A 54,315-nucleotide genomic window follows, 5' to 3' on the forward strand; every position below is an offset into this window, starting at 1 on the left:
GGTAACGCCGTAAGCCATCGCCCAGCCGATATCATAGCCTTCAGTCGAGGCGAGGTAGATGGTACCTGCGCCTGCCAGCAGATTGCCGGTGCGATAACCGAACTGGTTCATCGCCGTGCCGTGGGCCATTTCCTCGTCCGACAGGATCTCGATCCGGTAGGCGTCGATCACGATGTCTTGCGTTGCCGACAGGAACGCGACGACAATCGCCCACACTGCAAACATGCCGATATTGTCGTTGGTGGGGTTGCTGGTGCCAAGCTGCCACAGCGCCAGAACCAGCGCGACCTGAACCACAAACAGCCACGCGCGCCGCTGCCCCAGCCAGTTGGTTAGGATAGGAATGGGGGTCTTGTCGACCAGCGGTGCCCACAGGAATTTGAGCGTGTAGGGCGTTGTCAGCCCGATCGCGAACCCGATGGTCGATTTATCAATCCCGACTTTGGACAGCCAGAACGTCATCGTGCCCAGCAGCAAGGTCAGCGGAAAGCCCGACGAAATGCCAAGCAGAAACGCCACAAACGGCATCTTGCGACGATAGGGCGCGAACGCCGGAACAAGGTAAGCCAGAGCAACGACCGCAGCGATCACCCCGAACAGAATTGCGGTATCCCAGTCGATCATCCACTGTATCCTTTTGCGTCACCCGATTGTCTGGCACACTAGGCTTGGGAATGAGGATGAGAAAAGAGCGATGAACGCAGCAACAACAGATATGCCCAGCTTGCGACCAACGCCGGGGCAATTGGCGCTGGCCGAGGCGATTCGCGAAGGACGCGCCAAGGTGGCGGGCGGCATTCAGCAGGTGCCTGCCAGCAATTACACCTGCCCCGATCACTTCGCGCGCGAAAAATCTGCGCTGTTCGACCGCCTGCCGCAAGTGCTCGCGCCGTCGGCATTGCTGCCCGATCCGGGCATGGCGGTGCCGCATGATGCCACCGGACGCCCGCTGCTGATCACCCGCGATGCGCAGGGCGCAGCGCACGTGTTCCTTAATGTCTGCCGCCACCGGGGCACCCGGCTGGTTGAAGGCAGCGAAACGGTGTGCGCCAAGCGGTTGGTGTGCCCCTATCACGCCTGGACGTACCGGCTTGATGGCGGGCTGCTGGCACTGCCCCGCCCCGATACCTTCCCCGGCATGGACAAGAGCGAATACGGCCTTGTCGAACTGCCCAGCCTTGAGGCCGGTGGGCTGATCTGGTTTGCGCCGCAGAATGGCGCGGATTTCAGCGACGCCGCCGCGCTGGGCGAAGACTTGAAGGCTTTCGGCCTGCCGCAAGCTTACATGTTCCGGCGCAAGCTTCACACGGTGCGCGGCAACTGGAAGCTGATCATGGATGCCTTCCTTGAAAGCTACCACGTTACCCGCCTGCACGCGGCCACCATCGGCCCGTTCTTCAAGGACGGAATCACCGCAGGCGACCAGATCGGCCCGCATCAACGCTCGGCCGTGGGGCGGCTGGAGGAAATGGAAGGCGTCGATCTCAGCGATATGGCGGCGCTGCGCCGGGTGGTGACCTTCGCCTATCAACTCCTGCCCGCCACCGTGATCGTCCCCAGCCCCGACTACGTCAATGTGATGGTGCTGATGCCGCAGGCGCATGACCTGACGCTGGTCGAAGATTTCATGCTGATCCCCGAAGCGCCCGCCACCGACAAGGCGCGCGACCATTGGGAACGCAGCTGGAACCTGCTCGACGGCGGGGTGTTTGCCAGCGAAGATTTCCGCGCTGCCGAACTCGGCCAGCAAGGGCTGCAATCGGGCGCGATTGATCACCTCACGCTTGGCACGCTGGAAGGTGGGATTGCGCGCTTCGATCAGATCGTGAGCGAAGCCTTGCGGGCAGCCAATTGAGCGCGTAGCGCCGCGCCTATGCCAACCGCTCCCCCCCGCTCCGAAAACCGTCCCGAAGGGGAACGTATTGCCAAACTGCTCGCCCGCGCAGGCGTTGCCAGCCGCCGCGAGATTGAGCGGATGATTGCCGAAGGACGCGTGGCACTGGATGGCAGGGTGCTTGATACCCCGGCAACAATCCTCGCCAGCCTGCGCGGCGTGACGGTGGATGGCAACCCGGTTGCCGCAGCCGAAGCCACACGGTTGTTCGCGTTTCACAAACCAACCGGGTTAATCACGGCCGAGCGCGATCTGGCGGGCCGCCCGACGATTTACACCGCGCTGCGCAATGCCCTGCCCACCGGGACGCCGCGACTGATGCCGGTCGGCCGGCTCGATCTCAACACCGAAGGACTGCTGCTGCTGACCAATGATGGCGGGCTGAAACGCACGATGGAGTTGCCCGCCACCAAAGTGCCGCGCACCTACCGCGCCCGCGCGTTCGGCGAAATCCAGCAGAGCCAGCTTGAAGACCTGATCGAAGGCGTGGAGATTGACGGGGTGCGCTATGGTTCGATCGACGCGAACCTTGAACGCGGAACGGGCCGCAATGTGTGGGTCGAAATGACCATCACCGAAGGCAAGAACCGCGAAGTGCGCCGGGTGCTCGAATATCTCGGCCTCAAGGTCAACCGCCTGATCCGCACTGGCTATGGCCCGTTCAACCTCGGCGATCTGCCGCGCGGGCAGGCGGTGGAACTGACCGGCAAGCCAGTGGCGCGGTTCCTATCTGAAATGACGGGCGAGCCGATCCCGCGCGGCGGGGTGAAGAAAGCGGACAAGGTAGAGATTGCCGCACCGTCCAAGCCTCCGCGCGCCCCGCGCCCACCTGCTCGCAAGGCTGCGCCGCCCGCGCGCCCTGCCCCGCATAAGGGCGCAGATGGCCCACATTCGGCGCGCAAACCGGCTGATGCCGCCAATGCCGTGCCGCCGCGCAAGGGCCGTGCTGGCCCGGTCGCCGCCCCGCGCAAAGACAGCGCTGGCGCTGGTACGCCGCGACCGCCCGCGCGCTCGCCATCGCGCAAACGTCCGCCCGCCACGCGCGGCAACACCCCGCGCGGGCCGCGCAAGTGAGGATTATCGCGGGCGCATGGCGCGGTCGCAAGCTGGTCGCACCCAAGGGCGATGCCACCCGCCCGACCGCTGACCGGATGCGCGAAACGCTGTTTTCGATGCTCACCAGCCGCCTCGGTAGTTTTGAAGGGTTGCAGGTGGCCGATCTGTTTGCAGGGTCGGGCGCGCTCGGGCTGGAGGCATTGTCGCGCGGCGCGGCCACCTGCCTGTTTGTCGAACAGGATCGCGCGGCAGTGGAGGCGATCCGCGCCAATATCACCGCGCTTGGGGCGCGCGATCAGGCGCGGGTGGAGACAGGATCGGCAACGCAGCTGCGCGCCGCCACCGCGCCGCTCGACCTGATCCTCGTCGATCCCCCCTACCATTCGGGCGCAGGCGAGGTCGCGCTCGACCGGCTGCTGCGGCTCGGCTGGATCGGTGCGCAAACGTGGATCTCGCTGGAGACAGCCTTCAACGAAGACCCCAAAATCAACGGACTGGCGATCGAGGCCGAACGACGGGTCGGCAAGAGCAAGCTAAGCCTGCTCAGACTGGCAGCTGCGACTGGCTGAGGTGGCCCGACGATAAGCACGATGCCGTGGCTTGCCCCGCAGGCAATTGTTCCCTACTTGTTCACGTTAGTGCGATGACCAACACCCTGCCCTCTCCTGCGCCTGCGCGCGATACTGTTCCGGCCTATGCCGCGCAGTTGAACGCGCCGCAGCGCGCCGCCGTTCTGGCAACCGAAGGCCCGGTGCTGATGTTGGCGGGTGCGGGCACGGGCAAGACGGCAGCGCTGACCGCACGGCTGGCGCATCTGGTGGCGACCCGGCGGGCCTATCCCAGCCAGATCCTGTGTGTCACCTTCACCAACAAGGCTGCGCGCGAAATGCGTGAACGGGTGGCGCATCACCTTGGCCCCGGTGCGGAAGGCATCCCGTGGCTGGGCACCTTCCATTCGATCTGCGCCAAGATGCTGCGCCGCCATGCCGAATTGGCAGGGTTGCACAGCAATTACACCATCATCGACACCGATGATCAGATCCGGCTGCTCAAACAGCTGATCGCGCAGGCTGACCTTGACGAAAAACGCTGGCCTGCGCGCCAACTGGCGGGGTTGATTGATCGCTGGAAGAACAGAGGGCTGAACCCGCAAGACCTCGATGCGGTCGAGAACGAGGCTTACGCCAATGGCCAGGGTGCGGCGCTTTATGCGCGTTATCAGGCGCGGCTGAAGGAATTGAATGCTTGCGATTTCGGCGACCTGATGCTGCATATGCTCAACATCCTGCGTAACCATCACGATATCCTCGCCGATTATCAGCGCCGGTTCCGATACATCATGGTGGACGAATATCAGGACACCAACGCCGTGCAGTATCTGTGGCTGCGGCTGCTGGCACAGGAACACAAGAACATCTGCGTGGTGGGGGATGATGACCAGTCGATCTATTCATGGCGCGGCGCAGAAGTCGCCAATATCCTGCGGTTTGAAAAGGATTTTCCCGGAACCCAGGTGATCCGGCTGGAACAGAATTACCGCTCCACCCCGCATATTCTCGGCGCGGCAGCGGGGCTGATCCGCGCGAACAGCCAGCGCCACGACAAGACGTTGTGGACGGAAGTGAACGGCGGCGACAAGGTCAAGGTGATCGGGGTTTGGGACGCGCCCGAAGAAGCGCGCCGGGTGGGCGAGGAGATCGAGCGGCTGGAACGCGAAGGCGCGGCGCTCAACGGCGTCGCCATTCTGGTGCGCGCGCAATACCAGACCCGCGAGTTTGAAGACCGCTTCATCCAGATCGGGGTGAATTACCGCATCATCGGCGGTTTCCGCTTTTACGAACGCGCCGAAATCCGCGATGCGCTCGCCTATCTGCGGCTGATCGCGCAGCCGCAGGATGACCTCGCGTTTGAACGCATCCATAACCAGCCCAAGCGTGGTTTGGGTGCCAAGGCGCTGGAGAAAATGCACAGCCACGCGCGCGCGATGAACCTGCCGCTGGCTGCTGCCGCATTGCAATTGGCCGACAGCGACGAACTGCCCGCGCGCGCTGCAAACACCATTGGCGCCTTGATGCGGCAATTCCTGCATTGGCGTGAGACGGCGGAGACGGTGACGCCCGCCGATCTGCTGCGGCTGGTGCTGGAGGAGAGCGGCTATAACGCCATGCTCGCCGCGGATCGCACCGCCGAAAGCGCCGGACGGGTGGAAAACCTCTCCGAACTCGCGCGCGCGATGGAGGATTACGAGACGCTCGGCGATTTCCTCGAACACATCAGCCTCGTCATGGATAATGACCGCGCCGATAGCGAGGAAACGGTGACGATCATGACGATCCACGCCGCCAAGGGGCTGGAATTCGACAATATCTTCTGCGTCGGCTGGGAAGAAGGCGTGTTCCCATCGCAGCGCGCGATTGACGAAGGCGGGCTGGCCAGCCTCGAAGAAGAACGCCGCCTCGCCTATGTCGCGATCACCCGCGCGCGGCGGCGCTGCGTGATCCTGCACGCCGCCAATCGCCGCATCTATGGCCAGTGGATCAGTTCTATCCCCAGCCGCTTCATCGAAGAACTGCCCGGCGAACATATTGATCAGGAAACCACGCTGACCGGCGGGGCAAGCCTGTGGCGCGCCAATTGGAGCGAGCAGGACGACCCCTTCGCCCACGTCGCACGTGACCGCCCCGACCGCGCCCAAACGCGCGGCCCCGGCTGGCAGCGGGCGTTGACGTCAGGGTATGATACCAAGCCTGCAAGGGTGCGCGAAAACACGCGTTCAGCAGCCAGCTTCGCCGCGCCCGCGCGGTCAGACATCGCGATTGGCGCAATGGTCAGCCATGCCAAATTCGGCACCGGCTGCGTGATCGATCAGGAGGGCAACAAGCTCACCATCCTGTTCGAGGATGCTGGCGAGAAGCGGGTGCTGGATTCGTTTGTGACGGTGGTGGGGTAAGCCCTCAGACAGGCCCATAGCGCGCGCCGCAAGGATGCTCACCAACTTTCGGATGATCGACGAAGTCCACCGAAAGCGCGATCAAACGTCGCTCAACATCGCTTTTTGCAGCGACGCTTGATTGCGCAAGAAGGTTACGAGCGGCAACAACGTCTTCGTCCGATAACTTGGCCGTGTGGATGCTACAGTGACTTGCCCCGGACCCATCTTGAGCGAAGTCAATCTCGTCCCCTACAAAATTGGCAAAATGGAAGCTCCGCTCGGAAATCGCGCTGCCTGGCAGCTTGGCGTAAAAGCTCACGGAAACCCATCGATCTGCCGCCAACGCCCAAGTCGCTCGGCCTGCCGGAAGCTTACGCTCCCAGCGCCAGTACAAACCGGAGCCTTTCCAGTTATGGGCCACCTTGGCGTCGCTCGGGACACCGTCAGGTTTCGGGATAAGGGGCGTGAGGTAAGGAACTAGATTACCGTAGAACGTAAACGGCCCGACGATCGGTGTGGCGATTGCAGCTAATACAATAAGAGCAACAGTGAGCTTGGTTCGCGTCGCCCATCGTCGCTTGCCAAAGGCCACGACGCTTCTACCCAAACCCCACATCCAGAAACCCCGGACGCGGGCCGTTCCATTCGCCTGCTGGCACCGGCGTGTCGTCTTCGTTGTTACGGCGCACGCGGGGTTGGCGGTCATCGGCGACGCGCTCGGTGGCTTGCGGGCGTTCGGCGCGAGCCCGGCGGGGCTTGGCCGGACGTTCTGCCGGTTCGGCGCTCTCTTCGCGCGGCGCGGGATCTTCACGCGGGGCGCTTTCAGCGCGTGGTGCACGGCGGGATTTGCGCGGCTCGCGTTCCTCACGCTCTTCGCGTTCAGGTGCATCGACCTTGGCATCTTCGGCCTTGGCAATCGCGGCGCTGAGATCAACGCGCACGTCGTCCTTGCCGAACACCTTGATCACGCTGCCGGTCAGCTTTTCGACATTGCTGATCGCTTCGGCGTCTTCTTCCGCAACGAAGGTGAAAGCCCGGCCCTTGGCCCCGGCGCGGCCGGTGCGGCCGATGCGGTGGACGTAATCATCGGGGTGCCACGGCGTGTCGTAATTGAACACGTGGGAGACGCCTTTGATGTCGAGCCCGCGCGCGGCGACGTCGGACGCAACGAGGATGTTGACCTCGCCGGCCTTGAAGCGGTCAAGCTCCTTGATCCTGCTCGACTGATCCATGTCGCCGTGAATTTCGCTCGACCGGAAGCCGAAGCGGGTCAGGCTCTGGTTGAGTTCGCGCACGGTGGTCTTGCGGTTGGCAAAGATGATCGCGGTTTCGACCAGGTCGTTTTCGAGGAACCAGCGCAGGGTATCTTTCTTCGACCGCGATTTCACCGGCACCTTGAAGGCGGTAATATCAGCGTTGGTCGAAGCCGCGCGGCTCACCTCGATCCGCTTGGGATTGGTGAGAAACTTCTTTGACAGCTTTTCAATCGGCGGCGGCATGGTGGCCGAAAACAGCATCGTCTGGCGCGTTTCGGGCAGCTTGGAACAAATGAATTCGATGTCGGGGATGAACCCCATGTCTAGCATCCGGTCGGCCTCGTCGATCACCAGCAGTTCGCAGCCATTGAGCATGATCTTGCCGCGTTCAAACAGATCCATCAGCCGGCCCGGCGTCGCAATCAGCACATCGACCCCTTCCGACAGCGCCTTCAACTGATCGCCCATCTGCACGCCGCCGATCAGCAACGCCATTTTGAGATCGTGGTTCTTGCCGTATTTCTCGAAATTCTCGGCCACCTGCGCGGCGAGTTCACGGGTCGGTTCAAGGATCAGCGAACGCGGCATCAGCGCGCGGCGGCGGCCCGCGGCCATCACATCGATCATCGGCAGCACGAAGCTGGCGGTCTTGCCGGTGCCGGTCTGGGCAATGCCGATCAGGTCGCGCATCATCAATACGGTGGGGATAGCCTGCGCCTGAATGGCAGTTGGCGTGGTATAGCCTGCGTCTTCGACGGCTTTGAGCAATTCAGGCGAGAGGCCGAGATCGGCGAATGTCATGCGGTAGGTGGTGTCCGAAAATAGCGGGCAGGGTTGCTGCCGGGATTGCTGGCCCTGAGGCGCAGTATGGCGCAATCAGGTTGGCGCGCCCTTCTCGCAAATACTCGCAAAAGTCAAGAAATCGTGCGCTTGGGACGCAATTCGGTCAGTTGCGCACTTCCACCAACTGGCGCATCGCCTCGACTTCGCAGCGTGCGCCGGTGCGCGATTGCAACTTGTCGCGATCAACGCACAGCCGCCCATCCTCGTTTTTCTCGACGTAAAAGCCGGAGTAGAAATCGCGCGCGCGGCACGATTTTTCAAGGTTGACCGAGATCATCCGCTGATCGCGCAGGAACAGCACCAGGCGATTGCCGCTGCCAGTCTGCACCCCGGCGATGCCTTCCAGCGCAACGCATTTTTCCTTGCGCCGTTCCTCGAAACGGGGGCCAAGGTCGCGCTGCGGGAGCTGGGCGAGCAGGTTCTGACGGGCGGCAGGCCCCTGCGGAGCGATCCGCACCACCACGCGCTGTTCGATCCGCACCTGCCCCGCGGTGGCGCTGGCGCGAAACGCCGTCAGTGGATTGGCCAGTTCCGGTTCGCCCTGCATGGGCGCGGCGTCGCATTGCGGTGCAGACAGGGCGGGAACTGCGTCCGCCTGATCAGCCAAACCGGCTGCCCCCGCCATCACCGGCAGCATCAGCGCCAACGGCGCCGTAAAGGCAAACAGGCCGTGCATGATGCGGAAATATCTCTCCTTGGAGGACACGGGTCGCGGCGGAAAACAGCATCCGGCGCATGAAAACCACGCTCTGCCTTAGCGGCAAGAATTGAACCGCGGCTTAACTGCCTGCCAGCTTTGCCCGAAACTGGTGGCATATTCGCGTCCAGCTGTGGCATGGAGGCCACAATGACGCACCTCGCCGCACCGCCCGCCCCTTCGCCAACCTCCGAAGCGTTTCTTTCGGAGGCCGCCGCACTGCTCGGCCCGCGCGGGCTGACCACCGATCCTGATCGGATGGATGCGTGGCTGACCGATTGGCGCGGACGCTATACCGGGCGGGCGCTGGCGCTGGCCTCTCCTGCCACTACGGCTGAGGTTGCGGCGCTGGTCAGGCTGTGCGCCGCGCACTGCGTGCCGATTGTTCCGCAGGGCGGCAATAGCGGCATGGCGGGCGGAGCGACCCCGGATGCCAGCGGCACCGCGCTGTTGCTGTCGCTGCGGCGCATGGACGCGATCCGCGCGCTTGATACCGAGGCAGGGCAAGTGCTGTGCGAGGCGGGCGTTATCCTGCAACATCTGCACGAAGCGGCCGAGGCGGCGGGGATGCGTTTTCCCCTGACGCTCGGCGGTAAAGGGTCGGCAACCATCGGCGGGCTGGTGTCGACCAACGCGGGCGGCACGCAGGTGCTGCGCCACGGCACGATCCGCGCGCAGGTGCTGGGGCTGGAAGCGGTGCTGGCGAATGGTGACGTGCTCGATACCCTGACCCCCCTGAAAAAAGACAATCGCGGGTTCGATCTGAAGCAGTTGTTGATCGGTTCGGAGGGCACGCTGGGGATCGTGACGGCGGCGACCTTGCGGCTGCTACCGGCCGCGATCGGGCGGGCAACGGCCTGGGTCGGGCTTGGCGGAATTGTCGAGGCGCGCACGCTGCTGCGCCAGATGGAGCGCGCGCTGGGCGATGCGCTGGAAGGTTTTGAAGTGGTGCCTGTGCATTGCCTCGATAGCGTGCTGGCGCATCTACCCGCCGCGCGCGCGCCCTTGGCAGAACGGCACGATTGGAACGCCTTGATCGAATGCGTTTCGGCCACCCGCGACAGCGGCGCATTGCGCGAGGCGATGGAGGCTGGCCTCTCCACCGCACTGGAAGATGGCCTGATTGCCGACGCCGTGATCGCCGCGAATGACACGCAGGCGGAAGATTTCTGGACTTTGCGCGATTCGATTTCAGCCGCTGAACGCGCAATTGGCCCGGCGATGCAGCACGATATTTCGGTGCCGGTCGAGAAAATGCCCGAGTTTATCCTTGCCGCATCCCCCGCCATCGAAACCGCTTTTCCCAGCACTCGCGCGGTTGCGTTTGGGCATCTGGGCGATGGTAATGTCCACTTCCACGTGCTCGCCCCCCAAGGTGCGGAGCGCGGCGTGTGGGAGGAGGCCGACGGCAAGGCGGTCAGTGCGGCAGTCCATGATCTGGTCAGTCAATGGGGCGGATCAATCAGCGCCGAACACGGGATCGGGCAGATGAAGGTTGATGAACTCGCCCGGCTACACGATCCCGCAGCGTTGGCGCTGATGCAGCGGATCAAGGCCGCGCTTGACCCTGACAATCTGCTCAATCCGGGGAAACTCTTGCGCCTCGAACCACACAGTTGATCCTCGCGGGTTGCGCGTCGGGCAGCAAACGCCTAAGCGCCGCGCTTTCGGCGGGGGGTTGCCTTCCCGCCGAGGGGATTTTTACCACCGCTTTTTTCCGGAGACGACGTCATGGCCAGCGCGCCGCAACCGCAACTTCCGTTGTTCTACAAAGACCTTCTGCCGCTCAACAGCCGTGATCATGCGACCTGGAAGGCCGGGACGCTGGATAGCGCCGCCTATCTCGCGTCGACCCACGCGGTGCCGCTGACTTCGGACGAATTCGTCGATGCCCAGCGGCATTTCCCGATCGTATTTACCTCGGGCGAAAACCCGCTGCCGATCGCGCTGTTCGGCCTCAACGAAGGGGTGAACACCTTCGTCGGCGACGACATGAAGATCAACGAAGCGATCTACCTGCCTGCTTACGTCCGGCGCTATCCCTTTATCCTCGCCAAGTTGCAGCAGGGCGTGGAAGACATGTCGCTATGCTTTGACCCGACCGTTGGTGTGATTAGCGCGCGCGACGATGGCTTGGCGCTGTTTGATGATAAGGGTCAGCCGACCGAGTACATCCAAGGCGTGCTCGACTTTTGTCGCCGCTTCGAAGAAGCGGGGCAGCGCACCAAGCTGTTCATCGATGAACTGGCGAAGCTCGACATCCTGATGGACGGCGAAATCGCGATCACCCGCAATGACATGCCCGATAAGCCGTTCGTGTATCGCGGGTTCCGCATGGTTGATGAAAACAAACTGCGCGAACTGCCTGCCGCCAAGCTTGAAGAACTGTCGAAGAGCGGGCTGCTGATGCTGATTCACGCGCACCTGTTCTCGCTCAACCTGATGCGGACAATCTTTGAACGTCAGTTGGCGCAGGGCAAGGTGCCGATGCCAGAGGAAGGCGCTGCGGCTCCGTCGCTCAACTGATTTCTGGCGGAGCTGAAGCTCCGGCCCCAACATCGGAAAACGGGCAGGTCGGCAATCGCCCCCTGCCCGTTTTTTATGCGTGGCCAAGCGCGCTTATTCCGCCGCTTGCAGCAGCCCGTCACCGCCGCCGAGCAACGCAGCCTCAGCCCCAAGCTCGCGCACCAGATTGGCCAGCAGCGCCGCCATCGCGGGAAGCCCGGCACCGGGATCGGCCAGGTGCCGATCAAGATAGGCTGTGCGGCACACTTCGATCTGGATTGCGTGCACGCCGGAATGCGGCGCGCCATGACGGTCCAGTACATAACCGCCCGAATAGGGCCGGTTATGCGCAGCCAAACACCCCTCGCGCTCAAGCTTTGCAAGCGCACGGGCCATCAGGGTATTGTGGCACGAGGCCCCGAACCGGTCGCCCAGCACGATCACCGGCGCGCAGGCCTCCCCCTCCGCAGCGCGCAGCGGCGGCATCGAATGCAGGTCGACCAGCAAGGCGACGCCCCATTCGGCGCGAATCCGCGCCAGCTCTGCCGCCAGTGCCGCGTGATAGGCTTGATGGATTCCGCTAATCCGCTGAACAAGCTCATCCGCAGCCAGTCGTCCGCGCCATATCTCGCCCGATCCCGGCAGTCGGCGCGGCACCAGCCCCAGCCCGCTGCGCGAACGGCGGTTGCTTGCGTGCGGGGCCACCACATTGGCGCCCTGCGCCGGGCGGCCACCCTCGATCATGTCCCAATCAACATCATCCTCGGCCCGGTTGAGATCAATCAGCGCACGCGGTGCGTTAGCCACCAGCAGCGCAGCGCCTGTCGTCCGCGCGATTTCCACGCCAACCCGGTCGATAAAGCGATCCTCCAGCCGCAACTGCGCCAGCTCCGGATCGCGCATCCGCGCTACCACAGCAGGCGGATAGGCGCGGCCTGCGTGCGGCACGGCAATCAGCACCGGCAGGCGCAGGCGCGGCGGCGTGGTGAGCGTGAAGGCGGGCGCATCATTCAGCCCCGGCACGCAGCCCCCTGTCACCGGCACCCGCACATCGGCGCGGGCGAAGATCGGATCACGGGGCGTGCGGGAGGTTGGCGTCATTCCGCCAACCTTGCTGCCGCCTTTGCGCAGCGCTGTCAAAGCCTGATCGCACTTCGCTCGGCTGCCTGCGTGTCATTCCGAGTCAATTTGTCGCTGGCACAAAGATTTCTTAAGCCTGCGCTGCTAACCCACCTGACATGACATCGCCACGCACACCCCGCATCCTGCTTGCCGAAGATGAAGAGGCAATGCGCACCTATCTTGCGCGCGCGCTAACCAACGCCGGTTACGAAGTCAGCGCGGTGGATCGCGGCACCGAGGCCGTCCCGCTGCTGGAAACCGGCGATTATGATTTGCTGCTGTCCGACATCGTCATGCCCGAAATGGACGGGATCGAACTGGCGCAGCGTTGCGCGGAAATTTCCCCGCGCACCAAGGTGATGTTCATCACCGGGTTCGCCGCCGTATCGCTGCGCGCCAGCCGCGAACAGCCTGCGGCCAAGGTATTGTCCAAACCGTTCCACCTGCGCGATCTGGTGCTGGAAGTGGAGCGGGTGTTCGAGGAAGCGGGCGAGGCACGCGCTTAAGTCCACGCGGGGCATTCCCGAATCGCTTGCACCTTTTCCGGGCTTACGTTAAGGGCCGCCTCCGCCTCGACAGAGGCTGATCCGATGGTGCGGGCGTATAGCTCAGTGGTAGAGCACTATGTTGACATCGTAGGGGTCGCAAGTTCAATCCTTGCTACGCCCACCATCGGCCCGAACCGCAAATCACCCGCCGCTTCAGGCGGGTTTTTTGTGCGCTGCGCCCGCTCCATCACAACTTGCAAGCCAAAGACCGGTGCACTGCTTGCAAGCATCGCCTCCTCTGCTAAAGCCCGCGCAACATCTTACTCAGCTTTTCGTCGATCACACGCAGCCCGCGCAGACGGGTAAAGAAGGATAGGGCATCAGCCATGCAGAAAATCAAAGTCGCCAACCCCGTCGTTGAACTTGATGGGGACGAGATGACCCGCATCATCTGGCAATGGATTCGCGAACGGCTAATCCTGCCTTATCTCGACGTTGATCTGCACTATTACGACCTTTCGATCGAAAACCGCGACGCAACCGATGATCAGGTCACCATCGATTCCGCCAATGCGATCAAACAGCACGGCGTCGGCGTAAAATGCGCCACCATTACCCCTGATGAACAGCGGGTCGAAGAATTCAGCCTCAAGAAAATGTGGAAATCGCCCAACGGCACGATCCGCAACATTCTGGGCGGCGTGGTGTTCCGCGAACCAATCGTGATCGACAACGTGCCGCGGCTTGTGCCCGGCTGGACTGATCCGATCGTGGTCGGCCGCCATGCGTTCGGCGATCAGTACAAGGCCACCGACACGCTGATCCCCGGCCCCGGCAAGCTGCGGCTGGTGTTTGACGGCGATGATGGCACCAAAATCGACCTCGACGTGTTCGATTTCCCCAGCGCCGGTGTGGCGATGGCGATGTACAATCTTGACGATTCGATCCGAGATTTCGCCCGCGCCAGCTTCAATTACGGCCTCAACCTTGGTTGGCCGGTGTATCTGTCGACCAAGAACACCATCCTGAAAGCCTATGATGGCCGCTTCAAGGATCTGTTTCAGGAAGTGTTCGATACCGAAGGCTTCGCCGAACAGTTCAAGGCCAAGGGAATGGTCTACGAACACCGCCTGATCGACGACATGGTGGCTTCCGCGTTGAAGTGGAGCGGCAAGTTCGTGTGGGCGTGCAAGAACTATGATGGCGATGTGCAGTCGGACACCGTGGCGCAGGGCTTCGGATCGCTCGGCCTGATGACGTCTGTGCTGCTCAGCCCCGATGGCAAGACCGTCGAAGCCGAAGCCGCGCACGGCACCGTCACCCGCCATTACCGCCAGCACCAGCAGGGCAAGGCGACGTCGACCAACCCGATCGCCTCGATCTTCGCATGGACGCGCGGGCTGATGTATCGCGGAAAGTTCGATGGCACGCCCGATGTGGTGAAGTTCGCTGAAACGCTCGAACGCGTCTGCATTCAAACCGTGGAAAGCGGCCACATGACCAAGGATCTGGCGCTGCTGATCGGCCCGGGGCAAGCATGGCAGACCACCGAGCAGTTCTTCGAAACCATCGTGCAGAACCTCGAAAAGGAAATGGCCAGCCAGGCGTAGAACCCGGCTAGGGAGTATCATGGCAAGCCGATCAACCGCACGACTGGAAATCCGTCAGGCCAGACTCAAGGACGTGCGGGCGATCGGGGATCTCGTCCGCCGCGCCTATGATGATCTGCCCGCCTATACGCAGGGTGAAATTCGCGGGCAGATCAACAACTACCCCGAAGGCTGCTTTGTCGCGCTGTTCGATGGCGAGGTGGTCGGCTACTGCGCCTCGATGCGGCTGGATGAACGCGTCGCGCTGTCTGATCATACCTGGGATGAAGTCACCGGCAACGGGTTTGGCAGCCGCCACGATCCCACCGGCGATTGGCTTTACGGCTATGAACTCTGCGTCGATCCGGCGGTCCGCGGCACCCGGTTGGGGCGGCGGCTTTATGAAGAACGCCGCGCTCTGGCCGAACGGCTCGACCTGACTGGCATCGTGTTTGGCGGACGGATGCCCGGCTATGCCCGCGCCAAGCGCCGCAAGACCAATCGCGCCGAAACCCCGGAGCAATATCTGGAGCTGGTCACCCAGAGCAAGATTCACGACCCGGTGCTGCGGTTCCAGCTCGCCAACGGGTTCGAAGCGCAAGGCATACTTCCCAAATACCTGCCCGAGGACAAGGCCAGCCGCGGCAATGCTGTGCGGATGATCTGGCGCAATCCCTATGTGGATAGCGACGCCCCGCCCAAGCACCGTCTGCCGCGCGATGTGGAAAGCGTGCGGATCGCCACCTGCCAGCTGCAATCACGCGCGGTTTCGGGCTTCGATGAGTTCATGAAGCAGATCGAATATTTCGTCGATGTTGCCGCCGATTACGAGGCGGACTTCATCGTTTTTCCCGAAATGTTCACCGTCATGCTGCTGTCCGCCGAAGACCGCGAACTCACCCCGCTCGAAGCCATCGAAGCCTTGAGCGAATATACCCCGCGCATCCGCCAGCGATTGTCCGAAATGGCGCTGGCGTTCAACATCAACATCATCGGCGGTTCGCACCCAACCCGCATGGCCGATGGCGACATCCACAACGTCGCCTATGTTTGCCTGCGCGACGGATCAATTCACGCGCAGGAAAAGATCCACCCGACCCCCAACGAAGCCTATTGGTGGAACATCAAGGGCGGCGACAGCATTGACGCCATACCCACCGATTGCGGCCCCATCGGCGTGCTGATCTGTTACGACAGCGAATTTCCCGAACTCGCCCGGCGGTTGGTGGACGAAGGCGCAAGGATCATCTTCGTGCCGTTCTGTACCGACAGCCGCCAGGGCTATATGCGGGTGCGCTATTGTGCGCAGGCGCGCGCGATTGAAAATCAATGTTATGTCGTGATGAGCGGCAATGTCGGCAACCTGCCCAATGTCGCCAATATGGACATTCAATACGCGCAAAGCTGCATCCTCACCCCGTGCGATTTCCCCTTCGCGCGCGACGGGATCGCCGCCGAAGCATCCGAAAATGTCGAAACGCTGACGATCAGTGACGTCAACCTTGCCGACCTCAGCTGGGCGCGGGCCGAAGGCACAGTGCAAAACCTCGCCGACCGCCGGTTTGATCTTTACCGGATCGAATGGGACAAGCGGGTGGGCAATATCTCCGACCCGCTGGGGGAACAGAGCTAACCACAATATCCCGCATTGCAGCACAGGATGGATGACAGCAGCACTGCCGCGCGGTAAGCGCATAAGGTGGCTGGCGAACTCGCACCTTCCCCTTTCCTGTCAGACGCGCTGGTAATCCTTGGCGCGGCGGGAATCGTGATTCCGGTGTTTGCCCGGTTCCGCATCACCCCGATCATCGGTTTTATTGTGATCGGCGTGCTGGTCGGCCCGTTCGGGCTTGGTTCGCTGGTTGAGCGAATACCCTGGCTTACCCACATCACCATCACCAATCCCGAAGCGCTAACCCCGTTTGCCGATTTCGGCATCGTGCTGTTGCTGTTCGCCATCGGGCTGGAATTGTCGTTCAACCGCCTGTGGCAATTGCGCAAGCTGGTGTTCGGACTGGGCGCGCTGGAATTGCTGATTATCGGTTCGGCGCTGGCCACATTTCTGGGGTTCGCGGGGTTGCTCGATTGGACCGGCGCGCTGGCGCTCGGCTTTGCGCTGGCGTTCTCCTCTACCGCGATCGTGTTGCCGATTTCAGGCACCCGCACCCCGGTGGGCCGCGCCGCGCTGTCGATGCTGTTGTTCGAAGATATCATGATCGTGCCGATCATCTTCATCCTCGGCGCGCTCGCCCCCAATGCCCAAGGCGAAGGCTGGGCGGGACTCGCCGATACCCTGTGGAAAGGCGGCTTGGTGATCGCGGTGCTGCTGGTGGTTGGCCGCGTGGCGCTGCCCCGGCTGTTCGCTCAGGCGGCGCGCACCAAAAGCCCTGAATTGTTCCTCGCCGCATCCTTGCTGGTGGTGATCGGGGCGAGTCTGGCGACCGCCATCGTCGGCCTTTCGCCCATCGTCGGCGCGCTGATTGCCGGGCTGCTGATTGCCGAGACGGAATATCACACCGAAGTCGAACTGATCATGGAGCCGTTCAAGGGCTTGGCGCTGGGCATATTCCTGATCACCATTGGCATGAGCATCGATCTGGTCGCGATTGGCGCGCAGCTGGGAACGGTCGCGCTGGCGGTGGTCGGCGTGCTGGTGTTCAAGGCGCTGGTCACCGGCATCCTGCTGCGGCTGATGGGCGCGCGGCGCGGGACTGCGGCGGAAACCGGCGTGTTGATGGCCTCGCCATCCGAAACCACGCTGATCGTGCTGGCCGCAGCGACCAGCGCGCTAGTGGTCGATTTTGAGACCGCACAATTCTGGCAGACCGTCACAGCCATCGGGCTGACCGTTACCCCGCTACTGGCCAAGCTGGGCAAGGTCGTCGCGCGCCGGGTTGATAGCGTGGCAGAACATACTGCGGTCAGCGACAGTGATGAACCATGCACCATCATCGTTGGCGGAGGCCGCGTCGGGCGGTTGATCGCCGATATGCTGGAAGCTCACGATCGGCCCTACGTGATGATCGATACGGATCCCGATCTGATCGACCGGGCCAAGCGCGACGGATATTGCGCAACCTTTGGCGATGCCGCGCGCGGCGATGCGCTGACAAGGCTGGGCGTGGAAACCGCGCCCGCCGTGGTATTGACGATGGACGAGCCGGTGCTGGCGCAGCGGTTGGTGGCCAAGCTGCGCGATGCCTATCCCGATCTGCTGATCGTCGCCCGCGCGCGTGACACCGATCACGCCGCCGCCATGTATCGTGCAGGTGCGAGCCATGCTGTGCCCGAAACGCTGGAAAGCTCGCTCCAGCTATCCGAAGCCGTGCTGGTGGATATCGGGGTGGCTATGGGCCCGGTAATCGCCTCAATCCACGCCAAACGCGACGAATTCCGCGAGCAGCTGGAACGTGACGGCGGGCTCAGCGAAAAGCCAAAATTGCGAACGACCAGCGTCGAGGCTTAATCGGCGGGCACCGCCGCCAGCACCGCCTTCACCGCTGCCAAAGCTTCTGCCGCCTTATCGCCGTCCGGGCCGCCGCCCTGCGCCATATCGGGCCGGCCGCCGCCGCCCTTGCCGCCGAGTGCCGCAACCCCTGCGCGCACCAGATCGACCGCGCTGAACCGCGCCGTCAGATCATCGGTCACAGCGGCCGCAATACTGGCCTTGCCGTCATTGACCGCGATCACAGCCGCCACGCCTGAACCAAGCTGTTGCTTGGCCGCATCGAGCAGCGGGCGCAGTTCTTTCGGATCAAGCCCTTCGAGCACTTGGCCGCTAAACTTGACCCCGGCGACATCCTCATCAGCGTTTGCCGCCGCGGCGCCCGAACCGCCGCCGCCCAGCGCCAGCGCTTTCTTCGCCTCAGCCAGCTCCTTTTCGAGCCGTTTGCGTTCGTCCATCAGCGCGGTGATCCGCGCAGGGACGTCTTCGGGTGTCGCGCGGATGACGCTGGCCGCCGCCTTCAACGCTTCCTCGCGCGCCACGAGCCAGGCCCGTGCCGCCTCCCCGGTCAAGGCTTCGATCCGGCGCACGCCTGATGACACCGCGCTTTCCGAAACGATCCGGAACACGCCAATATCGCCGGTGGCGCGCACATGGGTGCCGCCGCACAATTCAACCGAGTAGCTGCGCCCGCCCTGCCCGGCGCGGCCCATCGACAGCACCCGCACTTCGTCGCCATATTTCTCGCCAAACAACGCCAGCGCGCCCGCTTCGACCGCATCATCGGGGGTCATCAGCCGGGTGGAAACCTGTTCGTTGGCGCGGATTTCGGCGTTCACCTCGGCTTCGACTGCCGCAATGTCATCGGGCGTGAGCGGTGCCGGATGCGAGAAATCGAACCGCAAGCGCTCCTCGGCAACCATGCTGCCTTTCTGCGTCACGTGCCCGCCGAGCCGATTGCGCAAGGCCGCGTGGACGAGGTGTGTGGCCGAATGGTTGGCGCGGATACGGTCACGGCGCGCGGTATCGACCTTGAGTTCGACCGTGTCACCAACCGCCACACCGCCTGCGTCAATCCGCACCTGATGCGCGTGCAACCGGCCGAGCGGCTTGGACGTTTCGGTGACGGTGGCCTTGAGGCCCGCAACATTGGCCATCGCACCAGCGTCGCCGGTCTGCCCGCCGCTTTCGCCATAAAACGGGGTCTGGTTGGTGAGGATCACCACCTCATCGCCCGCGCTCGCGGCCTGCACCTCGGCCCCGCCCTTGACGATGGCAACCACGCGGCCTTCACCGCTGGTGGCGGCATAGCCGGTGAATTCGGTCGCGCCTTCGCGTTCGGCGATGTCGAACCACACCTCGCCCGATGCGGCATCGCCGCTGCCCTTCCACGCGGCGCGAGCGGCGGCTTTCTGACGCGCCATCGCGGTGTCGAACCCTGCGCGGTCAACCCCGATCCCGCGCGCGCGCAAGGCGTCCTCGGTAAGATCATAAGGGAAGCCGAAAGTGTCGTAGAGGCGGAAGGCGATTTCGCCGTCAAGCTCGCCGCCAGTGGTCATGTCTCCGGTAGCTTCATCGAGCAATTTCAGACCCTTGTCGAGCGTGCGGCGGAACTGCGTTTCTTCGCGTTCTAGCACTTCTTCGATCAGCGCCTGCCCGCGGCTGAGTTCAGGATAGGCCTGCCCCATTTCCGCAACCAGCGCAGGCACGAGCCGGTGCATCAGCGGCTCGGACGCGCCCAGCAGATGCGCGTGACGCATGGCGCGGCGCATGATCCGGCGCAGCACATATCCGCGCCCCTCGTTGGATGGCAGCACCCCGTCGGCCATCAGGAAACTGGTCGAGCGCAGGTGATCGGCGATCACGCGGTGGCTGGCCGCCTGCTCACCCGCTGCGGCGACATTGGTGAGGTTTTCCGACGCCGCAATCAGCGCCTTGAAGGTGTCGGTATCGTAGTTGTCATGCACGCCCTGAAGGACCGCGGCGATACGTTCGATCCCCATGCCGGTATCGATCGAAGGCTTGGGCAGATCGCGGCGCGAACCATCAATCTGCTGTTCGTATTGCATAAATACGAGGTTCCAGATCTCAACAAAGCGGTCACCGTCTTCATCGGGGCTGCCGGGAGGGCCGCCAAAGATGTGGTCGCCGTGATCGTAGAAAATTTCGGAACATGGCCCGCAGGGGCCAGTGTCGCCCATCGACCAGAAATTGTCATTGGTGCTGATGCGGATGATGCGGTCGTCTGGCAGCCCGGCGATGCGTTTCCACAGCGCGTGGGCATCTTCATCGGTGTGGTAAACGGTGACGGTCAGCTTGTCTTTGGAAAGGCCCCATTCGCGCGTGAGCAGCGTCCAGGCGTGGGCGATCGCCTCTTCCTTGAAATAGTCGCCGAACGAGAAATTTCCCAGCATTTCGAAGAAGGTATGGTGACGCGCGGTATAGCCGACATTGTCGAGATCATTGTGCTTGCCCCCGGCCCGCACGCATTTCTGCGAGGATGCGGCGCGCGGAGATGGCGGGGTTTCGAGCCCGGTGAACACGTTCTTGAACGGCACCATCCCGGCGTTGACGAACATCAACGTCGGATCATTATACGGCACCAACGGCGCAGACGGGGTCGCGGTGTGGCCGGCCTTGGCGAAATAATCGAGGAAGGAGCGGCGGATGTCGTTCGTCGAGGTCATGGCCGTGCAGTTAGGCAATGCGCGCGCGTTACGCAATGGAGCGCGGCATCGGGGAGCGTTGAGCGTTGCAGCCGTGTCACAGCGGAGACACGACAACGACGAAAATCGCAAGTCTGGAGGGGGTCTAGAAGGGGTCTAAGGGGGGTCTAAGAGGGGTCTAACCCACCCCTAACGCGGGCCTGCCGGGTAACGAAAAGCCGGCGCGCGCGACTGGGGAGAAGCACACGCCGGCATTCCGGTTTTCCGGGCTGGAAGTGCACAGCACCTCCGCAACGCCCGCTTGAGGATCAGTCGTCGGAGTCCGCGTCCGGCCCCGTCATCATTTCCTCGGCAACCTTGTCGGTGCGGCTGCGGATTGCAGCTTCCAACCGGTCGCAAACTTCCGGGTTTTCCTTGAGGTAGGTTTTGGCGTTTTCGCGGCCCTGACCAATCCGGATGCTGTCATAGGAGAACCAGCTCCCCGATTTTTCAACCAGCCCCGCCTTCACGCCGAGATCGATAATCTCACCGATCTTGGAGATGCCTTCGCCGTACATGATGTCAAATTCGACCTGTTTGAACGGCGGGGCGACCTTGTTCTTGACCACTTTCACGCGGGTTGCGTTGCCGGTGATTTCGTCGCGATCCTTGATCTGCCCGGTGCGGCGGATGTCGAGCCTGACCGAGGCATAAAACTTGAGCGCATTGCCGCCGGTGGTGGTTTCGGGGTTGCCATACATCACCCCGATTTTCATGCGCAGCTGGTTGATGAAGATCACCATGCAACGCGAGCGGCTGATCGATCCGGTCAGCTTGCGCAGCGATTGCGACATCAACCGGGCCTGAAGCCCGACGTGCGAATCGCCCATTTCACCTTCGATTTCAGCGCGCGGCACCAAAGCCGCGACCGAATCGATCACCAGCACATCAATCGCGTTGGAACGCACCAGCGTATCGACGATTTCCAGCGCCTGTTCGCCGGTATCGGGCTGCGAGACGATCAGCTCGTCAATATCCACGCCCAGTTTCTTGGCATAGACTGGATCAAGTGCGTGTTCGGCATCGACAAATGCCGCCGTGCCGCCGGCCTTTTGCGCTTCGGCGATGACGTGCAGTGCCAGCGTCGTCTTGCCCGAGCTTTCCGGGCCATAAACTTCGATCACCCGACCGCGCGGCAAGCCGCCGATGCCGAGCGCAATGTCGAGCCCCAGCGATCCGGTCGAAATCGATTCGACCTGCATCGTTTCCTTCGAGCCCAGCTTCATCGCTGAACCCTTGCCAAACGCCCGATCAATCTGAGCGAGGGCTGCTTCGAGCGCCTTTTGACGGTCCACGGCTTTCTTGTCCTCTTCCACCAGCTTCAATTGCGTAGCCATCGCATGCGCTCCTTACCTTGCCTAGGGGTGATCGGCAGTTATCGACCATCAGCCCTTGCCAAGGATGTATCGCATTTGTTCTGTTGGAACAAGTGGGGAACGAAAATAATTTCCTACAACCCGCGCAATTACTTCGCTGCGCTTGCGTCGGCCTCCTGTTCGGCGCGTGTCTGGCGCAGCACCGCGCCCACCTTGTCGCCGATTGCCGCGACGCTGAACGGTTTGGCGATGAAGTGCATGTCGGGGATGTTGATGTCGCGGCGCAGCTGTTCTTCGGCATAGCCTGACATGAACAGCACCGGCATTTGCGGCAGCCGCGCCCGGATCGCGCGTACCATCGCCGGGCCGTCCATCCCCGGCATCACCACATCGCTGACCACGATATCGAACGCCGCGCCCGGTGCGGCAATCGCGGCCAGCCCTTCTTCGCCGCTGGCGCAGGCGGTCACATCATAGCCTGCGCGCACCAAGGCGCGTTCGGCGACGATCCGCACCATATCCTCATCTTCCACCAGCAGCAGCTTGCCGCCCGCCGACCAGTCGGAGGATACCAGCGGCTGGGCTTCACGCTTTTTCGGAGCCTCCCCGCGATGCACCGGGAAATAGACGGTGAAGCGCGCGCCGGTTGTCCGGCCCGTCTTGTCGGTAATGTTGTCGGCAAAGATGAACCCGCCCGATTGCTTGACGATGCCGTAGGCGGTCGACAGGCCCAGCCCGGTGCCCTTGCCCTGTTCCTTGGTGGTGAAGAAGGGTTCAAACAATTTGGGCAGCACATGCGGCGGAATGCCCCCGCCGGTATCCTGCACGATCAGCACGGTGTAATCGGCGGGCGGGAGCACTTCGGAACCCAGCTGGAGCACCTGTTTGGCCTGCAATGACCGGGTGAACAGCGAAATCCGCCCCGTCCCGTTGCCGCGTGACTGGATTGCATCGCGGGCGTTGACCGCCAGATTCATGATCACCTGTTCCATCTGCTGCGGATCGGCGCGCACCGCGCCCAGATTGCGATCATGCTGGACGTAATAGGTGATCTTTTCGCCCAGCAGGCGCTTGATCAGCGGGCTGACCTCGCTCACCACGTCGGGCAGTTGGATAACCTCGGGCCGCAGCGTCTGCTGGCGCGAGAAGGCGAGCAATTGCCGGGTCAGCGCGGCGGCGCGGTTGGAATTGGCGCGGATCTGCTGGATATCGTCATAATCGCTGTCGCCCGGAATATGGCGCAGCAACATCAGATCGCAGGTGCCGATGATCGCGGTCAGCACATTGTTGAAATCATGCGCGACCCCGCCGGCCAATTGCCCCACGGCCTGCATTTTGGTGGCCTGCGCGACCTGACGGCGCAGCTGGTTTTCCTGGCTCGAATCGGCAAGGCTCAACAGCACGGCCGCTTCGCCCAGCCCGCGCACGCCAGCCAAGCCGAGCGATACTGGCTCTTCGGGGCTATCTACCAGCCGCACGGCAACATCGCCGCTGGTCGATGGCCCGCGCCCGTGGCGGCGCACCGCATCGGACATCGCGGCCTTATCTTCGCGCACCACCAGATCGGTGGGGAAAGCGGGCAAGCCGCGCCCTTCGCGCCCGACCGATCGCAGGAACGCTTCGTTACCAAACAGGAACCGCCCATCGCGATCGGTCATCGCAAGTCCCAACGGCAATTGTGCGAGCAGCGCATCGAGCTGTGCGACCCCCGCCTGCGCTGCGCCGTCCCAGCCAGAACCGATACCCACCCCGCTATCGATCAGCAGCATCAGCGAAGTCGCCTCGTCCGGCCCGGCGGGTGCGGCCCGCGTTTCGGGATCGACCAGCGGCACATCGACCAGCGTTTGCGGGGTGCCGCCGCGCCCTTCGCGGGCAAAGAAGATGCGGTCACGTTCGTCCGAGCGCAGGAAGCTGACAAAATCCTGCCCCACCAGCGTCGCGCGATCATCACCCGCAGCGCGTTCGGCAAACCCGGTGCTGACCGCGCGGATCACGCCGTCTGCCGTGGTAATCGCGGTTTCAATCCCGGCGCGGCTGAGCATTTTGCCAAACGGCCCGGCCAGATCGAGCGCACCCAGATCAGCGCCGCTTTCACGCGTGATCGGGCGCAGCCGCCAGATCAGGTGGTCTTCGCCCCGCCCGGCGCGCTGTGCGGAAATATGCCAATCGCTTTCATCCAGCCCCGCCACCTTGTCGAGCGCGGCCGACCCATCGCGCCACGCCGTGCGGGCGAGCAGCGTCACCGCCTCCAGCGCATCGCGTTCAAACGGCAACGCGGGCGGCGCGGCGCTGACCCCGAAGCTGTCCAGAAACAGGCTGTTGGCGCACACCATGCGGTTGGCGCGATCGGTGATGGCGATGGCCTCGCCCGCGCGCTCTATCGCGGCGACGGTGACGCTCCAGTCCGGGGCAGCGATGCTGTCAGTTGCAGGTTCGGCGCGCATCCGGTCAAGCAGCATCACCCCGCCCAGCAACACGCCCGCGCCCAGCACAAAGGTGATCGCCACCAGCCAGCTTTGCGTAGCGGCGAACAGCACTGCCGCGCTGACTGCCAGCGCACCGCCGAGGCCCAGCATCAGCGTGGATGGCGGCGCAGCGCCTTCGCTCTGCGCCGCGGCTGGGGCGAGAAGCACGTTGGGGCGGTGTGAGGGGGTACCGGTGGGGCGGGACAAACGGGACGCTCCTGTTGCAAAAATCAGCCAACCGCAAACGCCCGCGCGTGCCGATGGCTTCGCGTCTGTCCTACTGCGAGCCGAGCCGCTGGTCGAGCCGCGCTTCCATAACCTTCAACCGTTTGGCGCGCCGCCGCAACACCACAGCGCGCCAGACCCAGCCGGAAATAATCCAGCCGAGCGCGGCACCGACCACCGCAAGGACGATAAAGCCAAACGCGGTCGTTCCGGCCATCTGGAAGAAATCGACTACCGCTGCCCACGCCCCCGATTCCATCGCCACATTCGCCAGCGCGGGCCCGTCTGCATCAATTCGCAAGGTGAAATGGCCGACCTTGTTGGCGACCACCAGCCAGAACGGCAGCGTGAACGGGTTGGTGACAAATGTTACCAGCGCCGCCAGCGGCACATTGGCGCGCGATGGCAGCGCCAGAAACGCAGCGAGGAAAATCTGCCCGACCGGGATGATGAACGCCGCGAACAGCCCCAATGCCACCCCGCGCGGCACCGAACGGCGGGTAAAGCGCCACAACTCGGGCGACAGAAAACGGTGCGCAATCGGCGCAAGGTATTTGTTGCGCGCCATCTCTTCGCGTGAGGGCATGTGCTTGCGGATCAAGTCCATCGCCCAGGTCTTTGAACGCCAAGACACAGGCCGTTGACGAGGGTCAGGCGTGGTCACAGCTGCACCTCTCCGCCGAAGCGCAGGCGCGCGGCGTAAATCCGGTAAGAACCGGCCAAGTTCAGCATGGCCACCATGATTGCCCATATGGGTAGCACCAGCGTGCTGACCAGTGTGTGAATTGCCCGCAAGAGGATAAATTTCAGCCGCACCTTTGCATCAGCCCTTTTCGCGCATCAGCCGCGCTTTGTCGCGTTTCCAGTCGCGTTCCTTGGTGGTGGCGCGCTTGTCGTGGGTTTGCTTGCCCTTGGCGAGCGCGAGTTCAACCTTGGCGCGGCCGGTGCTGTTGAAATAGACCATCAGCGGCACCAGCGTCATCCCCTTGCGCTCCACCGCGCCGAGCAGCTTTTCGATCTCGCGTTCGTGCAGCAGCAATTTGCGCGGGCGGCGCGGTTCGTGGTTCAAACGGTTGCCGTGGCTGTATTCGGGGACGTTGGCGTTGATCAGCCATACCTGCCCGTCCTTCACCTCGGCATAGCTTTCGGCAATGCTCGCCTCACCTGCGCGCAGGGCCTTCACTTCTGTGCCCTGCAAGGCCAGCCCCGCTTCGAACGTGTCCTCGATATAGTAATCGAACCGCGCCCGGCGGTTTTCGGCGACGATCTTGAGCTTGTCGAAGGTGACGGGTTTGGGGCGTGCCATGGGACGCGCGATGTAGGCATTGGCGCGCCAAAAAGCGAGGGGGCATCGGGGGCTTTGCGCTTTTGCTGCGCGCAAGCTAGTCGATGGGCACACAGCACGGGGAAACGCGCCAGCATGGAATCAGCCCAGCCATTCACCATCGCGGGCGAGGATTTAGCCCCCGGCACCGCGCGCGATGTTGCCTTCCCGATCACCACACTGGCGACCGGCACAGCGTCATCACTGGGCGTGCGGGTGCTCCACGGCGCGCGTTCCGGCCCGGCAGTGTTCGTCAGCGCCGCGATCCACGGGGATGAAATTATCGGCACGGCGGTGGTGCAGCGGCTGGCGCAGGAGCTCGACCCGCAGACATTAAGCGGCACGGTGCTGCTGGTGCCGGTCGCCAATATCTTCGGCTTCATGACTCGTTCGCGCTATCTGCCCGACCGGCGCGATCTCAACCGCAGCTTTCCGGGCAGCGCGGGCGGATCGCTGGCGGGACAGTTGGCGAGCATTTTCTACCGTGAGGTGGTGGGGCGCTGCCAGCTGGGGATCGATATCCATTCAGCCGCAGTGCACCGCTACAACCTGCCCCAAATCCGTATTGCAGCAGGCAACACTGGTCTGGTCGAACTGGCGATGGCGTTCGGCGCGCCGGTCATCATCGAAAGCCCCCTGCGCGATGGATCCTTGCGCGATCTGGCGCAAAAAAAGGGCGTCGATATGCTGCTGCTGGAGGCGGGCGAAGCCTTGCGGTTTGACCGGCTCTCGATTGAAACGGGCGTGGCGGGCGTCACCCGCGTGCTTGCGCATCTGGGCATGATCGCGGCGGATGATGGCCTCGCCACCGTCGGCATTCCGGCGCGCGCCAACCATTCGGTATGGGTGCGATCCCCGCGCGGCGGGGTGGCGCATATGCAGCGCGAATCCGGCGATCCGGTGCGCAAAGGCGATGTGCTGGCGCGGGTCAGCGGGGTGTTTGGCGAGGAAGCATTGGAACTCATCAGCCCGATCGACGGCATCATCATCGGCCACGCCACCTTGCCGGTGGTGCATCAGGGCGACGCGCTGTTCCACATCGCCCAGATCGCCCACCCCGAACGCGTCGGCGCGCAGATCGAAAGCATCACCGAAGCGATTCTGGCGAGCGAGCCGGAAGGTTCAGCCAAGGCGCTGCTTGATGAGGACGAGGTGATTTAGGATAACAGCCTATCAACCCGCCTTCGCCGCGCCCTACCCTTGATCGGCTTTTTGTAGTATCACTTGGCGTAGTTCAAAAACTCTCCGGGGGGGGATATCATGATACGGAAGCCCGTGGCCGCAGGCGCGCTGATTGCATTGACTTTTCCGGCGATGCTCAGCGCTGACGACAATTCTTTTTCGTTCCCGATCGACGAATTGCGATTCAATAAAATCACACCCGCCGCAACCTTAAGCCTCGCCAACAAGGCAACGGTGAAAACAGTCGCGGCGCGGCGATTGGTGGTGTCCGGGCCAAACCCCGAATTCACTGTCACCGCTGTGGCCTCTTGCAAGGACGGTGCAAAGCTGACCGGCGTGCAAGTATTCGCTGGTGGAATGGTCAATCATGGTGGCCAACTTTTCCCGATGCAGGGGTGGGGCCAATCGGCCAAAAACACCGCGATCGCAGGGCAGAAGGCGGCCCTGGTCACGATGAAGGTCAAAGTGAACATGACGCGTGAGGCAAGCAATAGCCTTGTCGACCTGACCTTCAATCCGGCGCGCGAATTCGAAAGCAAGCTGGCAGCCTTCGCAGCCAAGGGTGGATCAGCCGTGTATTATATGCAGGCCGCCGAAGCGTTCGACATGACAATCCCGATCCATTTTGCGGCCTGGTGCAAGATGGGGCCGAACGACACGAACTTCCCCAACATGGAAAGGGGCGGTTTCGTCCGTCGTGATGTCCCGGTAACTATCCTTTACCAAGGCGATCCGAAAATCGTTGATGGCGTTGGCGTCAGGGCCACAGTCGGCGGAACTGAGGGCGGAAAGATAGCCCCTCCTGCCAAACCCAAGCCGCAACGGGTCAAGACACCGGAATAGCTGCCGGTGATTGTGCTTTCACGCCAGCCCAGCTGAAACCAACGCTTCATCCACGGCGCGCTTTGCCTCATCCGAGCATTCGACCAGCGGCAGGCGCACCTCTGGCTCGATCCAGTCGTGCACGCGGGAAAGCGCATATTTCACCGGCGCGGGGCTGGCGTCGGAGAACATTGCATAGTGCAGCGGGAACAGGCGATCATTTAACTGCCGCGCCTGCTGCAATTCGTTCGCCGCAATCGCTGCGTGGAACTCGGCACACAGCGCAGGCGCAACATTGGCTGTCACCGAAATGCACCCGCGCCCGCCTGCCGCCGCGTGGGGCAGCCACAACTCGTCATTGCCCGAAAGCTGGCAGAAATCGCGCCCGATACCCATGCGGTGATCGGCCACGCGCGACAGATCGCCGCTGGCATCCTTGATCGCGATGATCCGGTCGGGATATTTGCGCACCAGTTCGACCACCGTGTCATCCAGAATATCGGTCACGGTGCGCGCGGGCACATTATACAGCACGATCGGTAGTTCGCAGTTTTCCGCCAGATAGCTGAAATGCGCCACCAACCCGCGCTGGCTGGGGCGGTTGTAATAGGGGGCGACGCACAGGCCCGCCGCCGCGCCGGCCTTTTTGGCGAAGTTCATGTGCAGCGCGGCGTTGCGGGTGTCGTTCGATCCGCAGCCAGCAATCACCGGCACGCGGCCGGCCGCCTGTTCGATGCACACCTCGATCACGCGGTGATGTTCCGCGTTCGACAGGGTCGAGGCCTCCCCCGTCGTCCCGCAGGGCACCAAAGCCGCGCTGCCATTGTCGATCTGCCAGTCGACCAATCGCCGGAAGGCGCTCTCGTCAAACGTCCCGCCGCGAAAAGGAGTCACCAGAGCGGGTATCGATCCGCTGAACATTGCCATTTTCCTGCCAAAGCCATTAGGTAAGGTGGATCAAGGTGCGAAATGAAGCTTCACGTCCCTCTCCTGTTAAGCGCCTGATAAGGAGCCGATTGGCACTATGTCCAGCATGGACCGTAATTCTATGATTTCCTTGCGGGTTCTGACCGCGATTGGATTCGGCACGGCGATGGTCGCTGCCGCGCCGCTGGCCGCGCAGGTTTACGTTGCGCCTGCGGGCGATAATATGGTCGCGCGTCAGCCCGCCGCGATCAGCGCAGCGGTGGCCCGGTGGGAAGTGCTCCACGCCAATCGGGAACTGGCATTTGCCGATTATGCGGGGTTTGTGCTGGCCTATCCCAGCTTCCCGCGAACGGAAATCCTGCGCCTGCGGGCTGAGGCCGCGCTGGAGAAGGAGGCCCCGCCGCAGGCCGATCTGCTACGCTATTTCGATGCCAACCCGCCGCTGACCAATCCGGCGCGCGCACGCTATGCGCTGGCGCTGGCCGGGGCGCAGCGGCCCGAAGCCGTGGCCGAAGCGAGGCTGGCATGGCGCGGCGGCGCGATGAGCGATCCGGCGGAGCTGTATCTGTCGGGCCTGTATGGCGCGCAATTCTCGCCTGAAGATCACGCCGTGCGGATGGATGCGCTGTTGTGGCAGGGCAATGCCGATGCGGCAGCGCGGCAGGTGATGAACCTGCGCGAAGCTGACCGGGCGTTGCCGCTCGCCCGCCTGTCGCTGCTGCGCGGTGCGCGGCCCGAGGCCGCTGGCCTTGCGGTGCCCGCCGGGGCTGAGGCCGATCCGGGCTATATCTTCAACCTCGTCAAACATCTGCGCGCTACCGGCCAAGCCGGGGAAGCGGTGCGGGTGTTCGCCAGCCGCCCGACCTTCACCCGACCTGCCCGCGATCCCGAAACCTTCGTGGGTGATCTGCTGGCGCTCGCCAAGGCAAGCGGCGCGCGCGGCGCAGTGCAGGTTGCCAGCCGCACCGATGATCTGTTCGCGCCGGGCACCGACCTTTCGCTCACAAGCTTTACCTTGCGTGATCGTTACACCGATCTGATGTGGCTGGGCGGCACCAAAGCGCTGTGGGATCTGGGTGACGGCGCGGCGGCCGCACCGCTGTTCCAACGTTATGGCGATGCCGCCAAGACCCCGCTGACCAAGGCCAAGGGCTATTTCTGGGCGGGCCGCGCCGCGCGCCAATCGGGCAATGAAGCCGATGCGGTGCGTTATTTTGAAATGGCGGCGCGCTGGCCTGATTATTACTACGGCCAGTTGGCGCTCGCGGCGATGAACCGCCCGATGCCCGCCTTTGCCCCCCTGCCCCAACCCGCGATGGACGCATCCGTGCGCGCCGAATTTGAAAGCCGCCCGCTGGTCAAGGCGATCCGCGCCATCGCCGCAGGTCGCCGCGACTGGCGCACCGAACGCCGCTTTTTCGAGGCGCTGGGCGATGAGGCTGACAGCCCCGAAGAAATGCTGATGGCCGCCATGCTGGCGCGCGAAACCGGGCTTGATGAAATGGCCGTGGTGCTGGGCATGAAAGCGGGCGAAAACGGGCTGGCCGGGCTGGAACGGATCGGCTTTCCCACCGTCTCCACCCCGCCTGTCGTCAATGACTGGGTGATGGTGCACGCGATCAGCCGTCAGGAAAGCGAATTTGACCAGCACCGCGAAAGCCATGCCGGTGCGCGCGGGGTGATGCAGTTGATGCCGGGCACCGCGCGCGAACAGGCGGGCAAGCTGGGGATCAATTACCTGTCAGCCGATCTGACCGCTGCGCCGCATTACAATATCCAGCTGGGCGATGCCTATTTCGTCCGGATGATGAGCTATTACGGCGGGGCCTATCCGCTCGCAGTGGGGGCTTACAATGCCGGGCCGGGGCGGGTGAACCAATGGCTGCGACTGAACGGCGATCCGCGCCGGGGCGATACCGACTGGGTCACATGGGTTGAGAAGATCCCGGCCAATTTCGAAACCCGCTATTACATCATGCGGGTGATTGGCAATGCGGTGACCTATTCGCATATGTATCCGGCCGAAGCGGGCCTGCCGCGCCCGGTCGATGCCTTCCTGCGTTGATCCCCTGCGCGTCATGAAAGTTCAGGGTCAACCGATCACGCCTGCGGGCATGGCTGCGTTAAAGGCGCGCTATGACCTGTTGCTCGGCAGCGAACGCCCGGCGATTGTCGAGATTGTCAGCTGGGCGGCAGGCAATGGTGATCGCAGCGAGAACGGCGATTATCTCTATGGCCGCAAGAAAATGCGCGAGATCGACCGTGAACTGACGCATTTGATCAAGCGGATGAAGGCGCTGAGGGTGGTTGATCCGGCGGCGCAGATTGACCGCAGCCGGGTGTTTTTCGGCGCGCAGGTGGTAATTGCTGACGCGGATGACAACAGCCAAACCGTGACGCTGGTCGGCGATGATGAACAGGATGCGGGCGCTGGCCGGATCGGCTGGAACTCCCCGCTCGCCAAGGCATTGCGCGGCGCGCAGGTGGGTGATCTGCGGATGGTCTCCGTGCCGTCGGGTAGCCGCGAATGGGAAGTGTTGAGCATCGCCTATGACTAGGCTGTTCGCCCCGATAGCTGTGGCCGCCGCCCTGCTGATCACCCCGCCGCTGGCTGCGCGTGACAGCCTTGGGGTGTATGACGGGTGGGCCGCGTTCAAGGATGTGAGGCCGCTACGCTGCTATGCCATCGCCAAGGCGCAAGGATCACCGCCCGCGCCCGCCTATGCCACAATCTCGACATGGCCGGACAGGAAGGTGCGCGGGGCGCTACACCTGATGCTGTCGCGCGAAGTGGTGGACAAGGCTCCGGTGCGGCTGGCTATCGGCGCAAACCGTTTCACCCTCGTCGCCAAGGGCCGCAATGCCTGGGCCAAGGACGCGCGCGACGACGCCGCAATCATCGCCGCGCTGCGCTCTGCCAGCCGGATGAGCGTATCGGCAAGCAGCACCAAGGGCGGCCGGTTTACTGACCGCTACGCCCTTGCCGGAGTGGCGACGGCGATGGATGCGGCAACCGTAGCTTGCGCCAAGCCGCGCTGACTGGTCAAACCGCGCATCCGCGACTATAGGCGCTCCACCCATGGCCGATACTGCACTCATGACCATCCCGGGCCTCAGCGACCCGGTGCCTGCCGCGCGTGACATCACGCCGCGCGCCGACGGGCGTATTGACCTCCTCGGTCTGTCTCGGCCGCGCATCTGCGAATTGTTCGCCGCCGCCGGGTTGGACGCCAAAGCGGCCAAACTGCGCGCCAAGCAGGTGTTCCACTGGCTCTATCACCGCGGCGTCACCGATTTCGACGCGATGACCGACATCGCCAAGTCGATGCGCCCGTGGCTCAGCGAACGCTTTGTGATCGGGCGGCCAGAGATTGTCGAGGCGCAGCACTCCGCCGATGGCACCCGCAAGTGGCTGCTGCGCACCGCCGATGGCCACGATTACGAGATGGTGTTCATCCCAGATGAGACGCGCGGCACGCTGTGCGTTTCCAGCCAGGTCGGCTGCACGCTTAATTGCACCTTCTGTCATACTGGCACGATGCGGCTGGTGCGCAACCTGACGCCGGGCGAGATTGTCGGCCAGGTGATGCTCGCGCGCGACGCGCTGGGCGAATGGCCGAAAGCCGGAACTACCGCGAATCCCCGCGCAGGCGGGGACCTCGGGCAATATGGCGCTATCCCGACTGAGGCCCCCGCCGTCGCGGGGGCGCACAATAATGCCGATGACGAGGACGAGGACGACTTCGAATACACCGCCGATGGCCGGTTGCTGACCAACATCGTGATGATGGGCATGGGCGAACCGCTTTATAATTTCGATCATGTGCGCGATGCGCTGATGCTGGTGATGGATGGCGATGGCCTCGCCCTGTCAAAGCGCCGCATTACCCTGTCGACCAGCGGCGTAGTGCCGATGATGGCACGCTGCGGCGCTGAAATCGGCGTGAACCTCGCAGTGTCCTTGCACGGCGTGCGCAAGGAAGTGCGCGATGAACTGGTGCCGCTGAACAAGAAATACGGGCTTGAAGACCTGCTACAGGCCTGCGCCGATTACCCCGGTGCATCCAACGCGCGGCGCATCACGTTTGAATATGTGATGATCAAGGGCAAGAACGATTCCGATGATGACGCGCGCGAATTGGTGCGGCTGCTCAAAGCCTATAATCTGCCCGCCAAGGTCAACCTGATCCCGTTCAACCCGTGGCCCGGCAGCGGCTATGAATGTTCCGATCCCGACCGCATCCGGCGTTTTTCCAACATCGTGTTCGAAGGCGGCATTTCCGCCCCGGTGCGCACGCCAAGGGGGCGCGATATTGACGCGGCCTGCGGCCAGTTGAAAACCGCTGCGGAAAAGAAATCGCGCGCGCAGCGCGACCGTGAGGCAGCGGCGGCGGCGGCGGCGGCCGTCTAGCCTGACCGATGGACGTGCCGCTCAGCCGCCCGCTCGAAGCCATCTGCACCGGCACCGCCCGGCCCTTCAACGGCGCAGAATTGAGCGCGATCATGAAACGCCCGCGCGAAGGCATGGTGCAGGTGCTGGCCGATGGCCTCGCGCCCGATGAACAGGCCGACCGGCACCACCATGGCGGGCCGGACATGGCGCTGCATCTCTACCCGCTCGATCACCATGATGATTGGGCCGAGGTGCTTGGCCATCACCCGCTATTGGCCGAGCCCGGCTGCTTTGGATCGAACCTTGCGGTGCGCGGGTTGACCGAGGACATGGTGCATATTGGTGATCGCTTTCGGCTGGGGCCCAAGACAACCGGGGCGCTGATCGAAATCAGCCAGCCGCGCCAGCCGTGCTGGAAGATCGAACATCGCTTTGATCGCAAAGGCATGGTTGCGCGCATCGTAACAACGGGGCGCTGCGGGTGGTATTTCCGCGTGATCGAGGCGGGCGACGTAACAGCGGGTGATTTGCTGGAGCGAGTCGCAATCGGGGCGACAGATTGGAGCGTCGCGCGGGTGTTTCGCGCGCTGATGGCCGGGAAAGCCACCGCTACCGAACTTGAAGAACTCGCTGTGCTTGCCCCGCTCAGCCGCAAATTGCGCGAAAAAGCGGCGCAGAAACAGGGTTAGCAACGGCTTGTCGCGCGCCAACGCCGGTTCATCCAACCCTGCTGCTTCCTGCCAAGTCCGTTCATGCTACATTCGCTTTAGATGAACGATAACGGTCGTGCTCCATCGGGGAGCCCTCACAAGGGAAACGACCATGAAACACCTCGCCATCTTCGCCGCTGCCGGTTCGCTGGCGTTTTTTGCCGCCCCAGCGCAGGCGGTCGAGCTGCCCGCAGCGCCCGCTGTCGCGGCGTTCAACCACACCGCGAACCCCATGGTGCCGGTCGCCTCCTATGATCGTGATCGCTATGATGATCGCCGCAAATACCGCGGACGTGACCGCGATGATCGCCGCTACAGCCGTGATCGCCGCCACCATAACGACCGCTACGATGGCCGCCGTCTAAGCCGCAACGACCGCGTATGGCGCGGCAATGACGGGCGCTATCGCTGCCGCCGCGATGATGGCACCGTGGGCCTGGTGATCGGTGCCGGCGTCGGCGCGCTGATTGGCCGCGAAGTCGACAATCGCGGTGATCGCACGCTCGGCACCGTACTTGGCGCAGTCGGCGGCGGTCTGCTGGGCCGCGAAGTCGACCGGGGCGGCGCACGCTGCCGCTGATTACGGACGAGGCGGGCTTACCACCAATGGCAAGCCCGCCTCGTTACCGTGCCCCGTTCATGACTCTTTAAAGCGGGAACCAGCATGGATGATGATAATGATGCCGTTAATAGCAGCCAACCAAAAGGAACTGCCGTGAAGAAACTAGCGATAATTCTCGCCGCTGGCGCAATGACGCTCCCGATCGCTGCGCCTGCGCAAGCCGATCCCCCGCCGCACGCGCCCGCATATGGCAAGCGCGCCAAGGACAGGATCTATGATGATCGCGGCTATTACCTCGAACCGCGCCGCCTGAGCCGTAATGATCGTGTATGGCGCGGGGATGATAACCGCTATTACTGCCGCAGGGACAATGGCACCACCGGTCTGGTGATCGGCGCAGGCGTAGGCGCGCTGGCCGGGGCCGAACTTGCACGCGACAAGACGCTTGGTGCGGTGATCGGCGGTGTGGCAGGCGGCCTGATCGGTCGCGAAATCGACCGCGGCGAGCTGCGCTGCCGCTAGGCTCAGACAGCGGCGCGCGTCTCGCGGATTGAAGCGCGCCGCTGGCCCTGTTAGCGATGGCTTATGCCCATCGTGACCCATCTGCCCGCATGACCCGCCCCGCTGTGCTGGTAACCGGCGGGGCGACCCGCATCGGCGCAGAAATCGTGCGCGGCTTTGCTGCGGCAGGATGGCACGCGGTGATCCATTCGCGCAGCTCCGGTGGAGAGGCCGATACGCTCGCCGCCAGCTTGCCCTCTGCCGAAACGGTGCAATTCGACCTTGCCGATCATGAAGCCGCGGTGTCCGCGATCATCGCGCTGGCTGCGCGGCTGCCCGATTGGCGCTGTCTGGTGAATTCGGCTGCGGTGTTCGAATATGACGGCGCAATTGCGCTCGACCCGGCGACCAACCGGGCGGCGATGCAGGTCAACGCGCTCGCCCCGGCGCGGCTGGCGCAGGCCTTTCTCGCCCATGCGGTGAGTGCTGGCGTGCGCAGCGTGATCAACATCACCGACATGAAGATCGAAAACACCAACCCCGATTTCTTCAGCTACACCATGTCCAAACACGCGCTGGCCGCCACCATCGGGATGATCGCCAAAAGCGATGCTTTCGCGGACGCGCGCATCTATGGCCTCGCGCCGGGGGCTGTGCTGGCCAGCCATGATCAGCGTGAGGAGGAAACCGAGGTTTCGCACCGCATGAACCTGCTGAAACGCAAAACCGGCGCGGATGAAATCGCGGATGCAGCGCTGTTTCTGGCGAACGGCGCACTGGCCAGCGGGCAGACATTATTCGTCGACAGCGGGCAACACCTGCTGGATCAGCCGCGCGACGTGATCTGGCTGGCGCGCGCAGCGGCAGCGGGCGGCGCGGCTATCGGGTTCTGATCCACACCCGCCCGTTGCGAAAGCCGCACTTTTGAGTAACATAATGTATTAAACACACGAAAGAGTCCGCATGAGCAAAACCCTCCTCGATCGCTTCCTCTCGCGCGGCGTCAAGCATGGCCGCCTCGGCGTGGTGTTTGCCGATGGCAGCACCAGCACCTATGGCACCCCTGCCCCCGGCTTTCCCGAGATTGTGCTGCGCCTGACCGATGCCAAAGTGCCGCGCGACATCATTCTTGATCCGCGTCTGGGTGCGGCAGAAGCCTTCATCGATGGGCGCCTGCTGATCGAGGAAGGCGACGTGATGGGCCTCATCAGCCTGCTGCGCGCCAACAACGCCTGGGACAAGGGCGGCGATATCGGCTCGCCCAGCCTGATCAAACGGCTGGTCAATCGCGCCAGCTTTGCCGCTGAACAGATCAACAACCGGGTCGGATCGAAAAAGAACGTCGCGCACCACTATGACATCGGCAACGCGCTCTATGCGTTGATGCTGGACAGTGAGCACTGGCAGTATTCCTGCGCCTATTGGCCGCGCGATGACATGACACTTGGCGAAGCGCAGGGTGCAAAGCTGGCGCATATTGCCAAGAAGCTGGCATTGTCGCCGGGGCAGAGGGTGCTGGATATTGGCTGCGGCTGGGGCGGGATGGCGATCCATTTGGCGCGCCACCACGATGTCCACGTCACCGGGATCACCCTATCCGAAGAACAGGCCGCGCTCGCCCGGGAAAAGGTGCGCGCCGCGGGGGTTGCCGACAAGGTCACGATCAGCCTCGAAGATTACCGCGATACCGCCGCTTCGGGCCGCCGGTTCGACCGGATTGTATCGGTCGGGATGTTCGAACATGTCGGACGCGCGCAGTTCGAAACCTTTTTCGAAGCCTGCGCCCGGATGCTGGCCGATGATGGGGTAATGTTGCTGCACACCATCGGCCGCATGGGCAGCCCCGGCACTACCGATGCCTTTACCCGCAAATATATCTTCCCCGGCGGCTATATCCCGGCGCTGTCGGAAACAGTCGCCGCTTCGGAGAAATTCCGCCTAATCGCGTCGGATGTTGAAACGCTACGGCTGCATTACGCCAAGACGATCCGCGTGTGGTATGACAACTGCGTCACCCATCGCGGTGCGATCATCGGCCTGCACGATGAACGGTTTTACCGGATGTGGACGTTCTATCTGGCAGGCGCGGCCACGGTGTTTGAATATGGCAGCATGTGCAATTACCAGATCCAGTTCATCCGCAGCCGCCACGCGTTGCCAATCACCCGCGATTATCTGCTAAAAAGCGAGTAGCGTCAGGGTTTAAGCCGCCTCGCCCACTTCGGGGCGATTGCGCGGGCGGTAAACTGGGCCAAACCCCATCAGCGCCGCGCCCACCAGTGGCAGCGCCACCACCCACCAGCGGATGCCTGAAATGCTGTCTGGGCTGGCGATAGTCAGCCCTGCGGTCGCCCCCAATCCCGCGCAGATCGCCACCACTCCCAGCACCGTGCGCAGCCGCGGCACAGTGCGCCCGCCCCGGATCGGACCAAAGCTGCGTTCGTGCCGCGCGAAAATCACAATCAACGGCAACAGCGCAAGAATATAAATCGCAATCCACAGCGGCCGCGAAAGCCACCATGCACCCGTGCCGGGGATCGTATCGAGGCCGAGCCCGCCAAATGCCAGCCAGCTGACTGTCATCACCAGCACAAAGGCCGTGAGATGCCACAGATAAACGGTCATGATCATCCCGTTCATCAGCACGGTCGCTGTCCAGACGCCCAGATTGTTCAACATCCTGCGGCCCAGCGGTTCAAGCGCGAGCACCAGTCCGACCTGCACCACGCCCAAGGCAAATAGCGCCAGCGTCGGGGGCAATGAGTTGGAAAATCCGCCGGGGGCGGACACCATCGAAACAGGGTAAAAGCCATAGACCGTGATCGAAATCAGCACGGCCAGCCCCACCCCAAACCACGCCAGCGCAAACAGCCGGTTGTCAAACCGCCCGGCGCGCCACGCGAAACCAAGCTGATGAATCGCCAGAAACACCCACAGGAAATTGGTGAAATTGATGTACGGCACACCGACCGTAAAGGTCAGCCAATCGGTCAGCATTGCCGCCGGGATAAACACCGCAAAACTCAACCAGCCAAACCGCGCCCACGCCCGGTAAGCGATCGGGGTGAAGGCCGTTACCAGCAGATAAACCGCCAGGAACCACACGGGGATCAACGCGGCCTCGGTTGCCATGCGGATCTGTTCGCGCGGCAGGCCAGCCTGCGTCAGCACCACCGCCAACGCCGCCCACAGCAGCAAAACCGGAAATGTTGGCGTGATCAGCCGCTGCACCCGGTTCGCCAGCCAGTCACGGTACACGCCCGCCTGCCCCGGCGCGGCCTTTCGCGTGATCACGTCCCAGCTCACCGAATTGGAATAGCCGCCAACCAGAAAGAACACTGGCATCACCTGAAAACCCCAGGTCAGCCAATGCGCCCACGATGCCACCGACAGCAGATCCCCGCGCCGCAGCGCGCCCGCTTCGTCCACGTAAAGCCCGGCCATCAGCCAATGCCCGAACACCACCGCGAGAATCGAGACCGCGCGCAGAAAATCGACCCAGCGGTTGCGCTCCTCCGGCGTATGCACCGCCAAATCGCGCGCCTTGCTCCACATCTGCAACATCATGCCCCCCTGAAAATCGCTATAATGCTATCCCCTCAACGCCTTAGGAAACAAGTCTGACCAAAGCATTGATGCGCGCGCGACCGCCTGCTAACGCGCGCGGCGTTCTTTCATCAAGGAAATTCCCCATGTCCGATATCAAGCGCGTCGTCCTCGCCTATTCCGGCGGGCTTGATACCAGCGTTATCGCCAAGTGGCTGAGCACTGAACGCGGGCTGGAGGTCGTCACCTTCACCGCCGATCTGGGGCAAGGCGAAGAAATCGAACCCGCCCGCGCCAAGGCCCGCGCGATGGGTATTCCCGATCATCACATCTTTATCGAAGACCTGCGCGAAGAATTCGTGCGCGATTTCGTATTCCCGATGATGCGTGCCAATGCCCGTTATGAAGGCGATTATCTGCTCGGCACGAGCATCGCGCGCCCGCTGATTTCCAAACGGCTGGTGGAAATCGCGCATCAGACCGGCGCGGATTTCATCGCCCACGGCGCCACCGGCAAGGGCAATGATCAGGTGCGGTTCGAACTTTCCGCCTATGCGCTTGACCCGGATATCAAGGTGATCGCCCCGTGGCGCGAATGGGATCTGACTAGCCGCACGGCGCTGATCGCATGGGCCGAAGCGCACCAGATTCAGGTGCCAAAGGACAAGCGCGGCGACAGCCCGTTTTCAACCGATGCGAACCTGCTGCACACCTCGTCCGAAGGCAAAGTGCTCGAAGATCCGTGGGAAGAAACCCCCGATTACGTCTATTCACGCACGGTCAACCCGGAAGACGCGCCCGATACGCCCGAATATATCACCATCGATTTCGAACGCGGCGATGGGGTGGCGCTGAACGGTGATGCGATGTCACCCGCCACGCTGCTGACCGCGCTCAATGACCTCGGCCGCAAGCATGGGATCGGGCGGCTCGATCTGGTCGAAAACCGCTTTGTCGGGATGAAATCGCGCGGGATGTACGAAACCCCCGGTGGCGAAATCTACGCTCGCGCCCATCGCGGGATTGAACAGATCACGCTGGATCGCGGCGCAGCGCATCTGAAAGACGAACTTATGCCGCGCTATGCCGAACTGATCTACAACGGCTTCTGGTTCTCGCCAGAGCGCGAAATGTTGCAGGCCGCGATTGACCTTAGCCAGGACAAGGTGAACGGCACCGTGCGGCTCAAGCTGTACAAGGGCCTGGCCAGCGTGGTCGGGCGCAAATCGCCGCACTCGCTCTATTCCGAAGCGCACGTCACGTTTGAGGATGACGCCGGGGCCTATGATCAGAAGGACGCCGAAGGCTTTATAAAGCTCAACGGCCTGCGGCTGCGGCTGCTCGCCCGGCGCAACCGCGCTGGGTAGATGCGCGCCTTCGCGCGACGCTTGATCCCGATTCGATTCGCTGGCGGGAACGACGAACATCGCCCTAAAGGGCGCTGTGAGGTCGACTTTCCGCCCATTCCTGCGCGCCGCACCTGACAAATGCGACAAGCTGTTGACTTATCCACCTGTGTCCACAGGGGATCCGGGCAAAAGTGGAAAACTCAAGGATGCAGATGTTGCCAGATCGCCGGTTGAGGCGCACTTTCAACTTGTCTTCGGGACACGGATCAACCGGAACAGACCGCCGCAAGGCCTTGAAGTTCTGATGATTTAATTCCCAAGGATGGCGGTGGAACATGTCCACGCGTTCATCGAGAGACGGCTTGGAAGAGGCTTCGGCCAAATGCAAGCGGGCTCGTTTGAGAAGGACGCGACGCAGTTTTACCGGACAGGCCGGGTAATCTGGCCGGAACGGGTGGCAAGGATGGCGCAAGCCTGAAAAGCCGCAAGCCCGGATCGGCAAAGGGACGCGGTCTCGGCCAGGCAACTGCGCATGGCAGCGAAAACCGGGGCCTTAGGGCTTGGGCAGACGCAGCAGGGCAGGAGCGAAAGCCGGATGCCGGTGCGAGCGCCGATGACGAAACTCTGATGCGCCAGTCGCAAGACACCAATCGCAAGATTGGGCGAGCAGAGCCAGACATCGGGCGCCAAGTATGCCCTGAACTCAGCGAGGCGGAAGGTCCGCCAGAAGTCTCGCAAGGAACAGGGGATCCACGCGCTGGTGAGAGTGGGGTCGGCAGCAATGCCGGCCCCATTTGCATTGGGGGGCGGACCGGTTGACCTGACCCGCCTGAAACAGCGCCGCCAACTCATCCTCCCGGTTCCGAGTCGCAGGCCCGCGAACCAGCGCAAATCAGCGGCTCCGGCGGCGTGAGGGTTGCATCGCTTCATCGCGAATCCGGGGCGTTTCATGCCGCGCCTGAACTGTGCCAGCGATGAAATGCTGCGCCGGTTTGCCATTTCCACCCCCGCCGATCTATCCGCGCCGCCATGCAAAGCGGAATGCGCATCGATGGCCTCAAGGCCCGCAGCATCCAGACGGCGGTGATCGCCGCGATGTTCGCAATCGTCCCGCTCGCCGCATCTTCCGCCGCCGCACCCGCTGCCGATACCGCGCCGATCGAGCCCGCCACCAGCGCCGCCGTGATCGAACTGGTGCCATTCCAGCCCGACGCCGAGGTTACCGCGCCCGCAGCCGAGCTCGCCGCCGATGCGCCTTCTGCGCCGCAGGAAACCGCGCTGGGCCGGGGCAGCGCGTCCTACTACGCCGCCAGGTTCCACGGACGCCGCACCGCCAGCGGTGAGGCGTTCGACAACCGCGCGATGACCGCCGCGCACCGCACCCTCCCCTTTGGCAGCACCGTGCGGGTCACCAACCCGGCCACCGGCGCCAGCGTGGTGGTGCGGATCAACGATCGCGGCCCCTTCACCCGTGGGCGATTGATCGACGTCAGCCGCGCCGCCGCCGAGGAGCTTGGCCTGATCGCCCCCGGCCACGCCACGGTTGAACTGGCGCTGATCGAGGGTTGAGGCGGCCCGGTAGGAGACACAGGTTACACTGTCCAGGAACCGAAAACCTGCCCCGCAGCCGCCCGGTCAATCGCACGCGCCACCCTCGCCAAAGTCATCCTCGCTGTCATCGTCCGCGTCGAACGCATCCGCGTCCAGATCGTCCGCGTCGTAGCCGTCGTCCTCATCATCCCAGTCATGGATCACCGGGGGCCTAAGCAATCGGTCAATCCGCGCATCAAATTCCTGCCCGGCGCGGCATTCCAGCCGATCGAGCCGCGCCAGATGGGCGAGTAGCAGGCGGCTGTCGAAACGGGTGCGGGTGGCAACCTCCTCGCCGTGGTAGAATACGCTTTCGGTGACGCCGTTCAAGGCCCGGTCGGCGAGCACTTCTTCCACCTGCGGCCGGGCGAGCACCAGCGCGGCATCCCACAATTCGCGAAACTCCCACGATGCGCGCCGCATCCGGTAGAGATGCTGGCGCGAAACCCCCACCTGCGCCGCCGCCGCCCGCACATTGCCCCACTGCGCCAGCGTTCGGAGGAATGCCGCCTGCGTTTCGCGCGCGAGATCGGCGGAAAGGTGCGCCGGATCAGCGGCGGAGGATTGCGCCGCCGGGGCGGCGGCGGGCGCGGCGGCGGGCGTGGTCAGCGCGGTGTGAGGGGCATTATGCGACATGGCGGGCGCGGCTCCGTGGCGAAAGGCGAGGGAGTCGCGGAGGGTAGCGGGGGGTCGGGGGAGTAGGAAAGTCAGTCTTGCGGCACGGGGTGCGCTGCGAAGTAATCAGCTATGTCTCGTTCAATATCACTCTGCGTCTCAGTTCTGGGTGCACAGCGATCTGCCCAGATTCGACCGGGATGCAGGTGATCCCATAGTGGCTTTGCGCCCTTATAGCGCCCCTTGCCAGGATCATGATTGCCAAAACCATCAATCCTCACATTCCACAGCGGACGGAAGGCAGTGATCAGCAGGCTCTCGCCAAGCGGGATCCAAATGTCGTCGACAACCAAATATCGCACGGTAAAATCATCGACTTTCAAATTACTGGACGCTCGCTCGACGGTCCTGATGCTTTCGCGATGTTCTGCGACACGGCTGAAGAGTGAAGTTCCTCTAGCGCTGGCCGAAAGGCTAGCACCCTTTCTTCCCCCTGACGGGATGGCTTTGCCAACATAGATTGGCCATTTGGACCCGGCTGCATTCGCTTGCGCCAAGGCTCGGTATGCGGGATATGCGCCGTGATAATAGATCGCGTAAATGCCTGCCCCTTCGAAGCGACCTACATCGGTCAAGGCAATCGGCGCCTGTTCAAGCAATGCATCTGCAACGGACTTCCCAAGATTTGCCTTATCTAATGGGTTGTAGACCGTTGCCATTTGAGGTTCCTCTGATCGCGCGCTTCAACTTCCAAGCACCCCTTGATAGACTGCGCAACGACTTCGGCAAGATCGACGGGAACAGCGTTCCCCAATTGACGCATGACCTCTGTCCACGAACCGTCAAAGCGATAACTGTCCGGAAACGCTTGCAAGCGGGCGCTCTCACGGATCGTGAAGTATCTCACCGAGCCGTCTGAGCGCCTAAGCATGTTCTCTCCGCCGGGCACACCATGAACCCCTGCCTTCAGTGTCTTCGCCGGCTCGTCGAGCCAGCTACCCGTGTGCCCGGGATAAGCGCGTGCGCCGGGCTGGTGACGATGGTCGTCAAATGATGAAAAGTCCGAATGCGGCACTGGAAGATCATTGATTGCATCTCGTGCAGTAACCCACGCCTTTGTCACTGGCATCTCTCGAAGCTTCGCCGCTGCAATAGTACTGCGATGGTCAAACGCACCATCGCGCGCCAGCAACTCGTGCCGATCCCAATAAGAACCGCTCCTGAACTGATCCCATAGCAGGGACTCACGCGAATGCGTCTGCTGTGGCCAGCTCCACATAGCATCCACATCCGAACGAAAGCCGACGAAAAATACTCGATGCCGTTTCTGCGGAACCCCATAGTCGGCCGCATTGAGAACGCGCGGCGGCAACACATTGTATTTCAGAGACTCTGTTCCGCAAGCCGTGTGGTGCCGTTCAAGGCGGCTGCGATGATCAAACCATGTTTCTTCGTGACGGATCGTTATGTCTGGATAGCTCAATTGAAGCTGTATGTAGGATACATAAGCTTCGAAGGTCGCGCGTGTCAGTCCTTTCACGTTCTCAAATAGAAACGCCTTTGGACGAACCTCTCTGACCACCCGAACAGCCTCTGACCACATATCGCGTTCGTCGCCATGCGCCTTGTGTAATCCACCCATGGAAAATGGCTGACAGGGAGGGCCGCCGGTCACCAAAGCCACTTGGTCTTCGAACTGCTGGAAAGACAGCTTACGAATATCCGACCGCCGCACCTCCGGCCAAGATGCAATCGGCGACGCAGCGAGCGCCCGATTTCGCATAATTGTATTGCAGCACCACTTATCGCGTTCAACGATGTCAACAGCGGTGAAGCCAGCCTTACTAACGCCGATCCCCAAACCGCCTGCTCCGGCGAAAAGCTCTATTGACTTCATGGGCGTTCACTCCACGCACTTGCAAAATCGTTCTTCACCTGTTCCTTATCATGGAGTTTCAATTTTCGAACAGTCCGAATGCATCAGTCTGTGGAAAGAAGCCGATCCATTATGAACATTCTGCTAAACTTGAGACCAGCCGCGCGCACCGCCCTCCCACTCGTCACCCTGAACTTGTTTCAGGGTCCATTGCGCCGCAAGCGCCGACTGTGCGGGCCGCAGCATGGATGCTGAAACAAGTTCAGCATGACGGGGCGGCGAGGAGGGTGTGGGGCTTCGAGCGTCATACACCCACCCCCGGCCCCGATACCCGCCCCGGCGCAGGCAAGCTCAGGGCAGGCTCTCCCCCACGGGGGAGACTGCATCTTGGCGGCTTGGCGGCTTGGCGCGAACCATCATGAGGCCCCCGCCCTTCGACCCCGGTCTGCGCCGGGGCAGGCAAGCTCAGGACAGGCTCTCCCTCAAGGGGGAGGATCGCGTTTGCCGACTGAGACCCCCGCTTGCGCGGGGGTTCACTTGAGGAGCAACGGCGCCAAATACTGCCCCGTAAACGACCGCGGCTCCTTCACCACCTGCTCGGGCGTACCAACGGCAACCACCTCCCCGCCGCGCACGCCGCCCTCTGGGCCGAGGTCGATAATCCAGTCCGCGGTCTTGATCACATCGAGGTTGTGCTCGATCACCACCACCGAATTGCCGCCCTCCACCAGCCGGTGCAGCACTTCCAGCAGTTTGCGCACGTCCTCGAAATGCAGCCCCGTGGTCGGTTCATCGAGTATATAGAGCGTCTGCCCGGTGCTGCGCCGCGCGAGTTCTTTGGCCAGCTTCACCCGCTGCGCCTCCCCGCCCGATAGCGTCGTCGCCTGCTGGCCGACTTTCACATAGCCCAGCCCGACTTCGTTCAGCATCCGCATCTTCTCGCGGATTGAGGGCACGGCTTTGAAAAACTCCTCCGCATCCTCGATCGTCATGTCGAGCACGTCGGCGATGCTGAGGCCTTTGAACTTCACCTCCAGCGTTTCACGGTTGTAGCGTTTGCCGCCGCATTCCTCGCACGTCACGTAAACGTCGGGGAGGAAGTGCATTTCGATCTTGATGAGGCCGTCGCCCTGGCACGCCTCGCACCGGCCGCCCTTGACGTTGAAGCTGAAGCGCCCCGGCTTGTACCCGCGCGCGAGGCTTTCGGGCAGGCCGGCGAACCAGTCGCGGATCTGGGTGAAGGCGCCGGTGTAGGTGGCGGGGTTCGATCTCGGGGTGCGGCCGATGGGCGATTGGTCGATCTCGATCACCTTGTCGCAATATTCGAGCCCGGTGATGGCGTCATGCGCGCCCGCGATCACCCGCGCGCCGTTGAGCACCCGCGCCGCGCCCGCTTGCAACGTGTCGATGGTAAGCGATGATTTGCCCGACCCGGAAACCCCGGTGACGCAGGTGAAGGTGCCGAGCGGGATCTTCGCCGTTACGCCTTTCAGATTGTTGGCGCGCGCGTTTTTGACCGTGATGTGATGCCCGTTGCCCTTGCGGCGCTTGGCCGGCACCGCGATCTTGCGGCGGCCGGTGAGGTAATCGGCGGTGAGCGATCCCTTGGCCTTGAGGATGTCCTTGAGCGTCCCTTGCGCGACGATCTCCCCCCCATGCACCCCTGCGCCGGGGCCGAGGTCGACAATATGGTCAGCGGCGCGGATCGCGTCCTCGTCATGCTCGACCACGATCACGGTGTTGCCGAGATCGCGCAGGCGTTTGAGCGTCTCCAGCAGGCGGTCGTTGTCGCGCTGGTGGAGGCCGATGCTGGGTTCGTCGAGCACATACAGCACGCCCGAAAGCCCGCTGCCGATCTGGCTGGCGAGGCGGATGCGCTGGCTTTCGCCGCCGCTGAGGGTGCCGGAGGTGCGGTCGAGGTTGAGGTAATCCAGCCCGACATTGTCGAGGAAGCCCAGCCGCTCGTTGATCTCCTTCAGGATCGCCTTGGCAATTTGCGATTGCTGCGGGGTGAGCTGCGCATCGAGGCCAAGGAACCACGCCTTGGCGTCCGCGACGCTCATCGCCACCGGGGTCGCGATGTCGGTGCCCGCGATCTTGACGCTGAGCGCCTTTTCGTTGAGCCGCTTGCCGCCGCACACTTCGCAGGGCTGCGCGGTCTGGTACTTCGACAGCTCCTCACGCATCCACGTGCTTTCGGTCTGGAGCAGTCGGCGGTTGAGGTTGCCGATCACGCCTTCGAACGCCTTGTTCACCGTATATTCGCGGCGGCCATCCTTGAAGGTCAGCGGCACCGGCATCCCGCCTGTGCCGTGGAGGATGATCATCTTCTGGTCGGGTTCCAGCTCGGCCCACGGGGTGGTGAGGTTGAAGCCGTAAGCCTTCGCCAGCGACGCCAGCACCTGCATATAATAGGGCGACGGCGGGTTGGACTTGGCCCACGGCACCACCGCGCCTTGCTTCAATGTCAGCGCCTCGTTCGGGACGACCAGCTGCGGGTCGAACAGCTGCTTTTCCCCGATCCCATCACACGCCGCACACGCGCCTTGCGGGGCGTTGAAGCTGAACAGCCGCGGTTCGATTGCTTCCAAGGTGAAGCCGGAGACCGGGCAGGCGAATTTCTCGGAGAAAACGATGCGGTTGGGCGGAAGCCCTGCGCCTTTCATTCCGCCCTTCGTCACCCCAGCGAAAGCTGGGGTCTCGGGCGTTGACGCGCCACTGCCTGAGATCCCAGCTTTCGCTGGGATGACGTCTGAAAGATTGCCATCCGCCAGATCGACATAGGCCAGCCCGTCGGCCAGTTTCAGCGCCTGCTCGAATGAATCCGCCAACCGCGTTTCGATGCCGTCCTTCACCGCGATCCGGTCAACCACCACTTCGATGTCGTGCTTGTATTTCTTGTCGAGCGCGGGGGCTTCTTCAATCGGATACATCTCGCCGTCGATCCGCACGCGGGTGAAACCGCTGCGCTGCCATTCGGCCAGTTCCTTGCGGTATTCGCCCTTGCGCCCGCGCACCACCGGGGCGAGCAGGTAGAGCCGCGTGCCTTCGGGGAGCTGCATCACCCGGTCGACCATCTGGCTGACCGTCTGCGCGGAAATCGGCAGACCGGTTGTGGGAGAAAAAGGCGTGCCCACCCGCGCCCATAACAGGCGCATATAGTCGTAGATTTCGGTGACGGTCGCCACGGTTGATCGCGGGTTGCGGCTGGTGGTTTTCTGCTCGATCGAAATCGCTGGCGACAGCCCGTCGATATGCTCGACATCGGGCTTCTGCATCATTTCGAGGAATTGGCGCGCATAGGCCGAAAGGCTCTCGACATAGCGCCGCTGCCCCTCGGCATAGATCGTATCGAAGGCGAGGGATGATTTGCCGGAGCCGGACAGCCCCGTGACCACGATCAGCGCATCACGCGGCAGGTCAATGTCGAAACCCTTGAGGTTGTGTTCGCGCGCACCGCGCACGCTGATTTTGGTGAGGCTCATGGAGGTGGTCTGTTCCGCAAATGTTCACACAGGTCAAGGGAGGTACGGAAAGGTTTCCGCAGTGGACGGCAAATGGGGACGGGTTGCGGGGGTGCAATATGCGGTTCTGGAAGCCTCCAAAACGGCAATATCAACGCTTGCTGGCACCAAAAGCCGGATCAAGCGATTAAAATTCAATTACCAAGATACTGAATAAAAACACGTTTATAGGCATTTACCGCTACCCTACAGAAAATCTAAAGTCGCCAGAACCGCGCCCGGCGGTCATCAGAAACTCCTCTTTGCCGATCTCCAGCCGGGTCCTTCAGGGTCGCAACCTGGCTTTATTGCAGAGATTGGTCAGAAGCCGGGGCGTCACGAAATCGCCCCCCAACGCACTTTCGCAATGTCCCGGCTTCTACACCTCCCCCGCCACCAAGGCCCGCTCCCCAGCATCGCCCAACCAGCGCGCCGCAACGCCCCAGCCTTGCGCGATCACGTCTGCCGCCAATGCGGTTTCCGGCGGGCCATCGGCGATCAGGCGCCCATCTTTCAGCACCAGCACCCGGTCGGCATGGTTCATCGCGATGGCAAGATCGTGGAGCACCACCACCACGCCTTGCCCGGGCCCTTGGCCGCCCCCCCCTTGCTCAACGCGCGCGCAGGCCTTGAAATACGCGATCAGGCTGAGCTGATGCGCGAGATCGAGCGCGGCGAGCGGTTCGTCGGCAAGTATCCAGCGCGGTTCACCCGCCAGCACCCGCGCCAGCAGCACCCGCGCCCGCTCTCCGCCCGATAGCTGGCTGACCGGACGGTTGCGCAGCGGTTCGAGCGCGAGCGCGCCAAGCGCCGCCTCCACCGCTGCCGTCCCCCGGTCACGCCACGGCAGGCGGCCTAGCGCCACCAGATTTTCCACCGCCACATCCCACGCGATATCGGGCGTCTGCGGCAGATAGCCGATGGCCTGCGCGCGGGTGCGCGGCGGAAATGCGGCCAGCGCCTGCCCGTCCAGCATCACACTGCCAGCGGCAGGCTCCAGCAGCCCCGCCAGCCCCAGCAGCAGCGATGATTTGCCCGCGCCATTGGGGCCGACAATCGCGGTGATCGTGCCGGGGGTAAGCGCGGCGGTGAGGCTCTCCACCACCGGCTTGCCGCCGCGCATCAGGATGAGGTTTTCCGCCGCCAGCATCACAGCCCCACCCGCCGCATTCGCAGCAAAAGCCAGCCGAAAAATGGCGCACCAATCAACGACAGCGCGATGCCGAGCCGCAGTTCCGTGACCAGCGGCAACACCCGCACGATGCTGTCCGCCGCCAGCACCAGACACGCGCCCGCCAGTGCGCTTGGGCCGATCAGGCTGGATGGCAGGCGATCGGTCAGCGGGCGCACCAGATGCGGCACGACCAGGCCGACAAAGCCGATGATCCCGGCCACCGCCACCCCCGCGCCCACCGTCAGCCCCACGCCGATCACCAACAGCGCCAGCAACCGCGCAGGGTTCAGCCCCATTGAACGCGCCGCGTCTTCGCCCAAGGTCAGCGCATCAAGGCTGCGCGCGGCCAGCGCCAGCACCGCAATCCCGGCGGCAACCAGCGGCGCGGCCAGCATCACCTCGCGCCACGAACGGTCAGTCAGCGCGCCGTTGAGCCACATGACGATTTCGGACAGCGCGAACGGATTGGGCGCGAGCGTGATCGCCAGCGCGGTGAGCGCCCCCGCAAGGCTGGCGATCATCAATCCCGCCAGCGTGAACAGCGCAATCCCGCCGCCCGCGCCGCCTGCTGCGTCGGACGATGTACGCCCGGCGATCAGCGCGAGCAGCGCCATGCCCGTGCCTGCCCCGATCAACGCCAGCAGCGGCAGGCTCCACGCGGCCCATGCGGGCGGGATTAGCGCGCCGAGCCAGAAACTCGCCACCGCGCCCAGTGCCGCCATCGGGGCGATGCCGAACAGGCCGGGATCGGCCAGCGGGTTGCGCAGATAGCCCTGCATCGCCGCCCCCGCCGCGCCCAGCCCCGCGCCGATGATGATGGCGAGCACCGCGCGCGGCAGGCGGAGTTCGGCAAGGATCAGCGCGGCATTGGCAATCCCGCCGCCCGCGATGTCGAACGGGTCGATCCACACCCGGCCCGCCAGCAATGACAGCGGCACCAGCACCACCAGCAGCGCGGCAAAGATCAGCGACGCGCGGTTCATGGCAGCTTTGCCCGGATTTGGTCGAGCCTCATCCCCAGCCCCACCACCGTCCGCCCGCCGCAGAACAGCAGGCGCGGATCGAGCGGTTCGACCTGCGTTGCCCTCAACCCGGCCAGCAGCGGATGGCGCTGCCCCGCACTGTCGCCTGCCACCAGCAGCAATTCGGGCGGATCGGCCAGCACGGTTTCCAGCGCGGCGAAATCGGCCTGCCCCAGCCCTATCGCATCGGCGTGATTGGCAAAGCCCTTGGCCCGCAGCATTTCGGCCACCAGCGTCGCGTTGCCCGGCACAATCTCGCCCGGTTGCCACAGCAGCGTGGCAATCGGGCGCGCATGATCGGCGGGCGTTGCCGCTTGCGCCATGTCACGCACAAGCCATTCGCCTTCTAGCCCGCGTCCGGCAATCGCAGCGACTTCGCGCACCTGTGCGATGCTCGCGGCAACCGTTGTGGGGCTGCCAAAGGTCTCCACCCGCAACCCCGCGCGTTCGAGCGCCTGCCGGGTCGGCTGCGGCAGGAAGCTTGAGGCCAGCACCAGATCGGGTGCGAGTGCGATCACCTCCTCCGCCGTGCCGCCGGTCACGCCGTAGCGCGCGGCGACATCCTGCGGGATAGAACTGGAGCCGGAATCGCGGCTATAATGCGACAGCGCCAGCACCTGACCGGGCGCGGCGACTTCGACCAGTATCGCGTCGATACAGGGGTTGAGGCTGACGATGGTGGGGCCGCTATCGCTGGCGCCCGGCGCGCGCTCAGGGGCGCAGGCTGCAGCCAGCAACACGCCCGCCAGCAGCGCGCCCTTCCGCGCACGCGCGATCCCATTGCTGTTGCCATCCCGCGCCATATCCGGCCCCGGCGATAGGGCGGTGCGGGCAGGCGTGCAAGCATGGGCGTGTGGCCTGACGGCGGGGATTAAATCTGCGCCCGCACCTGTCCGGTTTCGGGACGCGGGGGCAGCGCGCGCTCGCCGCCGCAGGGGCTTGTCGATAGGGCCGGAATGACCATGCCGCGCGCACACGCCTCCTTTGCGTTTATCGCCCCTGCCAGCCGTTTTGCGCTGCCCGCGATCCCGAACGGCTGGCGCAAGCGCATCGCGGTGCTGATCGCCGCAATCACCGTGCCCGCAATGGCCGCGCCCGGCGGGTTTGCCAGCCTGCCCGGCCCTGCGCTGGAAAGCACCGCCGCGCTATCTACCCGCAATGCCGCCGCCGCCGCGCTGCCGTTTGAACGCCCCGGCATGAGCTTTCCGGGATCGGCATTCTACTACATGGCCGATCCGACCGGCGCGGCGCTGGTGGCTTTGCCCACTGCCGATCCGCTGACCAAAGGCATGGCCGAGGGCGGACGTGCGCTGGGCGCGCTGATCGACGTTGGCGCGCCTGCCAAGCCGTTTTTCTCCGCAGGCGCGGGCCTCACCCACGCCCGCGCGCAGGAATGTCTCGCGCAGGCCGTATGGTACGAAGCCGCCAGCGAAAGCGAGGCGGGGCAGCGCGCGGTGGCGCAGGTGGTATTGAACCGCGTCGCCCACCCATCATGGCCCGCCAGCGTGTGCGGGGTGGTGTATCAGGGATCGCAGCGCAGCACCGGGTGCCAGTTCACCTTTACCTGCGACGGCAGCCTTGCGCGGCGGCCCGCAGGGGCAAGTTGGGCGCAGGCGCAGCGGATCGCGGCGGACGCCCTGTCCGGCAGCGTCTATGCCCCGGTCGGCCATGCCACCCATTACCATACGCTGTGGGTGAATCCGCAGTGGGCGGGCAGCCTCGACCATATCGGAACCATCGGCGCGCACCGGTTCTATCGCAATCGCGGCGCGGGCGGCGAAGCGGCGGCGTTCCGCACCGCCTATGCCGGATTTGAACCCGTGGTAAGCGGACGGAGCACTGCCGTGCCGCTGGCCGCAACCTATGAACCTGCGCCCGGCCGCCCGGTGATCGCCTATGATCCGGGGCCAGTGGCCGCCTCATCCGCCCCATCCGCGAAACCGCCCGCCCCGCAGCAGGCGGACACTCTGCCGCGTGAGCCAGCCAGCGGCACCGGCGCGGTGCGTGAGGAATATGCCCGCGCGGGCCAGTGGAAGGCGCAGCCCGGCAAGCCAGCCGCAGCCGAATAACCACCGCGCGCAAACCCGCAGAACAGGGTTAAGCGTCCCGAAACCCTGTTATCACACCAAGCCTTAGCGGCGCGGGGTTATTGCCATTGCTGCGCGCCCATCCCCTTCCCGGCGCGTGCATCAATAGCCAGAAAGCCCCTGCCATGTCCGTCCGTTTTGCCCCCGCCCGCAACCCTGCCCGCCTGACCGGCTGGTATGCACAAGCACGCGGGCTGGTGCATCTGGCGCAGGTGAGCGCCGCCAATGATGATGGCGATGGCGCGCGGCCCAAGGCGACCTTCGATCCGCTGCTGACCGATGCGCTGCGCCACTTTGCAGTGCATGGGCTAGGCGCTGTCAAAGCGGCGCTGGATGAAGCCGAACACGCCCGTGCGGCGGGCGACACCGAGGCAAGCGCGCACTGGCTGGCGATTACCGGAATGTTCGACCGCCGCCGTGCCGCAGCGGCAATCGGCAAAACCGCCTCTGCTTGACCTCACCACAGCGACGCTACGGCATTTCCCTGAGCCATTGTTTTGACACATTTAATGCAATTGCGAACTATTTGCAAAGATAGTTACCGCGTCCGACCGTTTGGCGGTTGCAATCGCATTTACAGCGGCCTACCGCGCCCTATGTAATGCCTATGTAATGGGTGCCCAGCCGCTCGGGACGGGGCAGGCACCGGCCTTTTGCGCCTTTCACTTCGTCCCGATGGATCAGGGAAGGAAGTCCAATTATGGCCCGCACCAAAATCGCGCTGATCGGCGCCGGTAACATCGGCGGCACGCTCGCTCACCTCGCAGCCACCAAAGGCCTCGGCGACGTCGTGCTGTTCGACATCGCTGACGGCGTGCCGCAGGGCAAGGCGCTTGACCTGTCGCAGTGCGGCCCGGTCGAAGGGTTTGACGCCCGCATCACCGGCACCACCGATTACGCCGATATTGCAGGCGCGGATGTGGTGATCGTCACCGCCGGTGTCGCGCGCAAGCCCGGCATGAGCCGCGACGATCTGCTCGGCATCAACCTGAAAGTGATGAAGTCGGTCGGCGAAGGCATCGCTGCCAACTGCCCCGATGCTTTCGTGATCTGCATCACCAACCCATTGGACGCGATGGTCTGGGCGCTGCGCGAATTTTCGGGCCTCCCCGCCAACAAGGTCGTCGGCATGGCAGGTGTGCTGGATTCGGCGCGGTTTGCCACCTTCCTCGCGTGGGAATTCGGCGTTTCGGTGAAGGATGTGAACGCCTTCGTGCTCGGCGGACATGGCGATACGATGGTGCCGGTGCTGTCCTATTCGACCATCAACGGCATTCCGGTGGCCGACATGGCGAAGATCAAGGGCATTTCCGAAGACCGCCTCGGCGAAATCGTCAAGCGCACCCGCGCGGGCGGCGGTGAGATTGTCGCGCTGCTCGGCACCGGATCGGCGTTTTACGCCCCCGCCACCAGCGCCATTTCGATGGCCGAAGCCTACCTCTACGATCAAAAGCGCATCCTGCCTTGCGCGGTGCAGGTTGACGGCAAGTACGGCGTCGACGGGCTCTATGTCGGCGTGCCGGTGGTGATCGGCGCAGGCGGCGCGGAAGAGGTGATCGAAATCAGCCTGACCGACGAGGAAAAGACCAACCTCGGCGTCAGCGTCGATGCGGTCAAGGAACTGCTTGAGGCGTGCAAGGCGCTGGATGGCTCGCTGGCGTGATAAAGGTAGCCCTCCCACTCCTAACTGTAGCTCTGATGGCCGGTTTTGGCTGGTTGGGGTTCTATCGGAAGTGGATTGTGGCGGGGCTTCTTAATCTGCCGTTTTTTGGTTTGGCGGCTTGGCTTGAGATTTCGACAGCCGGGCCACCCCTTCACGAAAGTCAATTTGGCATCTTGATGCTTCTTTTCGTGTTTGGGCCACTTGTTGCAGCTTGGCTCGCTTTCGTTTGCGGTGCCCTGATTTCTCTCTTTCGGTCATCAAAGACCGTTTCGGAACTTGGAGACTAACTCAATGTCCATCCTCGCAAGCAAAGACACGAAGGTCATTACTTCTCGTCACCCCGGCGCAGGCCGGGGCCCAGAGGCCGCGGCAGGACTGGGTTCCGGCCCCAAGGTTTTTTGGCGCCGGGGTGACGACTGAATGGAACATGGCGGCTTCGTTTACATCATGGCGAGCCGCCGCAACGGAACGATTTACATCGGTGTCACCAGCGACTTGCCCAAGAGGGTCTGGGAACACCGCGAAGGAATGATCGAAGGCTTCACGAAGAAATATGGCTGCAAAATGCTGGTCTGGTTCGAACGCCACGACACCATCGAAGCGGCCATCACGCGTGAAAAGCAGATAAAGGAATGGCAGCGGACTTGGAAGCTGCGGCGGATTGAAGAAATGAACCCCGACTGGAACGACCTGTTCGAGTTGGTTTGTAGCTGAACTGGGCCCCGGCCTTCGCCGGGGTGACGAATAAAAGGCGGACCCGAATGAGCATCCTCGTAAACAAAGACACCAAGGTCATCACCCAGGGGATGACCGGCAACACCGGCACCTTCCACACGCAGGCCGCGCTCGATTACGGGACGCAGATGGTTGGCGGCGTGACCCCCGGCAAGGGCGGTACCACGCACATTGGCCTGCCGCAGTTCAACACCGT

The 54,315-nt window shown here is 63.3% G+C and carries 48 protein-coding genes, 1 tRNA gene and 1 pseudogene (1 of these 50 cut by a window edge); 29 read left to right on the forward strand and 21 right to left on the reverse strand.

Features of this window, described 5'->3' with window-relative positions:
* Nucleotides 1-624, reverse strand: the 5' end (the start) of a protein-coding gene (locus ACSSV3_RS10475; RefSeq protein ID WP_354324608.1) for an AmpG family muropeptide MFS transporter. The gene continues 795 nt to the left of window position 1, outside the view; only the first 624 of its 1,419 coding nucleotides appear in the window; the start codon lies at nucleotides 622-624; the stop codon falls past the left edge of the window.
* A gap of 70 nt (nucleotides 625-694) precedes the next feature.
* On the opposite strand from ACSSV3_RS10475, the gene ACSSV3_RS10480 reads away from it, so the two are divergent.
* The 4 genes from ACSSV3_RS10480 (at nucleotide 695) to ACSSV3_RS10495 (ending at nucleotide 5,900) form a co-directional block, all read left to right on the forward strand.
* Complete coding sequence (locus ACSSV3_RS10480) at nucleotides 695-1,855, forward strand: aromatic ring-hydroxylating oxygenase subunit alpha (protein WP_354324606.1); 1,161 nt, start codon at nucleotides 695-697, stop codon at nucleotides 1,853-1,855.
* An 18-nt stretch (nucleotides 1,856-1,873) separates the two neighbouring features.
* Nucleotides 1,874-2,968: a pseudouridine synthase gene (locus tag ACSSV3_RS10485; RefSeq protein ID WP_354324605.1), complete on the forward strand. Its 1,095-nt coding sequence runs from the start codon at nucleotides 1,874-1,876 to the stop codon at nucleotides 2,966-2,968.
* Nucleotides 2,965-3,519, forward strand: coding sequence for a 16S rRNA (guanine(966)-N(2))-methyltransferase RsmD (rsmD, locus tag ACSSV3_RS10490; protein WP_354324603.1), 555 nt, complete (start codon nucleotides 2,965-2,967; stop codon nucleotides 3,517-3,519). Before ACSSV3_RS10485 ends, rsmD begins: the two co-directional genes overlap by 4 nt.
* A gap of 74 nt (nucleotides 3,520-3,593) precedes the next feature.
* A complete protein-coding gene (locus ACSSV3_RS10495) occupies nucleotides 3,594-5,900 on the forward strand; it encodes an ATP-dependent helicase (protein ID WP_354324601.1) in 2,307 nt (768 codons plus the stop codon).
* 4 nt (nucleotides 5,901-5,904) lie between these two features.
* Here ACSSV3_RS10495 and ACSSV3_RS10500 read toward each other — a convergent pair whose 3' ends face one another.
* From ACSSV3_RS10500 to ACSSV3_RS10510, 3 genes are all read right to left on the reverse strand, one after another.
* The gene (locus tag ACSSV3_RS10500) at nucleotides 5,905-6,474 is read right to left on the reverse strand and encodes a hypothetical protein (protein WP_354324599.1); all 570 of its coding nucleotides are present in this window, start codon (nucleotides 6,472-6,474) and stop codon (nucleotides 5,905-5,907) included.
* Between the two features lie 7 nt (nucleotides 6,475-6,481).
* A complete protein-coding gene (locus ACSSV3_RS10505) occupies nucleotides 6,482-7,939 on the reverse strand; it encodes a DEAD/DEAH box helicase (RefSeq protein ID WP_354324598.1) in 1,458 nt (485 codons plus the stop codon).
* A gap of 145 nt (nucleotides 7,940-8,084) precedes the next feature.
* Nucleotides 8,085-8,687, reverse strand: a complete 603-nt coding sequence (locus ACSSV3_RS10510; protein WP_354324596.1) for a hypothetical protein — start codon at nucleotides 8,685-8,687, stop codon at nucleotides 8,085-8,087.
* Between the two features lie 129 nt (nucleotides 8,688-8,816).
* On the opposite strand from ACSSV3_RS10510, the gene ACSSV3_RS10515 reads away from it, so the two are divergent.
* Nucleotides 8,817-10,298 carry an FAD-binding oxidoreductase gene (locus ACSSV3_RS10515; RefSeq protein WP_454184802.1) on the forward strand — a complete coding sequence of 494 codons (1,482 nt, stop codon included), beginning with the start codon at nucleotides 8,817-8,819 and terminating at the stop codon, nucleotides 10,296-10,298.
* Between the two features lie 111 nt (nucleotides 10,299-10,409).
* A complete protein-coding gene (locus ACSSV3_RS10520; RefSeq protein WP_354324594.1) occupies nucleotides 10,410-11,204 on the forward strand; it encodes a SapC family protein in 795 nt (264 codons plus the stop codon).
* Between the two features lie 93 nt (nucleotides 11,205-11,297).
* On the opposite strand, the gene ACSSV3_RS10525 is transcribed toward ACSSV3_RS10520, so the two are convergent.
* Complete coding sequence (locus tag ACSSV3_RS10525) at nucleotides 11,298-12,284, reverse strand: N-formylglutamate amidohydrolase (protein WP_354324593.1); 987 nt, start codon at nucleotides 12,282-12,284, stop codon at nucleotides 11,298-11,300.
* A 137-nt stretch (nucleotides 12,285-12,421) separates the two neighbouring features.
* On the opposite strand from ACSSV3_RS10525, the gene cpdR reads away from it, so the two are divergent.
* From cpdR to ACSSV3_RS10550, 5 genes are all read left to right on the forward strand, one after another.
* On the forward strand, nucleotides 12,422-12,811 hold the full coding sequence (gene cpdR, locus ACSSV3_RS10530; RefSeq protein ID WP_354324591.1) for a cell cycle two-component system response regulator CpdR: 390 nt from the start codon (nucleotides 12,422-12,424) through the stop codon (nucleotides 12,809-12,811).
* 91 nt (nucleotides 12,812-12,902) lie between these two features.
* Nucleotides 12,903-12,977, forward strand: a tRNA-Val gene (locus ACSSV3_RS10535).
* A gap of 202 nt (nucleotides 12,978-13,179) precedes the next feature.
* Nucleotides 13,180-14,403 carry an NADP-dependent isocitrate dehydrogenase gene (locus ACSSV3_RS10540; protein ID WP_354324590.1) on the forward strand — a complete coding sequence of 408 codons (1,224 nt, stop codon included), beginning with the start codon at nucleotides 13,180-13,182 and terminating at the stop codon, nucleotides 14,401-14,403.
* 19 nt (nucleotides 14,404-14,422) lie between these two features.
* On the forward strand, nucleotides 14,423-16,015 hold the full coding sequence (locus tag ACSSV3_RS10545) for a GNAT family N-acetyltransferase (RefSeq protein ID WP_354324588.1): 1,593 nt from the start codon (nucleotides 14,423-14,425) through the stop codon (nucleotides 16,013-16,015).
* Between the two features lie 66 nt (nucleotides 16,016-16,081).
* Nucleotides 16,082-17,848 carry a cation:proton antiporter domain-containing protein gene (locus tag ACSSV3_RS10550; RefSeq protein WP_354324586.1) on the forward strand — a complete coding sequence of 589 codons (1,767 nt, stop codon included), beginning with the start codon at nucleotides 16,082-16,084 and terminating at the stop codon, nucleotides 17,846-17,848.
* Here the strand turns inward: ACSSV3_RS10550 and alaS are convergent.
* From alaS to smpB, 6 genes are all read right to left on the reverse strand, one after another.
* Nucleotides 17,845-20,514 carry an alanine--tRNA ligase gene (gene alaS, locus ACSSV3_RS10555; protein ID WP_354324584.1) on the reverse strand — a complete coding sequence of 890 codons (2,670 nt, stop codon included), beginning with the start codon at nucleotides 20,512-20,514 and terminating at the stop codon, nucleotides 17,845-17,847. The genes ACSSV3_RS10550 and alaS overlap by 4 nt on opposite strands.
* A 287-nt stretch (nucleotides 20,515-20,801) precedes the next feature.
* Nucleotides 20,802-21,869 (reverse strand): recombinase RecA, encoded by a 1,068-nt coding sequence (recA, locus tag ACSSV3_RS10560; protein WP_354324582.1) that lies wholly within the window; start codon nucleotides 21,867-21,869, stop codon nucleotides 20,802-20,804.
* A gap of 128 nt (nucleotides 21,870-21,997) precedes the next feature.
* On the reverse strand, nucleotides 21,998-24,424 hold the full coding sequence (locus tag ACSSV3_RS10565; RefSeq protein WP_354324963.1) for a response regulator: 2,427 nt from the start codon (nucleotides 24,422-24,424) through the stop codon (nucleotides 21,998-22,000).
* Nucleotides 24,425-24,590: 166 nt separating this feature from the next.
* Entirely contained in the window at nucleotides 24,591-25,124 is a 534-nt protein-coding gene (locus tag ACSSV3_RS10570; protein WP_354324580.1) for a DUF2062 domain-containing protein, read from the reverse strand.
* A 74-nt stretch (nucleotides 25,125-25,198) separates the two neighbouring features.
* A complete protein-coding gene (locus ACSSV3_RS10575; protein ID WP_354324579.1) occupies nucleotides 25,199-25,354 on the reverse strand; it encodes a hypothetical protein in 156 nt (51 codons plus the stop codon).
* Between the two features lie 7 nt (nucleotides 25,355-25,361).
* Nucleotides 25,362-25,844 (reverse strand): SsrA-binding protein SmpB, encoded by a 483-nt coding sequence (gene smpB, locus ACSSV3_RS10580; RefSeq protein ID WP_354324577.1) that lies wholly within the window; start codon nucleotides 25,842-25,844, stop codon nucleotides 25,362-25,364.
* 114 nt (nucleotides 25,845-25,958) lie between these two features.
* On the opposite strand from smpB, the gene ACSSV3_RS10585 reads away from it, so the two are divergent.
* Together ACSSV3_RS10585 and ACSSV3_RS10590 are read left to right on the forward strand one after the other, a co-directional pair.
* On the forward strand, nucleotides 25,959-27,023 hold the full coding sequence (locus ACSSV3_RS10585) for a succinylglutamate desuccinylase/aspartoacylase family protein (protein WP_354324575.1): 1,065 nt from the start codon (nucleotides 25,959-25,961) through the stop codon (nucleotides 27,021-27,023).
* Between the two features lie 99 nt (nucleotides 27,024-27,122).
* Nucleotides 27,123-27,887 (forward strand): hypothetical protein, encoded by a 765-nt coding sequence (locus tag ACSSV3_RS10590; RefSeq protein WP_354324574.1) that lies wholly within the window; start codon nucleotides 27,123-27,125, stop codon nucleotides 27,885-27,887.
* A gap of 18 nt (nucleotides 27,888-27,905) precedes the next feature.
* On the opposite strand, the gene dapA is transcribed toward ACSSV3_RS10590, so the two are convergent.
* Nucleotides 27,906-28,787: a 4-hydroxy-tetrahydrodipicolinate synthase gene (gene dapA, locus ACSSV3_RS10595; RefSeq protein ID WP_354324962.1), complete on the reverse strand. Its 882-nt coding sequence runs from the start codon at nucleotides 28,785-28,787 to the stop codon at nucleotides 27,906-27,908.
* Nucleotides 28,788-28,899: 112 nt separating this feature from the next.
* Here dapA and ACSSV3_RS10600 point away from each other — a divergent pair, with 112 nt between their 5' ends.
* The 9 genes from ACSSV3_RS10600 to ACSSV3_RS10640 all read left to right on the forward strand — a co-directional run bounded on the left by ACSSV3_RS10600 (nucleotide 28,900) and on the right by ACSSV3_RS10640 (nucleotide 37,152).
* Nucleotides 28,900-30,858 (forward strand): lytic transglycosylase domain-containing protein, encoded by a 1,959-nt coding sequence (locus ACSSV3_RS10600; RefSeq protein WP_354324572.1) that lies wholly within the window; start codon nucleotides 28,900-28,902, stop codon nucleotides 30,856-30,858.
* Nucleotides 30,859-30,871: 13 nt separating this feature from the next.
* On the forward strand, nucleotides 30,872-31,351 hold the full coding sequence (locus tag ACSSV3_RS10605) for a GreA/GreB family elongation factor (protein ID WP_354324570.1): 480 nt from the start codon (nucleotides 30,872-30,874) through the stop codon (nucleotides 31,349-31,351).
* The gene (locus ACSSV3_RS10610; RefSeq protein WP_354324569.1) at nucleotides 31,344-31,832 is read left to right on the forward strand and encodes a hypothetical protein; all 489 of its coding nucleotides are present in this window, start codon (nucleotides 31,344-31,346) and stop codon (nucleotides 31,830-31,832) included. The genes ACSSV3_RS10605 and ACSSV3_RS10610 overlap by 8 nt, the downstream gene beginning before the upstream one ends.
* A gap of 40 nt (nucleotides 31,833-31,872) precedes the next feature.
* Entirely contained in the window at nucleotides 31,873-33,204 is a 1,332-nt protein-coding gene (gene rlmN, locus ACSSV3_RS10615; protein ID WP_354324568.1) for a 23S rRNA (adenine(2503)-C(2))-methyltransferase RlmN, read from the forward strand.
* An 8-nt stretch (nucleotides 33,205-33,212) separates the two neighbouring features.
* Nucleotides 33,213-33,875 (forward strand): MOSC domain-containing protein, encoded by a 663-nt coding sequence (locus tag ACSSV3_RS10620; RefSeq protein WP_354324566.1) that lies wholly within the window; start codon nucleotides 33,213-33,215, stop codon nucleotides 33,873-33,875.
* Between the two features lie 133 nt (nucleotides 33,876-34,008).
* Complete coding sequence (locus ACSSV3_RS10625; protein ID WP_354324564.1) at nucleotides 34,009-34,476, forward strand: glycine zipper 2TM domain-containing protein; 468 nt, start codon at nucleotides 34,009-34,011, stop codon at nucleotides 34,474-34,476.
* Nucleotides 34,477-34,611: 135 nt separating this feature from the next.
* Nucleotides 34,612-34,980, forward strand: coding sequence for a glycine zipper 2TM domain-containing protein (locus ACSSV3_RS10630; RefSeq protein WP_354324563.1), 369 nt, complete (start codon nucleotides 34,612-34,614; stop codon nucleotides 34,978-34,980).
* 89 nt (nucleotides 34,981-35,069) lie between these two features.
* The gene (locus tag ACSSV3_RS10635; protein ID WP_354324561.1) at nucleotides 35,070-35,852 is read left to right on the forward strand and encodes an SDR family oxidoreductase; all 783 of its coding nucleotides are present in this window, start codon (nucleotides 35,070-35,072) and stop codon (nucleotides 35,850-35,852) included.
* Nucleotides 35,853-35,922: 70 nt separating this feature from the next.
* On the forward strand, nucleotides 35,923-37,152 hold the full coding sequence (locus ACSSV3_RS10640; RefSeq protein WP_354324559.1) for a cyclopropane-fatty-acyl-phospholipid synthase family protein: 1,230 nt from the start codon (nucleotides 35,923-35,925) through the stop codon (nucleotides 37,150-37,152).
* 9 nt (nucleotides 37,153-37,161) lie between these two features.
* Here the strand turns inward: ACSSV3_RS10640 and ACSSV3_RS10645 are convergent, their stop codons facing one another.
* Nucleotides 37,162-38,526 carry an acyltransferase gene (locus ACSSV3_RS10645; protein WP_354324558.1) on the reverse strand — a complete coding sequence of 455 codons (1,365 nt, stop codon included), beginning with the start codon at nucleotides 38,524-38,526 and terminating at the stop codon, nucleotides 37,162-37,164.
* 125 nt (nucleotides 38,527-38,651) lie between these two features.
* On the opposite strand from ACSSV3_RS10645, the gene ACSSV3_RS10650 reads away from it, so the two are divergent.
* Entirely contained in the window at nucleotides 38,652-39,872 is a 1,221-nt protein-coding gene (locus ACSSV3_RS10650; protein WP_354324556.1) for an argininosuccinate synthase, read from the forward strand.
* 1,011 nt (nucleotides 39,873-40,883) lie between these two features.
* Nucleotides 40,884-41,423 carry a septal ring lytic transglycosylase RlpA family protein gene (locus ACSSV3_RS10655; protein ID WP_354324555.1) on the forward strand — a complete coding sequence of 180 codons (540 nt, stop codon included), beginning with the start codon at nucleotides 40,884-40,886 and terminating at the stop codon, nucleotides 41,421-41,423.
* A gap of 66 nt (nucleotides 41,424-41,489) precedes the next feature.
* Here the strand turns inward: ACSSV3_RS10655 and ACSSV3_RS10660 are convergent, their stop codons facing one another.
* From ACSSV3_RS10660 to ACSSV3_RS10690, 7 genes are all read right to left on the reverse strand, one after another.
* Nucleotides 41,490-42,080 (reverse strand): hypothetical protein, encoded by a 591-nt coding sequence (locus ACSSV3_RS10660; protein WP_354324553.1) that lies wholly within the window; start codon nucleotides 42,078-42,080, stop codon nucleotides 41,490-41,492.
* 71 nt (nucleotides 42,081-42,151) lie between these two features.
* Nucleotides 42,152-42,778, reverse strand: coding sequence for an Eco29kI family restriction endonuclease (locus tag ACSSV3_RS10665; protein WP_354324551.1), 627 nt, complete (start codon nucleotides 42,776-42,778; stop codon nucleotides 42,152-42,154).
* The gene (locus tag ACSSV3_RS10670) at nucleotides 42,754-43,956 is read right to left on the reverse strand and encodes a DNA cytosine methyltransferase (protein WP_354324549.1); all 1,203 of its coding nucleotides are present in this window, start codon (nucleotides 43,954-43,956) and stop codon (nucleotides 42,754-42,756) included. The genes ACSSV3_RS10665 and ACSSV3_RS10670 overlap by 25 nt, the downstream gene beginning before the upstream one ends.
* 512 nt (nucleotides 43,957-44,468) lie before the next feature.
* On the reverse strand, nucleotides 44,469-47,420 hold the full coding sequence (uvrA, locus tag ACSSV3_RS10675; RefSeq protein ID WP_354324547.1) for an excinuclease ABC subunit UvrA: 2,952 nt from the start codon (nucleotides 47,418-47,420) through the stop codon (nucleotides 44,469-44,471).
* A gap of 397 nt (nucleotides 47,421-47,817) precedes the next feature.
* Entirely contained in the window at nucleotides 47,818-48,588 is a 771-nt protein-coding gene (locus tag ACSSV3_RS10680) for an ABC transporter ATP-binding protein (protein WP_354324546.1), read from the reverse strand.
* The gene (locus ACSSV3_RS10685; protein WP_354324545.1) at nucleotides 48,588-49,595 is read right to left on the reverse strand and encodes a FecCD family ABC transporter permease; all 1,008 of its coding nucleotides are present in this window, start codon (nucleotides 49,593-49,595) and stop codon (nucleotides 48,588-48,590) included. Before ACSSV3_RS10685 ends, ACSSV3_RS10680 begins: the two co-directional genes overlap by 1 nt.
* Nucleotides 49,592-50,437, reverse strand: coding sequence for an ABC transporter substrate-binding protein (locus ACSSV3_RS10690; protein WP_354324544.1), 846 nt, complete (start codon nucleotides 50,435-50,437; stop codon nucleotides 49,592-49,594). The genes ACSSV3_RS10685 and ACSSV3_RS10690 overlap by 4 nt, the downstream gene beginning before the upstream one ends.
* Nucleotides 50,438-50,590: 153 nt before the next feature.
* On the opposite strand from ACSSV3_RS10690, the gene ACSSV3_RS10695 reads away from it, so the two are divergent.
* From ACSSV3_RS10695 to mdh, 3 genes are all read left to right on the forward strand, one after another.
* Nucleotides 50,591-51,703, forward strand: a complete 1,113-nt coding sequence (locus ACSSV3_RS10695; protein ID WP_354324543.1) for a cell wall hydrolase — start codon at nucleotides 50,591-50,593, stop codon at nucleotides 51,701-51,703.
* A 143-nt stretch (nucleotides 51,704-51,846) separates the two neighbouring features.
* Nucleotides 51,847-52,176 carry a hypothetical protein gene (locus ACSSV3_RS10700; RefSeq protein ID WP_354324542.1) on the forward strand — a complete coding sequence of 110 codons (330 nt, stop codon included), beginning with the start codon at nucleotides 51,847-51,849 and terminating at the stop codon, nucleotides 52,174-52,176.
* A 245-nt stretch (nucleotides 52,177-52,421) separates the two neighbouring features.
* The gene (mdh, locus tag ACSSV3_RS10705; RefSeq protein ID WP_354324540.1) at nucleotides 52,422-53,384 is read left to right on the forward strand and encodes a malate dehydrogenase; all 963 of its coding nucleotides are present in this window, start codon (nucleotides 52,422-52,424) and stop codon (nucleotides 53,382-53,384) included.
* Nucleotides 53,385-53,474: 90 nt separating this feature from the next.
* Here mdh and ACSSV3_RS10710 read toward each other — a convergent pair whose 3' ends face one another.
* Nucleotides 53,475-53,642 carry a hypothetical protein gene (locus ACSSV3_RS10710; RefSeq protein WP_354324539.1) on the reverse strand — a complete coding sequence of 56 codons (168 nt, stop codon included), beginning with the start codon at nucleotides 53,640-53,642 and terminating at the stop codon, nucleotides 53,475-53,477.
* 162 nt (nucleotides 53,643-53,804) lie between these two features.
* Here ACSSV3_RS10710 and ACSSV3_RS10715 point away from each other — a divergent pair, with 162 nt between their 5' ends.
* Together ACSSV3_RS10715 and ACSSV3_RS10720 are read left to right on the forward strand one after the other, a co-directional pair.
* The gene (locus tag ACSSV3_RS10715) at nucleotides 53,805-54,098 is read left to right on the forward strand and encodes a GIY-YIG nuclease family protein (RefSeq protein ID WP_354324538.1); all 294 of its coding nucleotides are present in this window, start codon (nucleotides 53,805-53,807) and stop codon (nucleotides 54,096-54,098) included.
* A 47-nt stretch (nucleotides 54,099-54,145) separates the two neighbouring features.
* Nucleotides 54,146-54,315: pseudogene (locus ACSSV3_RS10720) on the forward strand (succinate--CoA ligase subunit alpha); the annotation flags it as partial.

The organism is Porphyrobacter sp. MBR-49 (assembly GCF_053628655.1).

What these genes read in the sequence shown, in the direction of transcription:
- ACSSV3_RS10570 (WP_354324580.1), bottom strand. Translation starts at nt 25,124, where the DNA reads ATGCCCTCACGCGAAGAGATGGCGCGCAACAAATACCTTGCGCCGATT.
- ACSSV3_RS10685 (WP_354324545.1), bottom strand. Translation starts at nt 49,595, where the DNA reads ATGAACCGCGCGTCGCTGATCTTTGCCGCGCTGCTGGTGGTGCTGGTG.
- ACSSV3_RS10610 (WP_354324569.1), top strand. Translation starts at nt 31,344, where the DNA reads ATGACTAGGCTGTTCGCCCCGATAGCTGTGGCCGCCGCCCTGCTGATC.
- ACSSV3_RS10665 (WP_354324551.1), bottom strand. Translation starts at nt 42,778, where the DNA reads ATGGCAACGGTCTACAACCCATTAGATAAGGCAAATCTTGGGAAGTCC.
- ACSSV3_RS10590 (WP_354324574.1), top strand. Translation starts at nt 27,123, where the DNA reads ATGATACGGAAGCCCGTGGCCGCAGGCGCGCTGATTGCATTGACTTTT.
- ACSSV3_RS10690 (WP_354324544.1), bottom strand. Translation starts at nt 50,437, where the DNA reads ATGGCGCGGGATGGCAACAGCAATGGGATCGCGCGTGCGCGGAAGGGC.
- dapA (WP_354324962.1), bottom strand. Translation starts at nt 28,787, where the DNA reads ATGTTCAGCGGATCGATACCCGCTCTGGTGACTCCTTTTCGCGGCGGG.
- ACSSV3_RS10655 (WP_354324555.1), top strand. Translation starts at nt 40,884, where the DNA reads ATGCAAAGCGGAATGCGCATCGATGGCCTCAAGGCCCGCAGCATCCAG.
- uvrA (WP_354324547.1), bottom strand. Translation starts at nt 47,420, where the DNA reads ATGAGCCTCACCAAAATCAGCGTGCGCGGTGCGCGCGAACACAACCTC.
- ACSSV3_RS10625 (WP_354324564.1), top strand. Translation starts at nt 34,009, where the DNA reads ATGAAACACCTCGCCATCTTCGCCGCTGCCGGTTCGCTGGCGTTTTTT.
- ACSSV3_RS10605 (WP_354324570.1), top strand. Translation starts at nt 30,872, where the DNA reads ATGAAAGTTCAGGGTCAACCGATCACGCCTGCGGGCATGGCTGCGTTA.
- ACSSV3_RS10635 (WP_354324561.1), top strand. Translation starts at nt 35,070, where the DNA reads ATGACCCGCCCCGCTGTGCTGGTAACCGGCGGGGCGACCCGCATCGGC.
- ACSSV3_RS10600 (WP_354324572.1), top strand. Translation starts at nt 28,900, where the DNA reads ATGGACCGTAATTCTATGATTTCCTTGCGGGTTCTGACCGCGATTGGA.
- ACSSV3_RS10710 (WP_354324539.1), bottom strand. Translation starts at nt 53,642, where the DNA reads ATGACCGAAAGAGAGAAATCAGGGCACCGCAAACGAAAGCGAGCCAAG.
- cpdR (WP_354324591.1), top strand. Translation starts at nt 12,422, where the DNA reads ATGACATCGCCACGCACACCCCGCATCCTGCTTGCCGAAGATGAAGAG.
- ACSSV3_RS10680 (WP_354324546.1), bottom strand. Translation starts at nt 48,588, where the DNA reads ATGCTGGCGGCGGAAAACCTCATCCTGATGCGCGGCGGCAAGCCGGTG.
- mdh (WP_354324540.1), top strand. Translation starts at nt 52,422, where the DNA reads ATGGCCCGCACCAAAATCGCGCTGATCGGCGCCGGTAACATCGGCGGC.
- ACSSV3_RS10540 (WP_354324590.1), top strand. Translation starts at nt 13,180, where the DNA reads ATGCAGAAAATCAAAGTCGCCAACCCCGTCGTTGAACTTGATGGGGAC.
- ACSSV3_RS10565 (WP_354324963.1), bottom strand. Translation starts at nt 24,424, where the DNA reads ATGCTGGGCCTCGGCGGTGCGCTGGCAGTCAGCGCGGCAGTGCTGTTC.
- ACSSV3_RS10645 (WP_354324558.1), bottom strand. Translation starts at nt 38,526, where the DNA reads ATGATGTTGCAGATGTGGAGCAAGGCGCGCGATTTGGCGGTGCATACG.
- recA (WP_354324582.1), bottom strand. Translation starts at nt 21,869, where the DNA reads ATGGCTACGCAATTGAAGCTGGTGGAAGAGGACAAGAAAGCCGTGGAC.
- alaS (WP_354324584.1), bottom strand. Translation starts at nt 20,514, where the DNA reads ATGACCTCGACGAACGACATCCGCCGCTCCTTCCTCGATTATTTCGCC.
- ACSSV3_RS10670 (WP_354324549.1), bottom strand. Translation starts at nt 43,956, where the DNA reads ATGAAGTCAATAGAGCTTTTCGCCGGAGCAGGCGGTTTGGGGATCGGC.
- ACSSV3_RS10700 (WP_354324542.1), top strand. Translation starts at nt 51,847, where the DNA reads ATGTCCGTCCGTTTTGCCCCCGCCCGCAACCCTGCCCGCCTGACCGGC.
- rlmN (WP_354324568.1), top strand. Translation starts at nt 31,873, where the DNA reads ATGGCCGATACTGCACTCATGACCATCCCGGGCCTCAGCGACCCGGTG.
- ACSSV3_RS10640 (WP_354324559.1), top strand. Translation starts at nt 35,923, where the DNA reads ATGAGCAAAACCCTCCTCGATCGCTTCCTCTCGCGCGGCGTCAAGCAT.
- ACSSV3_RS10545 (WP_354324588.1), top strand. Translation starts at nt 14,423, where the DNA reads ATGGCAAGCCGATCAACCGCACGACTGGAAATCCGTCAGGCCAGACTC.
- ACSSV3_RS10695 (WP_354324543.1), top strand. Translation starts at nt 50,591, where the DNA reads ATGACCATGCCGCGCGCACACGCCTCCTTTGCGTTTATCGCCCCTGCC.
- ACSSV3_RS10525 (WP_354324593.1), bottom strand. Translation starts at nt 12,284, where the DNA reads ATGACGCCAACCTCCCGCACGCCCCGTGATCCGATCTTCGCCCGCGCC.
- ACSSV3_RS10660 (WP_354324553.1), bottom strand. Translation starts at nt 42,080, where the DNA reads ATGTCGCATAATGCCCCTCACACCGCGCTGACCACGCCCGCCGCCGCG.
- ACSSV3_RS10520 (WP_354324594.1), top strand. Translation starts at nt 10,410, where the DNA reads ATGGCCAGCGCGCCGCAACCGCAACTTCCGTTGTTCTACAAAGACCTT.
- ACSSV3_RS10620 (WP_354324566.1), top strand. Translation starts at nt 33,213, where the DNA reads ATGGACGTGCCGCTCAGCCGCCCGCTCGAAGCCATCTGCACCGGCACC.
- ACSSV3_RS10495 (WP_354324601.1), top strand. Translation starts at nt 3,594, where the DNA reads ATGACCAACACCCTGCCCTCTCCTGCGCCTGCGCGCGATACTGTTCCG.
- ACSSV3_RS10650 (WP_354324556.1), top strand. Translation starts at nt 38,652, where the DNA reads ATGTCCGATATCAAGCGCGTCGTCCTCGCCTATTCCGGCGGGCTTGAT.
- ACSSV3_RS10505 (WP_354324598.1), bottom strand. Translation starts at nt 7,939, where the DNA reads ATGACATTCGCCGATCTCGGCCTCTCGCCTGAATTGCTCAAAGCCGTC.
- ACSSV3_RS10715 (WP_354324538.1), top strand. Translation starts at nt 53,805, where the DNA reads ATGGAACATGGCGGCTTCGTTTACATCATGGCGAGCCGCCGCAACGGA.
- ACSSV3_RS10585 (WP_354324575.1), top strand. Translation starts at nt 25,959, where the DNA reads ATGGAATCAGCCCAGCCATTCACCATCGCGGGCGAGGATTTAGCCCCC.
- ACSSV3_RS10515 (WP_454184802.1), top strand. Translation starts at nt 8,817, where the DNA reads ATGGAGGCCACAATGACGCACCTCGCCGCACCGCCCGCCCCTTCGCCA.
- ACSSV3_RS10480 (WP_354324606.1), top strand. Translation starts at nt 695, where the DNA reads ATGAACGCAGCAACAACAGATATGCCCAGCTTGCGACCAACGCCGGGG.
- smpB (WP_354324577.1), bottom strand. Translation starts at nt 25,844, where the DNA reads ATGGCACGCCCCAAACCCGTCACCTTCGACAAGCTCAAGATCGTCGCC.
- ACSSV3_RS10485 (WP_354324605.1), top strand. Translation starts at nt 1,874, where the DNA reads ATGCCAACCGCTCCCCCCCGCTCCGAAAACCGTCCCGAAGGGGAACGT.